47 protein-coding genes and 1 pseudogene (1 of these 48 running past the window's edge) are annotated in these 57,671 nt (G+C 38.0%); 27 read left to right on the plus strand and 21 right to left on the minus strand.

Features of this window, described 5'->3' with window-relative positions:
* Positions 1 to 76: 76 nt before the first annotated feature.
* Positions 77 to 1,250: pseudogene (gene cqsA / locus C0W29_RS16610) on the minus strand (alpha-hydroxyketone-type quorum-sensing autoinducer synthase).
* 214 nt (positions 1,251 to 1,464) lie between these two features.
* Here cqsA and C0W29_RS16615 point away from each other — a divergent pair.
* The gene (locus tag C0W29_RS16615) at positions 1,465 to 2,130 is read left to right on the plus strand and encodes an HAD family hydrolase (RefSeq protein WP_045041493.1); all 666 of its coding nucleotides are present in this window, start codon (positions 1,465 to 1,467) and stop codon (positions 2,128 to 2,130) included.
* A 55-nt stretch (positions 2,131 to 2,185) separates the two neighbouring features.
* Here C0W29_RS16615 and C0W29_RS16620 read toward each other — a convergent pair whose 3' ends face one another.
* The 3 genes from C0W29_RS16620 to C0W29_RS16630 are packed head-to-tail and all read right to left on the minus strand — an operon-like array spanning position 2,186 to position 5,732.
* Positions 2,186 to 2,755, minus strand: a complete 570-nt coding sequence (locus tag C0W29_RS16620) for a PqiC family protein (RefSeq protein ID WP_045044817.1) — start codon at positions 2,753 to 2,755, stop codon at positions 2,186 to 2,188.
* Positions 2,756 to 2,757: 2 nt separating this feature from the next.
* Positions 2,758 to 4,398, minus strand: a complete 1,641-nt coding sequence (gene pqiB, locus C0W29_RS16625; protein ID WP_036790838.1) for an intermembrane transport protein PqiB — start codon at positions 4,396 to 4,398, stop codon at positions 2,758 to 2,760.
* Between the two features lie 11 nt (positions 4,399 to 4,409).
* Positions 4,410 to 5,732 (minus strand): paraquat-inducible protein A, encoded by a 1,323-nt coding sequence (locus C0W29_RS16630; RefSeq protein WP_045041494.1) that lies wholly within the window; start codon positions 5,730 to 5,732, stop codon positions 4,410 to 4,412.
* Positions 5,733 to 6,399: 667 nt separating this feature from the next.
* Here C0W29_RS16630 and C0W29_RS16635 point away from each other — a divergent pair.
* Positions 6,400 to 7,806 (plus strand): sensor domain-containing diguanylate cyclase, encoded by a 1,407-nt coding sequence (locus C0W29_RS16635; RefSeq protein WP_045044818.1) that lies wholly within the window; start codon positions 6,400 to 6,402, stop codon positions 7,804 to 7,806.
* Positions 7,807 to 7,856: 50 nt separating this feature from the next.
* Here the strand turns inward: C0W29_RS16635 and C0W29_RS16640 are convergent, their stop codons facing one another.
* Positions 7,857 to 8,279, minus strand: a complete 423-nt coding sequence (locus C0W29_RS16640; protein WP_045041417.1) for a PACE efflux transporter — start codon at positions 8,277 to 8,279, stop codon at positions 7,857 to 7,859.
* Positions 8,280 to 8,393: 114 nt separating this feature from the next.
* Positions 8,394 to 9,389, minus strand: coding sequence for a RelA/SpoT domain-containing protein (locus C0W29_RS16645; protein WP_045044819.1), 996 nt, complete (start codon positions 9,387 to 9,389; stop codon positions 8,394 to 8,396).
* A 482-nt stretch (positions 9,390 to 9,871) separates the two neighbouring features.
* Here C0W29_RS16645 and C0W29_RS16650 point away from each other — a divergent pair, with 482 nt between their 5' ends.
* From C0W29_RS16650 to C0W29_RS16665, 4 genes are all read left to right on the plus strand, one after another.
* Entirely contained in the window at positions 9,872 to 10,858 is a 987-nt protein-coding gene (locus tag C0W29_RS16650; protein ID WP_045041419.1) for a CobW family GTP-binding protein, read from the plus strand.
* Between the two features lie 116 nt (positions 10,859 to 10,974).
* Positions 10,975 to 12,360 (plus strand): TldD/PmbA family protein, encoded by a 1,386-nt coding sequence (locus tag C0W29_RS16655; protein WP_045044820.1) that lies wholly within the window; start codon positions 10,975 to 10,977, stop codon positions 12,358 to 12,360.
* A complete protein-coding gene (locus C0W29_RS16660) occupies positions 12,360 to 13,703 on the plus strand; it encodes a TldD/PmbA family protein (protein WP_045044821.1) in 1,344 nt (447 codons plus the stop codon). Before C0W29_RS16655 ends, C0W29_RS16660 begins: the two co-directional genes overlap by 1 nt.
* A gap of 162 nt (positions 13,704 to 13,865) precedes the next feature.
* The gene (locus C0W29_RS16665; protein WP_235862013.1) at positions 13,866 to 14,696 is read left to right on the plus strand and encodes a TOBE domain-containing protein; all 831 of its coding nucleotides are present in this window, start codon (positions 13,866 to 13,868) and stop codon (positions 14,694 to 14,696) included.
* 33 nt (positions 14,697 to 14,729) lie between these two features.
* On the opposite strand, the gene C0W29_RS16670 is transcribed toward C0W29_RS16665, so the two are convergent.
* Together C0W29_RS16670 and fabG are read right to left on the minus strand one after the other, a co-directional pair.
* Entirely contained in the window at positions 14,730 to 15,017 is a 288-nt protein-coding gene (locus C0W29_RS16670) for a hypothetical protein (protein WP_036790861.1), read from the minus strand.
* A 236-nt stretch (positions 15,018 to 15,253) separates the two neighbouring features.
* Complete coding sequence (gene fabG, locus C0W29_RS16675) at positions 15,254 to 15,988, minus strand: 3-oxoacyl-ACP reductase FabG (RefSeq protein ID WP_045041421.1); 735 nt, start codon at positions 15,986 to 15,988, stop codon at positions 15,254 to 15,256.
* A gap of 223 nt (positions 15,989 to 16,211) precedes the next feature.
* Here fabG and C0W29_RS16680 point away from each other — a divergent pair, with 223 nt between their 5' ends.
* Entirely contained in the window at positions 16,212 to 17,129 is a 918-nt protein-coding gene (locus C0W29_RS16680) for a LysR family transcriptional regulator (protein WP_045044822.1), read from the plus strand.
* A 66-nt stretch (positions 17,130 to 17,195) separates the two neighbouring features.
* Here the strand turns inward: C0W29_RS16680 and C0W29_RS16685 are convergent, their stop codons facing one another.
* Positions 17,196 to 19,148, minus strand: coding sequence for a DEAD/DEAH box helicase (locus C0W29_RS16685; RefSeq protein WP_045044823.1), 1,953 nt, complete (start codon positions 19,146 to 19,148; stop codon positions 17,196 to 17,198).
* A 744-nt stretch (positions 19,149 to 19,892) separates the two neighbouring features.
* Between C0W29_RS16685 and C0W29_RS16690 the strand changes: the two genes are divergently transcribed.
* The 4 genes from C0W29_RS16690 to C0W29_RS16705 all read left to right on the plus strand — a co-directional run bounded on the left by C0W29_RS16690 (position 19,893) and on the right by C0W29_RS16705 (position 24,322).
* Entirely contained in the window at positions 19,893 to 21,905 is a 2,013-nt protein-coding gene (locus C0W29_RS16690; protein WP_045044824.1) for an exoribonuclease II, read from the plus strand.
* 106 nt (positions 21,906 to 22,011) lie between these two features.
* On the plus strand, positions 22,012 to 22,593 hold the full coding sequence (locus tag C0W29_RS16695; RefSeq protein ID WP_045041425.1) for a DUF1415 domain-containing protein: 582 nt from the start codon (positions 22,012 to 22,014) through the stop codon (positions 22,591 to 22,593).
* 497 nt (positions 22,594 to 23,090) lie between these two features.
* Positions 23,091 to 23,981, plus strand: coding sequence for a nucleotidyl cyclase domain-containing protein (locus C0W29_RS16700; protein WP_146145258.1), 891 nt, complete (start codon positions 23,091 to 23,093; stop codon positions 23,979 to 23,981).
* Positions 23,982 to 24,139: 158 nt separating this feature from the next.
* Positions 24,140 to 24,322 (plus strand): hypothetical protein, encoded by a 183-nt coding sequence (locus tag C0W29_RS16705; protein WP_036790879.1) that lies wholly within the window; start codon positions 24,140 to 24,142, stop codon positions 24,320 to 24,322.
* A gap of 65 nt (positions 24,323 to 24,387) precedes the next feature.
* Here C0W29_RS16705 and C0W29_RS16710 read toward each other — a convergent pair whose 3' ends face one another.
* Positions 24,388 to 24,690 (minus strand): PepSY domain-containing protein, encoded by a 303-nt coding sequence (locus tag C0W29_RS16710; RefSeq protein ID WP_235604204.1) that lies wholly within the window; start codon positions 24,688 to 24,690, stop codon positions 24,388 to 24,390.
* Positions 24,691 to 24,980: 290 nt separating this feature from the next.
* Between C0W29_RS16710 and C0W29_RS16715 the strand changes: the two genes are divergently transcribed.
* The gene (locus C0W29_RS16715) at positions 24,981 to 26,366 is read left to right on the plus strand and encodes a class II fumarate hydratase (protein ID WP_045044826.1); all 1,386 of its coding nucleotides are present in this window, start codon (positions 24,981 to 24,983) and stop codon (positions 26,364 to 26,366) included.
* Between the two features lie 190 nt (positions 26,367 to 26,556).
* Positions 26,557 to 27,054 (plus strand): hypothetical protein, encoded by a 498-nt coding sequence (locus C0W29_RS16720; protein WP_045041427.1) that lies wholly within the window; start codon positions 26,557 to 26,559, stop codon positions 27,052 to 27,054.
* Positions 27,055 to 27,132: 78 nt separating this feature from the next.
* On the opposite strand, the gene C0W29_RS16725 is transcribed toward C0W29_RS16720, so the two are convergent.
* On the minus strand, positions 27,133 to 28,872 hold the full coding sequence (locus C0W29_RS16725; RefSeq protein ID WP_045044864.1) for an amidohydrolase: 1,740 nt from the start codon (positions 28,870 to 28,872) through the stop codon (positions 27,133 to 27,135).
* Between the two features lie 230 nt (positions 28,873 to 29,102).
* Here C0W29_RS16725 and C0W29_RS16730 point away from each other — a divergent pair, with 230 nt between their 5' ends.
* On the plus strand, positions 29,103 to 29,429 hold the full coding sequence (locus tag C0W29_RS16730; RefSeq protein ID WP_036790885.1) for a hypothetical protein: 327 nt from the start codon (positions 29,103 to 29,105) through the stop codon (positions 29,427 to 29,429).
* A gap of 58 nt (positions 29,430 to 29,487) precedes the next feature.
* Here C0W29_RS16730 and C0W29_RS16735 read toward each other — a convergent pair whose 3' ends face one another.
* Complete coding sequence (locus tag C0W29_RS16735) at positions 29,488 to 29,829, minus strand: hypothetical protein (protein WP_146146375.1); 342 nt, start codon at positions 29,827 to 29,829, stop codon at positions 29,488 to 29,490.
* Positions 29,830 to 30,062: 233 nt separating this feature from the next.
* On the opposite strand from C0W29_RS16735, the gene C0W29_RS16740 reads away from it, so the two are divergent.
* Positions 30,063 to 30,782 carry an HAD family hydrolase gene (locus tag C0W29_RS16740; RefSeq protein WP_235869042.1) on the plus strand — a complete coding sequence of 240 codons (720 nt, stop codon included), beginning with the start codon at positions 30,063 to 30,065 and terminating at the stop codon, positions 30,780 to 30,782.
* Between the two features lie 393 nt (positions 30,783 to 31,175).
* Positions 31,176 to 31,904: a DUF2076 domain-containing protein gene (locus tag C0W29_RS16745; RefSeq protein WP_045041429.1), complete on the plus strand. Its 729-nt coding sequence runs from the start codon at positions 31,176 to 31,178 to the stop codon at positions 31,902 to 31,904.
* A gap of 68 nt (positions 31,905 to 31,972) precedes the next feature.
* Here C0W29_RS16745 and C0W29_RS16750 read toward each other — a convergent pair whose 3' ends face one another.
* Positions 31,973 to 32,731 carry a hypothetical protein gene (locus C0W29_RS16750; RefSeq protein ID WP_045041430.1) on the minus strand — a complete coding sequence of 253 codons (759 nt, stop codon included), beginning with the start codon at positions 32,729 to 32,731 and terminating at the stop codon, positions 31,973 to 31,975.
* A gap of 59 nt (positions 32,732 to 32,790) precedes the next feature.
* A complete protein-coding gene (locus C0W29_RS16755; RefSeq protein ID WP_045041431.1) occupies positions 32,791 to 33,237 on the minus strand; it encodes a septal ring lytic transglycosylase RlpA family protein in 447 nt (148 codons plus the stop codon).
* A 522-nt stretch (positions 33,238 to 33,759) separates the two neighbouring features.
* Here C0W29_RS16755 and C0W29_RS16760 point away from each other — a divergent pair.
* From C0W29_RS16760 to C0W29_RS16770, 3 genes are all read left to right on the plus strand, one after another.
* Positions 33,760 to 34,092, plus strand: coding sequence for an SMR family transporter (locus tag C0W29_RS16760; protein WP_065191205.1), 333 nt, complete (start codon positions 33,760 to 33,762; stop codon positions 34,090 to 34,092).
* A 192-nt stretch (positions 34,093 to 34,284) separates the two neighbouring features.
* Positions 34,285 to 35,796: a DUF1800 domain-containing protein gene (locus C0W29_RS16765; protein ID WP_045044828.1), complete on the plus strand. Its 1,512-nt coding sequence runs from the start codon at positions 34,285 to 34,287 to the stop codon at positions 35,794 to 35,796.
* Positions 35,793 to 37,118 (plus strand): DUF1501 domain-containing protein, encoded by a 1,326-nt coding sequence (locus tag C0W29_RS16770; RefSeq protein ID WP_045044829.1) that lies wholly within the window; start codon positions 35,793 to 35,795, stop codon positions 37,116 to 37,118. Before C0W29_RS16765 ends, C0W29_RS16770 begins: the two co-directional genes overlap by 4 nt.
* A 68-nt stretch (positions 37,119 to 37,186) precedes the next feature.
* Here C0W29_RS16770 and C0W29_RS16775 read toward each other — a convergent pair whose 3' ends face one another.
* Positions 37,187 to 37,804: a DUF1294 domain-containing protein gene (locus C0W29_RS16775; RefSeq protein ID WP_045041435.1), complete on the minus strand. Its 618-nt coding sequence runs from the start codon at positions 37,802 to 37,804 to the stop codon at positions 37,187 to 37,189.
* A 263-nt stretch (positions 37,805 to 38,067) separates the two neighbouring features.
* Here C0W29_RS16775 and C0W29_RS16780 point away from each other — a divergent pair, with 263 nt between their 5' ends.
* The gene (locus C0W29_RS16780; protein ID WP_045041436.1) at positions 38,068 to 39,927 is read left to right on the plus strand and encodes an ABC transporter ATP-binding protein; all 1,860 of its coding nucleotides are present in this window, start codon (positions 38,068 to 38,070) and stop codon (positions 39,925 to 39,927) included.
* Positions 39,928 to 40,068: 141 nt separating this feature from the next.
* Here the strand turns inward: C0W29_RS16780 and C0W29_RS16785 are convergent, their stop codons facing one another.
* Positions 40,069 to 40,659 (minus strand): isochorismatase family protein, encoded by a 591-nt coding sequence (locus tag C0W29_RS16785; protein WP_045044830.1) that lies wholly within the window; start codon positions 40,657 to 40,659, stop codon positions 40,069 to 40,071.
* 17 nt (positions 40,660 to 40,676) lie between these two features.
* Entirely contained in the window at positions 40,677 to 41,489 is an 813-nt protein-coding gene (locus C0W29_RS16790; RefSeq protein ID WP_052671614.1) for a pirin family protein, read from the minus strand.
* A 100-nt stretch (positions 41,490 to 41,589) separates the two neighbouring features.
* On the opposite strand from C0W29_RS16790, the gene C0W29_RS16795 reads away from it, so the two are divergent.
* On the plus strand, positions 41,590 to 42,477 hold the full coding sequence (locus tag C0W29_RS16795; RefSeq protein ID WP_045044832.1) for a LysR family transcriptional regulator: 888 nt from the start codon (positions 41,590 to 41,592) through the stop codon (positions 42,475 to 42,477).
* Between the two features lie 112 nt (positions 42,478 to 42,589).
* Here C0W29_RS16795 and C0W29_RS16800 read toward each other — a convergent pair whose 3' ends face one another.
* Positions 42,590 to 42,835, minus strand: a complete 246-nt coding sequence (locus C0W29_RS16800) for a hypothetical protein (RefSeq protein ID WP_036790916.1) — start codon at positions 42,833 to 42,835, stop codon at positions 42,590 to 42,592.
* Positions 42,836 to 43,541: 706 nt separating this feature from the next.
* On the opposite strand from C0W29_RS16800, the gene corA reads away from it, so the two are divergent.
* Positions 43,542 to 44,492 carry a magnesium/cobalt transporter CorA gene (corA, locus tag C0W29_RS16805; protein WP_045041440.1) on the plus strand — a complete coding sequence of 317 codons (951 nt, stop codon included), beginning with the start codon at positions 43,542 to 43,544 and terminating at the stop codon, positions 44,490 to 44,492.
* Positions 44,493 to 44,599: 107 nt separating this feature from the next.
* Here corA and C0W29_RS16810 read toward each other — a convergent pair whose 3' ends face one another.
* Positions 44,600 to 47,926, minus strand: coding sequence for an Ig-like domain-containing protein (locus C0W29_RS16810; RefSeq protein ID WP_158260032.1), 3,327 nt, complete (start codon positions 47,924 to 47,926; stop codon positions 44,600 to 44,602).
* Positions 47,927 to 48,372: 446 nt separating this feature from the next.
* On the opposite strand from C0W29_RS16810, the gene C0W29_RS16815 reads away from it, so the two are divergent.
* From C0W29_RS16815 to C0W29_RS21575, 3 genes are all read left to right on the plus strand, one after another.
* Positions 48,373 to 48,666 carry a hypothetical protein gene (locus C0W29_RS16815; RefSeq protein ID WP_036792606.1) on the plus strand — a complete coding sequence of 98 codons (294 nt, stop codon included), beginning with the start codon at positions 48,373 to 48,375 and terminating at the stop codon, positions 48,664 to 48,666.
* 238 nt (positions 48,667 to 48,904) lie between these two features.
* Positions 48,905 to 49,093, plus strand: coding sequence for a hypothetical protein (locus C0W29_RS16820; protein ID WP_036792609.1), 189 nt, complete (start codon positions 48,905 to 48,907; stop codon positions 49,091 to 49,093).
* A gap of 349 nt (positions 49,094 to 49,442) precedes the next feature.
* Positions 49,443 to 49,649, plus strand: a complete 207-nt coding sequence (locus C0W29_RS21575) for a hypothetical protein (protein ID WP_045045804.1) — start codon at positions 49,443 to 49,445, stop codon at positions 49,647 to 49,649.
* A 155-nt stretch (positions 49,650 to 49,804) separates the two neighbouring features.
* Here the strand turns inward: C0W29_RS21575 and C0W29_RS16825 are convergent, their stop codons facing one another.
* Positions 49,805 to 50,233 carry a hypothetical protein gene (locus C0W29_RS16825; protein ID WP_052671731.1) on the minus strand — a complete coding sequence of 143 codons (429 nt, stop codon included), beginning with the start codon at positions 50,231 to 50,233 and terminating at the stop codon, positions 49,805 to 49,807.
* A 547-nt stretch (positions 50,234 to 50,780) separates the two neighbouring features.
* Here C0W29_RS16825 and C0W29_RS16830 point away from each other — a divergent pair.
* Positions 50,781 to 51,644: an AraC family transcriptional regulator gene (locus C0W29_RS16830; RefSeq protein WP_045045803.1), complete on the plus strand. Its 864-nt coding sequence runs from the start codon at positions 50,781 to 50,783 to the stop codon at positions 51,642 to 51,644.
* A 244-nt stretch (positions 51,645 to 51,888) separates the two neighbouring features.
* Here C0W29_RS16830 and C0W29_RS16835 read toward each other — a convergent pair whose 3' ends face one another.
* Positions 51,889 to 52,800, minus strand: a complete 912-nt coding sequence (locus C0W29_RS16835; protein WP_045045802.1) for a hypothetical protein — start codon at positions 52,798 to 52,800, stop codon at positions 51,889 to 51,891.
* A 915-nt stretch (positions 52,801 to 53,715) separates the two neighbouring features.
* Between C0W29_RS16835 and C0W29_RS16840 the strand changes: the two genes are divergently transcribed.
* Positions 53,716 to 57,671, plus strand: the 5' end (the start) of a protein-coding gene (locus C0W29_RS16840) for a T1SS-143 repeat domain-containing protein (RefSeq protein WP_045045801.1). 5,827 nt of this gene lie beyond the right edge of the window; the window shows 3,956 of its 9,783 coding nt (coding positions 1–3,956); the start codon lies at positions 53,716 to 53,718; its stop codon lies beyond the right edge, outside the window.

A 57,671-nucleotide genomic window follows, 5' to 3' on the forward strand; every position in this document is an offset into this window, starting at 1 on the left:
AAATACTATTAGCAGGCTTAATACCATTTAATTTTCTAATACTATATATTTAACTATTAGAACATATTAAGCATTATTATGATGCGAACTTTAACTTTATATTTATTGAAGAACAAGCCTGCAAAATAATATCAATATCTTTATCGGTTAATTCACTATTAACTGAAAAACGAATAAGATTTTTATTTTTTGGTGTCGCTGGTGAACAAAAAACAGAACCAAAAACATTCATATCTTCTAAATAATCTCGCATGATCTCAGTATTAGTTTCATTACCCGTTTCAAGAGCAATAATTTGTGACTGACTTTGAATATTAAAGCCAAGTTTAATCAAGCCATGACGTAATTTATCGGCTTGTTCAACTAATCGTGAACGACGATCATCACTATTTTTAATCACATTTAATGTCGCTTGTAATACTGCAATTTCATGCGGTAATAAAGCAGAACTAAAAATGGCTGGTCGTGCTACAAACGGTAATGCTTGCCCTACTTTATGACTACATAATATAGCTCCTGCACGATAAGCAAAGGCTTTAGCCAAACTAACTGTTATAAAATCAACATCATTTGTTAAGCCTAATTGAGCAACTAGCCCTGCGCCATGTGGTCCATGAGTCCCTAATGAATGTGATTCATCAACTAAAATAGCACAACCATAATGCTTAGCTAATGCTACGATTTCAGCCAGAGGTGCAACCGTACCTAATGTACTATAAACCGAATCAACTAAGATCAATCCCGGCCCATTACGCTTTATTAACTTTTCTAAATGACGAGTATTATTATGTAAGAAACTATGAATCTGTGCTTCTGCAATTCTAGCTCCTTCCCATAAAGACATATGAGCAAAGAAATCAATATATACTGGTGTATTAACAGGTAAGATCGTTTGAATTAATCCTACATTGGCAGCCCAACCAGATTGCGACAAGATACAATGCTCAAAGCCGGTATAATTAGCAAGTTGATGTTCAAATGAATGATCATCATCTTTATGTAAAAATATCGCCGACATAACAACATCTTTTTTATTGTTATTTAACGTATCAACATATACCTTTCGAATATAATCATGATTTGAAATTGCGAGATAATCATTACTTTGTAATAAAACCCCATTTTCTGTTGGTTTTTTGCCTAATACTAAATGTTGTTGATTTTTTCTTGGGTAAATAAGTTCCTCTAAATGAAATTCAATTTTTTTTTATAAATTCAGGAAGAGATTTAGTCATATTTCGATTTTTCATTGATGTATTCCTTTCAATTAATATAATGCTATTCACATAATCGTAAATAACAACGATATATTATTATTAATAAAAAAATACACAACCTATTATTTTATACTCCCTTCATACCTTCGTATGAATAACTAAATTGTTTTTATTTACTATAAATAATCTATTCTAAAATTTAATATTATGAGAAAATATGCTGAAAAATAATCAGGATGAGAATATTATGAAATATCATGCTGCAATTTTTGATATGGATGGATTATTACTTGATACAGAAAAAGTCTGTATGAAAGCTTTCCAGCAAACTTGCATTGAAATGAATATCCCTTTCAAAAAAGACATCTATCTTTCTATCATTGGTCGTAACCAAGCAGGCATTAAACCTATCATTGAACAAGGTTACGGAGATCTATTAGATTATAAGATTTTTCATCCGCAGTGGATGCAACGTTACCTTACCGTTGTTGAGCATCAACCCATTCCAGTTAAAAGTGGTGTTATTACATTATTAGAATGGCTACAGACACAAAACATTCCAATGGTTGTGGCAACATCAACCCACAATACACTCGCGCACAAAAAGCTTCGTTTAGCCGGGCTGGCTAAATACTTTTCACACATAACCAGTGGTGATGAGGTTACTAATGGCAAACCCGCACCTGAAATATATCTTCTCGCCGCACAGCGTTTACATATTAATCCGCAACGATGTCTCGCTTTTGAAGATTCTAATAATGGCGTAAAATCAGCCATTGCAGCTAATATGACAACACTACAAATCATAGATTTAGTTGAACCAGATACTGAAACGCGCGCGTTAGGACATCATATATTTAGTACCATGAATGAAGCTTTAGAGTTCTTAAAAATCGATAATTTATCTATTTAGAATTAATAAAAAAGCCCACAGGCTATTAACCTGTGGGCTTTTTTTAATAAATGACTTACTTCACTGCATTCGCGATTTGGGTTGTCAACTCACCAACGGCTGTTGATAATGCTTCAACTTGAGCACTGTAGCCATCTTTAGCCAATGGTACGCTAAACTCAAACGGATGCACTGTTTGTAAGTTACCATTCGCCCCAATGATCATCCACTCGCCGGCAACTTTAGCCATACCTGTATATACACCATTAAATTGGTTAATACGTACCTGTAATCTCGACGATCCTGTCGTTGATAGTGTTGGTGTTAATTGCGTTGCCCATAATTGATGTTGCTTTTGACGCAAATCATGGGTAATGCGACGTGTTAGCTGTTTTGCTAACGCTTCTCCCCATAAGTTTTGCTGAGCTTCGACCATTTCAGTTGCAGAAGTCTGATAAACTAAACCATTACCTGCTAAATGTGCCGCAACCTCAACAGGACGTACAATCAATAATGGCTGATTATTCACATGCGATACTGTTAACGTCTTACCTGCTGGTAACAAGAAAGTATTTATACCTTCAGGCGCGCTGCTACAACCGCTTGCGGCTAAAGTAACAGCTGCAATGATGAACCATTTTTTCATTATTAACGACCTCCAACAGGTACTGGATCTTTTGTTTTCTCATCACCAAACACTAATGAATTTGGTTTCTCATTTAGTTGACGTAACACCGGTTGAAGATCTGTCATAACTGCTTCAAAACGTGTTAGTGCACCTTCAAGATTCTGATATGGTGCAGCATCAGGACCAAAACCATTAAGTGTTGTTTGGATCTGTTTAAGACTCGCACGTACATCACCAGGCAATGCTTGCGTATCTTTTTGCTTTAGCAAACGATCTAAATCATTGATTGTTGTTTGCATCGTCGCCATCGTTTTTTCAGACGCTTTTAATGTAGCAGTCATTGAATTCAAAGTATCTTCAACTGGTAACTTATTAAATTTATTCAATAAGTTTGTTAGCTGCTTCTGTACTTCAGCCAGATCGCCTGTTTTAGTTGGGAAAAGATTATACCCATCATATGTCAACGCCTTCATTGGTTTTTCGGCTTTATAAACATCAGTGCCAATATACAATGCGCCTGTTAATAAATTCCCCGTTTTCAGTGTTGCTCGTAAGCCTTGTTTAAATTCTTTTTCAAGATTCTGCTGTAGTGATGCTAGTGTACCTTCATCTGAACGATCATAAACACGACCTAAATCAATACGCACCAATACTGGAATTTGCTTACTCGTAAAGCCTTCCTGGCTAGTAGGTAAACGTAATGGCACTTTTTGCACTGTACCAATCTGAATACCACGATATTCAATCGGAGCACCCGCTTTTAAACCACGAATTGATTCACTGAATAGCATTACAAAATCAAGGTGTTGTTCAAACATTTTTTCGCGAACTTCACTACGATTATTATATAAACGGTAATATGCTTTTTGCTGTAACTGTGGACTACCTTGATCATCAGCCGGTGTAGTAAATGTCACACCACCCGTAATTAATGATTCTAGTGAGCCAATTTTGACATTAAAACCTTCAGCACCCACCTGAACCTTAACACCAGAGGCTAAGATAAAGTTACTGCTGGTACGCACTAAACTATCATAAGGTTCAAATATAAATAATTGGTAATTAGCACGCTTACTGTTGATATCAAAACTAACTTGTTCCACACGACCGACGGTAAAACCATCATAAAGAACAGGATCACCTACACCTAATTTTCCTGCTTGACGACTCGTTAAAATAACCCGTAAACCTTTAGCATCCGCTGGCGCAACAGGCGGCACATCTAAAGCAACAAAATGATTCTTGTCCTCTTTACCTTCTCCGGGCTGCATTTCTATATATGAACCAGAAAGAAGTGTATCCAGACCGGAAACCCCACCTTTACCTATACGTGGCTTAACGACCCAAAATAACGTGTCATTTTTAAGCATACGCCCAGTATCATTGTTCATCTGAGCCGTTACAGTAATGTAGCTATAGTCTTTACTTAATTGGACTTTTGTAACTACACCAACTTTAACATTTAACGATTTTATTGCTGTTTTTCCAACTTCAATACCCGATGCATTTGGCAATCGAATCGTAATCACTGGCCCTTGGCTATTAAGATATTGGACAAACATCCAAATACCAATACCTAACGCAACCAGTGGAACAATCCATATTGGAGACACTTGCTTCAAACGTTGTACTTTAGCCTCAGTCGGCTGGTTATCACTCATAATCTGCTTTCTCATTTATGTACACTAGGCACTACTGAATTGGATTCAGTAGCATCTAACTCTGAATCTTGTTTACACGGTTTGCTTTTAGTCGTCCAAAATACCCGTGGATCAAAACTCATGGCTGATAACATTGTAAATATCACCACGATTGCAAAGCATAACGCCGCAGGACCTGGTGAAATAGCCATTAAGTTTTGTAATTGTACTAAAGCTACCAAAATGGCAACCACGAAAATATCAACCATTGACCAACGGCCAATAAACTCAGTTAAACGGTATAATTTTAAATGTTTAATTGCGATATGCGTCGAATCATCCGTTCGCTTACCTGCACAAAAATATAACCATGCTAGCGTAAACATTTTCGCCATCGGAATAAAAATACTAGCAATGAAGATCACTAAAGCAATCGGCCATGATCCCATTTTCCAAAGTAATACCACCCCACCCAGAATCGTTGACCCTTCTGTTTGCCCCAAACTCACGGTATACATCATAGGATATAAATTTGCCGGAATATAAAAGACAATAGATGCCAGCAAATAAGCCCATGAGTACTGTAAAGAATGATTAGCATTAAAAACATGCAATCGACTATCACAACGTAAACAACGCGCATTATGCGTAGTTGGCATTGGATTTATTTGGTTACAATCATGGCAGCCAACATGGTTATGATCCATATGGGTATCGCCATCATGAACGCCATCAATCGGCACCATGGCAAAAAACTGATCCCACAACCAAGTTCTATCAACTAACGAAACGCACTTAACAACTAGCACACTATAAAGACAAAAAGCCCAAAACGAGTTACCTAAGCCTATATGTGCTAATGCTGATATTTTAACAAGACTGACTAAAACACCAATTAAAAATACATCAACCATTAACCATGGTTGGATTTTAAATAATATTCGACATAAGAATTTAATCCAACTGCGGGCATGAATTACATGGCCAATATTCTTTACTTTGTTAGCTCGATAATAGAGATACAAAACCAATATCACATATGCTGCTGGAAAAACAATTACTGTCGTCATTAACAAAATAGCCAATACACTATTTTCAAAATGTTGTAATGTTTCAGCCGCATTTAAGAGTGTAATTTGATGCCCCATACCATTAACAGTAAAAGACAAAAATGGAAATGAAAGACTCAATGCTAACATGATCAAACAAGCGACACCGTAAGCAACAGGACGTTGAAAAGGTAAGCTAACGGCTTTTATTAAAGTATGGCCACACCGAGGGCAAGTCGCTTTTTCGCCTTCATTTAAATTAGGAATATCTACGACTAATCCACACTCTTCACACGCAATCATCATTGATTGTTGCACGTCAATCGCCTTTCGTGCGAGTTCAATTTCTTTACTCAACGTACATCACCTATGACAAACAAACCTGATAGTATAATTCACTAACATGCTAAAAATCATTTTCAAAAAACAAACACATACCCAGCGAACTATCGCCGACTAACCCAAACTCGTTATAAATGAAACTTATTGTTTTAAATAGTGTTTTTTATATTTACTATTTCAGTATTATCAAACACTACCCCTAATTATACTTTATTTTGAACGGTATGCATTATAGCAGTATTCTTACTTAATACCGCATTACATTTAATGACGGTTATTTTTCAATTTTTACCTCTCAAATAGAACATTAATCAGTAAAGGAGATCCTTTCAATAAACCCACCTCAATGAATAACTATTCTCTTATAGACAAGACACTCTCTTACTATTTATTCCGTTTTTATGACTACTTTCAGTTTAAAGTATGATTAATTGTTACAAATAAAGACTATTCATGAGTATTTTAAACACAGTAAAATAGTGGTTATTATACATGAATACATTACTGGTAAAAAAGACACTACTGCATGAACATTAGCCATAGTATTAAAAAGAAGATAACCCAATACATTTTACTATGTCTAAGCTTATTAGTTATTTTTAATCTAAGTTATTGGTCCTATAACCAATACATGCGTATACATAACTTATTAATACGAAATAGAATTGCGACAGAAAATAATATTACAAACATTATTAGTAAACATACCAATCTACTAACTGCAATTTCTAACGATAATACAGTACAAAACCAATCATCATTATTATCACAACGTATTGAATATGTTCGCCCTTATCAAGAAGCCTTTAATATCGAAATATTAGGTATTAGTGATCTAAAAGGTAACGCTGCTACAACATACAACGACAGCATAGAAAATATAAGCTATAGGCGTTATTTTCAGCAAGCAATAGAAAATAATAAACTTACTATTAGTAACTTAATTCATTCACCTATTTCTAATAGTTATGTTTATATCATATGTAAACCTTTTACTAATTCAGCCAACGGTGGAACTATTTTTGCGTCTGTATCATATGCAGAGATAAAAAAGGCACTTTCTTATCAAGAAAATACTAGTATAAAAAACAATCTCTTAAATGATTATAAAGGCACTCAAAATAATTGTAAAAATATAAATATACTCAAAATCAATAAACTTTATACGTCATTGGACAGTAGTCAAATATCATATAATATTAAAAATAAAATCTCATTCAGTTATTATGCCATTAATAATAAATACCAAATTGAACGTTTGACATTACATCTAATAAAAAACACGCCTTGGTATTTAGCCTCTACTTTTAATTATAATCAATATTTAAAAGAACGCTTTCTTTTTATTATTTTTAATATTTTTATTTCTATAATAGCATCAGTGACTATTGGATATTATTTAATGAAAAAAGTTTCTATTATCACATCACCGATTGATGACTTTATTAAAGAAAGCACTTCTATTATACCGATTCAATCACAATCAAAAAGTGACAATATCGATATAAACCATCACTTCAACAATATTATTAATACATCTAAAGATGGTGTTTATTGCTCTAGAACCAATTTATTAAACCGTAAATATTTTATTCAAAATGCAAATATCAAGATCCAAACACATCATAAAAAGTTTGCATTACTCTTTATTGATCTTGATAACCTTAAAACAATTAATGACACATTAGGTCATCATTATGGTGATTACGTTATTTCGATATTTGCTCAACATATAACAACATTTTTTAATCATCCCATCGATTTAGCGGGTCGATTCGGCGGCGATGAATTTATCATATTAACAAACAACTTCAACAATGAGATCGATTTAATCGATAAATTACAGAAGCTTATCATTGAACTCAATGGTTCTGTCAGTAATGCCAGTACAGTTATTCCATTTTCAGCATCAATTGGTGTTGCACTTACTGATAACGAAACACGAGATATCGAACAATTAATTATTCATGCTGACAAAGCAGTTTATGACAGTAAGAAAAAAGGCAAAAACTGTTACACCTTTTATATTAACCATTAAAAAGCCCCTACTGCTAATATCACTAGGGGCTATTATCAAACTATTATTTATTAATCTTGTTGTACCGCAGATATTGGAAATAAACGATCATAAGCAATATTATAAACATATGCATAAATGAGATAAAAAAGTACCATACCAATATCAAGAACAAAAGCCTGCCATAGAGTAACTTTTAGTACCCAAGACAAAATAGGAATAGTGACAAAAAGAAGTCCAGCTTCAAATCCAAGACTATGAATAATACGAATAGCAGTTGTTTTTACTGCTGTTTTATAGCGACGATAAAGTATACGGTCGAACCAAATATTGTAAATATAGTTCCAGCCAGTTGCTAAAATTGAAAAAGCAATCCCTACTACGCCAATATGACCACTGTCAAATCCTAACTGACTTAATACACCCACCAATAAAATTAAGCCAATAATTTCAAAACAAACCGCATGGCGAATACGATCCAACCGCGTTCTCATCAAAAATTTCCTCAGTACATTTATTTTTTGTCATAGATAGCTTTTATGCATATTACTATAAATGTTTTTTTGCTATTAACAAGCTAGAAACCATCCGATAAACAGATAGACAGGCTATTTGTCTAACAACTCAGAAGCTTTGTAACAGCGCTGAGATACCACAGTTGTCGATGCCAGCATATTTGAGCATATTGATTTTTGTAACACTTCTTTATCTGATTGTAATTGCATAACCTGCTGCCGTAATTTTGAAATAACCAATTGATAATCATCTTGTTTTATTGGTTTTTCCTCTAGTTTATCAAATAAACCTTCGACTTCAACAACATTAGTTTCTGTGATTTTTTTCGATGCTATCAATGCTTGTTGACGCTGTTCAGCTTCAACTGCAAGTTGCTTTACAAATGAGCCCATTTCATCAGCCGATCCAACTAAACGATTAAATATCAGTAAAAAAGAACAAATTTCTGCATCTGTAGAAAAATTCGGATAACGTATTTTATGGTCAATTTCCGTCCATGCTTCTTCAAAAATAGTCCGTACTTGTACTTCTGTAAAAATACGTCGCTGTTGTAACTCGCTACCAAACACATAATGTAGCGAACGATAACCTGCAGGATGTATTTTTACTTTTATATCCTTAGGTAACACAGCAAAAACTTCATCATCTCCACTTCTGACATAATAAACAGGTGGTTCTTCATACTGCCACTTATTCATTAAATAATCATGAATAACTAATCCATCATCTTTAAATAAATGTAATGCTCGAACACCAATAAGATCAGTGACAATCTCGTCATAATTATATTGATTAATACCGAGATATTTAGCTTTAAATGTCGAACTATGAGGTTGTGTTTTTCTGACAATTTTTTCCATTAGATGCTGCGGGTTTTTTACTCGCCAGCGCACAGAATGAACATGAGAACACTGTTGAATAATACGTGCATATGATTCTGCAGTGAGGTTCAATGCCTCTGTTCGTTGCTCATGGCAAAGACCTATGGCTTTTAATGTTGGCCACGTCATTTGGCTGGCTTGCCACTGCTGTTGACTAATCCGATTATTATGCAGAAACTCATCTTCTGTCAAAAGAGCAATACTCATTACAGACTCACTTATTGATAAATAATATAGATATAAAGACTAATGATAGATTAAATAGAACATCACTTATTATTCTAGATACACATCTAAGTTATTATTTTTGCATACATATTTCAACTTTATAAGAAACCTAAAATGATAACAAAGTTACCACAAATAAATTTGAAGTACTCTTGAATAACTTATTTTAATCACACATCAATATCCTAAATCAATATAAATAAAACGCTTTATCGCATCATGATTTTTATCGCATTAAAGCTAACAATGAGCTAATTAATCATTCTTATTTACCGTAGAATCATTGAATAATTAATCATGCTAAAAATGTTATAAGCTATTTATTTTTAGTTTGTATTATTTTTTAACCAAAAAGTGGAATGAGAGTAATGCTTGACCTAGTTAGACTAGTCACTTTAATGTCACTAACGTAAACTAGTATTATTATTTTCATGCCAATCGTTTAGGGATTTAGTCACAACATGAAACGTATTCCAACTAATATCATTACCGGTTTCTTAGGTGCGGGTAAAACCACCTCTATTCTCTCTTTACTTGCACGTAAACCCGAACACGAAAAATGGGCTATTTTAATTAATGAATTCGGTAATGTAGGCGTTGATGGTGCTATTTTAGAGCAGCAAGGCGCCATCATTAAAGAAGTCCCTGGCGGCTGTATGTGTTGTGTTGCGGGACTACCGATGTCGGTTGGTATCAATGCGTTACTAGCGCAAAAACCCGATCGGCTGCTACTTGAACCAACAGGCTTAGGGCATCCTAAAGAAGTAATCCACAAATTAACATCAGAAAGCTACCGTAACTATGTTGACCTTCGTGCAACAATCACCGTCGTTGATCCACGTCATTTTGCTGATAGCGTTTATACCGATAACGTTAATTTTCAGGATCAGCTCGCTCTAGCTGATGTCGTGGTTGCCAATAAAATCGATCAGTGTGACGAATTTGATTTATATACCTTCCAAACAGCAATGGAAAAAGCCGAACCTAAAAAAGCACTGATTGCTGAAGTTGAACATGGCCGACTTGAATTAGAATGGCTTGATATTGAACGTACGGATCGCCAAGCACAACATAGCCACCATCATCATCACGACCAAACAGAACCCTTACCTGAATTAGAATTAGCCCCAGGTCAGCAATTTATCCGTAAAGAAAACCACGGTCAGGGTTATCACAGTTGTGGTTGGTTCTTTGCTGCGGATCAATTATTTGAATTCTCAAAATTATTCAGCTTATTTTCTAACCTTAGTGCTAATCGCATTAAAGCTGTTGTTAATACCGAAAATGGCTGCTTTGCATTTAACGTTGTTAATCAAGTTGTGTCTGTTAACGAACTTTCGCTAGAAGGATTTGAATCACGCATTGAGGTCATTGATAACGAAATTTTACCATGGGATGAACTAGAAAATATTTTATGTTCAATTGCAGCTAATACTGTCGCTAAATAATCCTATTTATTGATTCTTATAGATCCATTGCTCATACCGATTGCAGTAATAGTGAGAATTTTTATCACTTTACTGCTAGGTTATAAAATAGAGCTCATAAAAATAAGGGAGCACAAATGCTAAACCCTAATACTGCTAAAACAGTGATCGATCATGCCCTATTTCTTGGCGCTGATTTCGCTGAATTATTTGTCGAACATCATCAATCAAGTTCTGTCCAACTCATATCAGCTGAAATTGATAAGGTTAACTCAGGTATTGATTTTGGTATTGGTATCCGCCTGTTTTTTGGACATAAAGTTCTCTATGGTTACACTAACAGTACCGATGAAGAAGAATTAAAACGCGTCACATCTTTACTCGCGGCTAAAGATAAACGCGAGCAAATATTAACGGCTGGTGCTCTTAACTTAAATCGCTATAACAATAAACATAGCTGTCAATTACCACTTAGCCTAGATACTAACATGGCGGCTAAAATTGCGTTTTTACGTCAAGCAGATCAAGCTGCCCGTGCTGAAAATGAAAAAATAGCCCAATTTATTGGTAGTGTTGCTCAACGTGAACAGCAGATCGAAATTTTTAACTCTGATGGCCTTCATATTGGCGATACTCGGCATTATACCCGTATTTCTGCTAATGCTGTTGCTCAAAATGGCAGCGAGCAATCCACGGGTTATGAAGCACCTGGTGCGTTTACTGGTTGGGAGTTTAATACTCATGTTGACGCGCAGAAGCTCGGCCATGATGTAGCAAAACAAGCAATGGTTAAGCTATTTGCAGAAGCCTGTCCTTCAGGGGAAATGCCCGTCATTATTGGTAATGGATTTGGTGGCGTTATCTTCCATGAAGCATGTGGTCACTTACTTGAAACAACCTCTGTTGCTAAAAAAGCCTCGGTTTTTCACGATAAGATGGGAGAAATGATTGCAAATTCGGTTGTTAGTGCTGTTGACGATGGCACCATGACCAATCAATGGGGCTCAATCAATATTGATGATGAAGGCATGGAAACTCAACGTACTCAACTGATTAAAGACGGTAAACTAACCAGCTTTATGGTTGATCGTATGGGGGGATTAAAAACTGGATTTGCACGTACAGGTTCAGGCCGTCGCGAATCTTATAAGTTCGCACCAACGTCACGGATGCGTAATACCTTTATTGAACCTGGTACAAGTACGCTCGATGATATGCTGGCTGGTGTTGAACGCGGTATTTATGCTAAAAAAATGGGCGGCGGCTCAGTACAACCAGGAACAGGTGAATTTAACTTTGCTGTTCAAGAAGCTTATCTGGTTGAAAACGGTAAAATCACTAAACCACTCAAATCAGCAACCTTAATCAGTACTGGCCCTAAGGTTTTGAAAGAAATCAGTATGATTGGTAATGATTTCGCACTTGCTGCTGGCATGTGTGGATCTGTTAGTGGCTCAGTACCAACAACTGTAGGTCAAGCAGCATTAAAAGTTGATAATATTCTTGTGGGAGGTGGCAACTAATGACAGATCAAAACGCACTACAACAGGCTATCGATTACGTACTTGATCGCGTTCGGTCACACGACGCTGCTGCCGATGTCATTGCAAACCGCAGTAATAATTTTTCACTAAAAGCCAATCAAGGCGAACTTGACGAATATAAAGTAACTTCAGGACAAGTTATCGGTGTACGGGTAATTAAAGATCAGCGTACAGCCACAAGTTATTCTGAATCACTTGATCTCGCTAGTCTTGATCTCATGGTTGATAATGCACTGACCAATACGCAATATTCCCAGCAAGATCCGCATCAAACAATCAGTTGCCTTGATAGCCGATTAGCGACAACTGAACCTGAGGTCTACCAAATTGAGACTGCGACGGTTGATGAAAAAATCACACTTGCATTATCTTTAGAACAAGGTGTAGTCAGTAAACCTCATGCTACCAGTGCTCCCTATAATGGCTTTGCTGAGTCAGATAGCCACATTATTTTGGCTAATACTCAAGGGACATTGTGTAGCCATAGTGAACGCTCAACGTATTGCTATGCTTATACTCTTTATGAGAAAGACGGTAAACAAGCGATGCACGGCGGAATGTCATCCGGACGTTTATTTAGTCAATTAGATCCAACCTACTGTATTAACCATGGCTATGACATGGCGCAAGCATTATTAGATGGCGCCCCAATAGCAAGTAAACATTATTCAGTGATTTTTACCCTTAGCACATTAAGTAATTTATTTTCTGCATTCGGAATGTGCATGTCAGGGCAAGCCGCTATGAAAGGAATAAACCCTTGGCGTGATGCGCTTTATTCTCAAGTCGCTAGCCCACTACTGACGATTACAGATACCGCTTACATTAATGGTGGTTTTTCTATTAAAGCTTTTGATAGCGAAGGTTATGCTACTCATGACACTTTATTAGTTGGTGAAGGCAAATTACAAAGCTTATTACACAATAGCCATACTGCCAGCTACTTTGGCATTGAAAATACAGCCAATGGCTCACGCTCGGCAAAAGGCGGCCTAGGCGTAAACTCGCGTCATACTGTTATTAGTACAGGTATAAGCTCTAACGCTGAGGTTACTGCTGGTGAATACCTTGAATTAGTAGAATTACAAGGTGTCCATTCTGGTGCTGATGCTGTGAGTGGTGATTTCTCATTTGGTGCTAGCGGCTTTCTCTGCCGTGATGGTCAGCGTCTACAAGCCGTACGTGGTATTACTGTTGCGGGTAATTTCTACCAAATGATCAAAGAAATTGACGCTGTAAGCAATCAATTAGAACATGATTATAATCGCAGTTTCTACGCCCCAAAAATTCGTTTTACACGCTTAAATATTGCGGGAAAATAATCAATAACCTCTTCCGATAATAAAACCTTACTGATAAAAATATTCATGTAAATCCAATTCAGTAAGGTTTTTTTTGCGCCAACTCAAATAGATGTTCATTATTGTATCCATAACCCACAATCACTATTATTGGGTTTAAAATCTTCAATAAAATGCGATAACATGAATAAAACACCTAATAAGAATAAGACCATGAATCTTACCGCTATTGCGACACTACAAATTAATAATAAAATGTTTGCTAATCCGCGCCGTATCGCCCTATTAAAAGCAATTAATGATAGCGGATCTATCAGCCAAGGAGCCAAATTAGCAGGCATTAGCTACAAAGCGGCCTTTGATGCTATTAAAGATATGAATAGCAGTAACGAACAACCTTTAGTTAATAGTGAAAAAGGTGGAAAAGGCGGTGGAGGTGCGACACTAACACGCTTTGGCCAACGTTTAATTCAAATGTATGACTTGTTAAATAAAATCCAAGACATGGGCTTACAAGCTCTTAATGACGATAATGCACCGCTTGATAGCCTTTTAGGTGTAATGAGTCGATTCTCATTACAAACTAGTGCACGAAATCAATTATTCGGCCATATTTCTGCTATCGAAACCCATGATTTGCATGATGTCGTCACTATAGCCCTTACCGAGCAGCATCAAATTCAAGCAACAATCACCCATGGCAGTACATTACGCTTAGGCCTAAAACAAAATAAAGATGTCGTAACGCTAATCAAAGGTCCTGCAATTACAGTTTGTAGCGAAGAAAATCTCATTCATGGCAAGCGTGATCGGTTTGATAACCAATTACTGGGTACGCTTACTGCAATGAAGCAAGATCGCCAATCGACTGAAATCACTATCAGCTTAACAGATGAAATTAGTATTTGTGCTTTTGTAGATAATCAAGATCTTATGGATGAAACATTACGCTTAGGAATGCCTATTTACGCTTTATTCCACTCCACTCAAGTTATTGTGGCAAGTATGTATTAAATAGCAGAAATGTGTTCAATAATCGTATTACGCTCAAAGGAATGAGCTTATATTGTCAGGGATTGGATCTGGATTCTGCGAATCAACACTGCATTCGGTTGAAAACGCATTATAATTAAATCCCTTCTTAATGCAGTCAGTAAAATTAGTATAATCTTCATATTGCTGAATAATAATCAACCCACAAGCCATAAAGACAAATGCTAATGCCATCAGATTCAACCAAATTTTTTGTTGCTTTAATGAGCATAAAAAAAGTACAACTGATAATGGTACACAAGCAATACTTATAAACCACAATGTTGATGATGAAAATATCATGACATACCCATTAAACGACAATTACCACTGAGAGCAGTTTAAGGCTTTTTCTGCAAAATATCCCGTTATAGCTCAGAAACATGCTTATTTGACAAAGAAATAACATAAATGGAGATATTATTAAAAGTACTGTTGTTTATATGAGCATTCTTACACGTGATTAATTATTGTGCCTGTGGTATCTGTTACCAAAAGACACAATAATTTTATGGCTGCATTGGACAATAAATTGATCGTTAAATAACAAGCCCACCATCCACTTTTAATACTTGTCCAGTGATAAAATTCGACTGAGCACTGGCTAAAAATAATGCACAGTTAGCAATATCTTGTGCTTTCCCCATCCGCTGAAGTGGTGTCTTTGATATCATATAATTAATAACTTTTTCAGGTAGATCAACCGTCATTGGAGTCTCAATAAATCCAGGAGCGATACAATTTGCCCTAACCTGTGCGCCTTTACGCGAAAATTCTTTCGCCCATGATTGCGACATAGCAATAACTCCAGCCTTCGTCGCGGCATAATTCGTTTGGCCAATATTGCCATCAGTACCCACTATCGATGACATAGTAATAATTGACCCACTCCCTGCTTGCATCATTATAGGGGCAATAGCTTGGGTCATATTAAAAACGCCCTTGAGATTAACATCCATAACCAAATCCCAATCAGACTCCGTCATTTTATCAATCAAATTATCACGAGTGATCCCTGCATTATTAACTAGTACATCAATTTTTTCGTATTGCTCTGAAATTTGTCGTATAGCTTCTGCTACACCTTCACGATCACAAACATTAAGCTCTAATGCGGTAACATTTGGAAACTGCTGCTCTAAGTCAGCCATCATTCCCATATTCATATCACATGCAATCACTCGAGTTGCATTCTGACGCGCAAATGTTTCAACAATACAACGACCAATTCCTTGGGCTCCACCTGTCACAATACATACTTTATCGGTTAGCATATTTTCCCCTTATGATGTTTGTTGTCGTCCTACAATCAAACTAAAACTCAGCGCTCATTCTTTATTCTAGATAACTATAGCCTGAACATTAAACTCAATATCACAAGACACAATTGCAAAAATAAAACACTGACAATTAAATTTAACTATTAATAAATGCAACATAACGCCTATTAACTATACTTTAATTGTCAGGTGTAATATCGATAATGCAGGGAAAGCAATGTTAGATAAAATTATTTTTTTTCTTCATGTTGTGCGATGTCAATCAGTCACAGATGCTGCCAAGCAATATGGTATTTCAGCGTCAGCTGGAAGCCGTTGGATCACTGAGCTTGAAGAAATGATGGGGATAAGCCTTGTTAAACGTACCACCCGTAAAATTTCTGTCACTCAAGCAGGACAACATTTGTTCCAACGATTTACGCAAATTAATAATCAAATTACCGATGTCCTCAATGAAGTTCAAAATATCAGTCAAGAAGATATAGGTACCATTAAGGTCGCATGCACACCATTATTTGCGAAATATTATTTGAGCGAGATTATTGGTGAATATGTGAGTGATAATCCCAATATTAATTTCGTGGTCATTGAAACTGCATTTGAAGTTGATAATGTACATGAAGTCGATTTCGCAATACGTGCCAATGCAACTTATCGCGGTTTTCAAGATAAAGACAGCTTATTAGTTAAGCGTACTTTATTTCGTGAACCTCTAAAGGCGTGCTGTTCTCCAGCTTACATAGCCCGTTATGGACAACCAGTAATACCTAACGATCTAAAAAAACATTTATGTTTATTCGCAACAACGCTTGTGGGGGGGAATCGTTGGATCTTCGAACAAAATGGGGAATATAACTCAGTACAAATATCACGAACTGTTGAAGTCGATGATAGCGAAATATTAAAAAATATTGCAGTAGCTGGCGGCGGAATTGCATATTTACCCTACAGTTTAATTCAGGATGATTTGCAACAAAATAAATTAGTCTCAGTACTAAACAACTATATTAGTAGTGAATTCGAGTTAAGCTTATATTACAAACCAAGAAAACATATGCCTGCTCGCTGTGCTAATTTTAAGGAGCATTTATTGAAACGCGTCACGGATATAAACTTAAGTCGCAATGTCACTTAACATTGTTAAAAAACGCGTACAAAAAAGCCAGACTCTCGTCTGGCTTTTTTATTACACTAGCGCAAATTATGCGTCAGTACGAGGCTTACGGTCGCCTGCTGGACGCGCTGCAGCACCATCACGGTTGCCACGGTAGCCACCACGGGTATCATTACCACGGTTGCGATCGAAACGACGCTCGCCGCCACGTTCACCGCTACGATTGCCGTCACGGCTACCACGATGACCAGTACGCTCACCACCACGGTTACCATCGCGATTACCAGTACGTGGACGATGTTCACGTAACACTTCACCTTCAACAACAACAGCTTTAACGTCATTCTGGCGAATACGTAGTTTCTTCAGTTGTGCTGCTACTTCTGCTGTCATCTTCTTAGGAAGTTGAACAAAAGTATGTGAAGGAGCAAGTTTAATTGCACCGATGAACTCTTTGCTTAAGCCAAGCTCGTTTGCGATTGCGCCAACGATATCTTTAACTTGAACACCTTGCTCACGGCCAACTTGTAGCTGGTAAGTATCCCAATCAGCGCTGTTGAAAGTGCGACGTTCGCCACGCTCACCACCACGCTCACCACGGCGTTCGCCACGATCAGGACGGTCACCACGACGGTCGCCGCGATCACTACCACGATCATCACGGTCACCACGACGCTCACGACGTTGTGATTCACGCTCAATAGCAGCGATCATTGGGTCCGGACCTTTATAGAATAAAGGACGGTTACCTTGTTGACGCTGAAGAAGCATTGCCGCTAGTGTTGCTGCATCAACATCAATTGATTCTTGTAGTTTTTCTACAAGTTCAACAAATGCTTCTACACTTGTTTGTTCTTTCTGTGCAGCAAGTTCTTCACCTAAACGGTTAAGACGAGATGCAGCAACTAGATCACGTAACGGAAGTTGAATTTCTTCCATACGAGACTTAGTAACACGCTCAATAGTACGTAGCATGCGGATTTGGTTAGTACGAACCAATAGGATCGCTTTACCTTCACGTCCAGCACGACCAGTACGACCGATACGGTGAATGTATGATTCAACATCAAATGGGATGTCGTAGTTGAATACGTGTGTAATTCGTGCCACATCAAGACCACGAGCAACAACGTCAGTTGCAACTAAGATATCAATCACGCCACGTTTGATATGATCAACAGTACGCTCACGTAGCGACTGAGGAATATCACCGTGAAGTGCCGCAGCTTTAAAGCCACGAGAAGATAACCAATCAGCTAGACGCTCAGTATCTTGACGAGTACGAACGAATACGATTGATGCATCTGTGTTTTCAGTTTCAAGAAGACGACTCATTGCTTCGTCTTTCTCTACGCCTTTAACAACCCAGAATTGTTGAGATACTTGAGATACAGTACGGTTTTCACCAGCAACGTCAATACGAGCTGGATCACGAAGGAAACGATCAACGATTTCTTTAACGATAGGAGGCATAGTCGCAGAGAAAAGTACACGTTGTGCAGATTCTGGTGCTTGTTCCATGATCCAAGTAACGTCGTCAACGAAACCCATTTTTAGCATTTCATCAGCTTCATCAAGAACGAAAGTGTGTACTTCGTCTAAGTGAAGTTGCTTACGTGAAATAAGGTCTTTAACACGACCAGGTGTACCAACAACAATGTGTGAACCATTTTTTAGTGCACGCATTTGATCAACGATAGAAGCACCACCGTAAATCTCAAGAACCTTAAGGCCTTTGATGTTTTGACCAAGAACTTTAATTTCTGCAGCAACCTGAATTGCAAGCTCACGAGTAGGAGCCATAACAATAGCTTGTGGCTTATGCTGAGAAAGATCAATTTTGTTCAGTACAGGCAACGAGAACGCTGCTGTTTTACCAGTACCAGTCTGTGCTTTACCAAGCGCATCCGTACCAGTTAGAAGTAGAGGAATTGACGCCGCCTGAATTGGAGTAGGCGATACGAAACCCATAGAGTCTAGTGCGGATAGTAGTGTGTCGGCCAAATCTAGTTGGCGAAATTCTGTAACAGTTTCTTGCATTGGGATCCCAATATATGATCAACTTAAAAACGGGGCCCCTTTGCTACAGAGGGTTCTGCAACAGCAACCACTAGCACGGGCCTCGACTAATAGGAGGCGTATTGTGGGCTAATACTTGATAAAAAGCCAGAAAAAATTGAACAACGTCACAAAATAACTCACAAACAACCATTTATTGAACAAATAGTACATCTGATAAACATCCTATGATTTTTTATAGATTATCAATTAACTATGTTGTTGAAAATACGAACAATCCTATAATTCAAATCCAATCTTGTACCATTAAACCCACTTTTGTTATTAGATTAGGGTAATCTTTTATTAGTATTTTTATATTGATTACTGACGATTGATCTCTTTATAGAAGTTAGTTTTTTATTCTTTACTCTTTATTATAGCCATAGTTACTATTATCTTTATTGTCCCTTGTTTTTAAATAACTTTTTATACAATAACCAATTTTTATTGTCCTAATTGATTCTATCTCATAAGCTAAAAGTATGAGATATACCTACTTAAAGTTATTTTTTGTTTCTAATTAATATTTCCACCATAAATTATATTTTTAATCATATCTTGTCATGAAATATTTACTTTATAATATAAAACACCACAGATTAGACCTAAGCTGTTGATTATATGAGCCATGCTAATGTCCAACGAAAATTTAGACAGTCAAATATTGGTTTTATATGACCAAAAACGTATAGTGTCTATGTCGATAATCTGAGACCAGACATAATGTTTCAAGATAACCCGCTGTTAGCACAGCTAAAAAAGCAAATCCAAGAGACACTTCCTAAAAAGGAAGGTTATATCAAAGCAACAGATCGTGGCTTTGGCTTTCTAGAGACTGATAACAAAGAAAGCATCTTCGTTCCACCGGTATATATGAAAAACGTTATGCACGGTGATCGTGTTATAGCCGTACTTCGTACCGAAAAAGAGCGCGAAGTTGCTGAACCGCAAGAGCTTATTGAACAATCAATTACACGATTTATTGGTCGTGTAAAACTGATTCGTAATCGTCTGCATGTTATTCCTGATCACCCACAACTAAAAGAAGCGATTAAGGCACGTGCAGCAAAAGTCCTGAATCCAGAAACATTAAAAGAAGGTGATTGGGTTGTTGCTGAACTAACTCGTCACCCTCTTGCTGGTAGTAATCAACCGTTCTTCTGTGAAGTGAACCAAAAAATCACTGACAGTAATGACAAGATTGCACCTTGGTGGGTCACACTTGCTCGCCACCAACTACCGAACGCTGAACCAGCACCACAAGATAGCTGGACCATGCTTGATGAAGGCATTGAACGCCAAGACTTAACTGATTTACCTTTCATTACTATTGATGGTGAATCAACTAAAGATATGGACGATGCTTTATATACTGTCGCTAACGATGACGGTAGCTTTGAAATAACGATTGCGATTGCTGATCCTACTTCTTATATTGCCGTTGGCGATAAGATGGATGATGAAGCCCGTGAGCGTGGATTTACCATTTATCTTCCTGGCCGTAATATTCCAATGCTGCCACGTGAACTAAGTGATGAATTATGTTCACTTATCGAGAATGAAAAACGCCCTGTTTTATGCTGTCGTGTTTCAATTGATAATACTGGTGTCATTCAAGACGATATTTCTTTCTTTGGGGCATGGATCAAGTCTCAAGGTCGTTTATCTTATAACAATGTTTCTGATTTCCTTGAAAACGGTCATTGTGACAACTGGACACCAACGCCAATCATAGAGCAACAAATTGTTGCTCTACAAGGTTTTGCAACACTACGTTCAGATTGGCGTATGGCGAATGCAGTGGTATTCCCCGACCGTCCTGATTACCGTTTTGAGTTAAGTGAAGATAACGACGTTGTTGCTATTCATACAGACCTACGTCGTATTGCTAACCGCATGATCGAAGAAGCGATGATCACCGCTAACATTTGTGCGGGTCGCGCTTTACAAGAAAAATTTGCAACAGGTGTATTTAACGTTCATAGCGGTTTCAATCATGAAAAACTTGATACTGCGATGGAATTTATTACTAATGCAGAAGCACCGTTTACTAAAGAAGAAATTGTTACTTTAGAAGGTTTTAGTGCATTACGTCGTTGGTTAAATACTCTAGATAGCACTTACCTTGATAACCGTTTACGTAAATTCCAAGCTTATAGTGAAGTCGCTAATACTCCAGCACCACACTATGCAATGGGTCTGGATGTTTACGCAACATGGACATCTCCAATCCGTAAATACGGCGATATGATCAATCACCGTTTACTTAAAGCATTAATCACAGGTAACGAGCCAACGCAGAAACCTGATGATAATGTGGGCGATGAAATTGCTAACCATCGTCGTCATCATCGCATGGCTGAACGTGATGTGTCTGATTGGTTATACGTCCGTTTACTTAAAGATGCAGTGAAGAAAGAAACTGTCTTTAAAGCCGAAATCTTTGATATTAATCGCGCAGGTATGCGTGTGCGCCTACTTGAAAATGGCGCTGCTGCATTTATACCTGGATCGCTGATTGTTGATAACAAAGAGCGTATTGTATGTAGTGGTGAGCTTGGCATTATCAGTATTGATGGTGTTAAAGAATACCAACTGGGTGATACCTTTGATGTGAAATTAGCAGAAGTTCGCACTGCAACACGTCAATTAGTCGCTAAACCTGTACAGCAATACCCTGCGCCAGAAGTTACACCGGCGCCAGAACAAGCAACAGACGCTCCAGAAAAAGCATAACGATTTAAATCGGCTTTACGTCAATACAAGGCCAGTGTTCACTGGCCTTTTTTACAGCTTTCACACTATTATTCCAATATAAATAATTCAAAGAAGTCAGTACTCAATGTCAAATAACATTCCAGAAAATCACCCATCAGAAAAGATTCAACTTATCGAGCAGCAAGTAAAACAATGGCTAGAAGATGTCGTCATTGGGCTTAATTTATGCCCTTTTGCTGCTAAGCCTAATCGTAATAAGCAAATAAAAATATTTGTTAGCGAAGATGATAATGAAAATGATCTGCTTGAAACTATTTATATGCAGTTCAAAGAGCTTGACGAAACACCACCAGAAACACTTGAAACTATTTTGGTAGTAGCGCCCTATTTATTTGAAGAATTTGATGACTACAACCAATTTCTTGATCTAGTCGAAGGGTTAGTGGTGCAGTTAGGTAAAAGTGGTACTTATCAAATAGCAAGTTTCCACCCTGATTACTGTTTCTATGGTGCAGAGCCTGATGATGCAGAAAATCTAACTAATCGCTCACCGTACCCTGTTTTTCATCTTATTCGCGAAGAAAGCATGGCAAAAGTAATCAAACACTACCCGAATCCAGAAGCAATTCCAGATCGAAACATTGAATGTGTTGAAAACTTAACCCCAGAACAAATGCGTCAGCTATTCCCCTACCTAATAAAATAACTATACGTTTTGCATTACTTAATTACTGCGTAAAGTTATCACAATAAAATGACGGCAATATCGAGTTATTGTCGTTGTTTATTTGCTATGTTAATGATCTACTTGGTTTTCAGTTTAGGGCTCATCATTCAATGCTGTTATTGTCTCGTTTACATTCACCGAATGCTCGCTTCATACTCCCCTTTCTTATCACCGTACTAATGATTATTAGCTATCCTTTGTTTACACCTTTTATTGCTACCTATTCACAGCTATGGATTAACCTCCCTTTCGCATTGTTCGGTATAGTCATAATACTCAATTACAAACTACCTCAAGCCCAAAGTGGAGTCATTGCTATTATAATGTTGGTTGCCTATAGCGTTATTCTTTATTGGCTCCAAACCTCGTTAGCAAACACAGATACCAAGTTAATATTTTGTCTTTTAGCGACACTATTGCCCATTAACCTTTTGTTGCTCCGTTTTTTACAGCTTCCAAAGCTACTCTCTTTCAGCATGGTAGCATTACTATTATTAGTTATTATCCAATGTGGAATTGGCGCAATCATTAGCTATTTCTATCAAGCAGATTTTTCAAACTGGCAACGAATCCACCTTTTTACTTATCACAATATTTCATCATTGCCACTAATTTTAATTGTGTTTAATCTTGCAATAAGCTGCTGTGCTGGCGCATTAGCAATTAGATATCATCGTCGTATCGATCGCCATATCTTTGTATGTAGTTTATTAGCTACTACCACATTTATCTTTTTCCACTATCCGTTTATTTCAAGTAGTGCTTTTATTGTTTGCGCTCTATTTTTGTTAGTCGATCTAGGATACTGCCGTTATCAACAATGCTTTTATGATCCATCGACTCAACTTGCCGACCACCGCGCACTTTCCCAGATGCTAGCTCGATTACATCCTCATTACGCTATCGCAATTATTGCTATTGATCACCCCAATAAAATTATCGAGAAACATCACCCACAAGCCGTGGCAGATATTCAACGTTCTATTGCAACGCTATTAACTCAGCATACTCAATGCTTACAACATCTGTATTTTGTATCGCAACAGTTTATTGTGATTTTTGAACATAAAAACGGTGTTGAGTGTCAATCTCTATTAGAACAGTTACAACACGACCTTGCAGCAGAGAAGCACGTCATCGAACCAATAACAACGGATAGTCAACCCGATGAACAAACAGTAAAACCTAAAAAAGGCCGTAAAAAAACAATGAAAGTCAGTGTCAGTATTGGGATCAGTGACTCTACTAATGATCAAACTGCAGCAGCCGTCTTACAACAGGCTATTGATGTATTAGAGACCGCACAACGAACGAATAAGAAAAAAAATCAAATATATATCGCAGATAGGAACGAAGCATTGCTCTAACAGACGGACAAACAAAAGCCGAGACAATCAAGCTAACTAAAATGTTACGTTTGAAACGATTAAAGATTCGTATTAGGACTGCACTACCTAGTTAGAAATTTGGTATAAAATAATAAGAGGTAGTTAATTAATCGTAAGCAACTCATGGGAGGATTAAAATGAACAACCAAGATAGAATTGAAGATATGGAGCAAAAAATATCCATTGCCTATCTAGAAGGTCATTTTGAGCAGGCTAAAGCCCTTGAAAAAAACCTAAAGCGTATTCGTGGGCACCATAATTTATACGATGAAAACGATCCATACTCCCTAGAAGGCCGAATTTTTAACGATGATGAATAACCTCTCAATGGATAAGTCAGGATCGTTGCCTTTCTTATCCATTGTTTAATATTATCAATTAATTACTACTGCTGAATTTCTGCGTTATTCGCTTGTTCATGTAAAATAGCACCAGAGTATAAATCCATTTCTAACTCAACCTGTTGCCCTGCCTTATTACGCGCTTTTACCGCAATCTCATTATGTTTACGTTCGACTTTAATCATTCGAAAATCATAATAACCATTAGATTCAAGCTGTTTCATTGCAGAAGGAATAGTTAACATTTTAACCACAGAAGTATCAATCGGGTCGGCATTAGCTACATAGCTTTGTAATAAACAGCACATACTGCTACTAATGAATAATACTTTTATACTTCGAATCACTTTTACCCCTTAAATAGCATTATCGCTATGGTTAACATTGACCATTTAAGCATTACTTTGCTTATATAAAGCAATAACTGCACCAACAATTGGAATAAAACGATCTTATTTAGTCTTGATTAGATAATAGCAATACGAATGATAACGTATTCGCAAACTATGATATCAATAAAAATCAATGCAGACAGTAGCCTATAATATAAATTATCGTCTTATGGTAATTATTAACGATAGCGCTATATTCATACATATTGCCATTATGAAACAACATTAATTTTAAGGATAACATTATGTCAATATTATACCGTATCGAAACTGATAGTATGGGTGAAATTAAGGTGCCACAAGATGCTCTTTATCAGGCTCAAACACAGCGAGCAATCAATAATTTCCCGATCAGTGATTTGACGATGCCAGATGCCTTTATTCAAGCTTTAGCCTATATTAAACAGGCTGCGGCACGTACTAATCTTGAGCTACAACTCATGGATGATAAAACAGCACATGCTATTATTGATAGCTGCCAACTCATCATCGATGGTGCTCATCATGACCAATTCCCAATTGACGTTTTCCAAACAGGATCTGGCACAAGTTCTAATATGAATGCTAACGAGGTTATTGCTACGTTAGCCTCACAACAACTAGGCATCATAATTAGCCCTAATGATGATGTTAACCGCGGACAAAGTAGTAACGACACGATTCCGACAGCGATTCAAGTAAGTGCCGCATTAACCTGCCACCAGCAATTATTGCCCGCTTTACGCCATCTAGAACAAGCCCTAGAAAAGAAAAGTCAACAAGTTAATGATTGCGTCAAAACTGGTCGTACTCACTTAATGGATGCAATGCCGATAACCTTAGGGCAAGAATTAGGCGGCTGGCAAAGCCAAATTGAACATGCACGATGTGGTATTGAACTCGCTTTAGAAAATGTTTCTGCATTAGCACAAGGTGGCACTGCTGTTGGGACGGGCATTAACACCCATCCACATTTTGCTGCTATCTTCGCAAAAAACATAGCCATTGCAACCGCTGTACCTTTTTGTACCAGTAGTAATTTCTTTTACAGTATGAGCAGTCAAGATGCTGTTGTCTCATTATCTGGCCAATTAAAAACCCTTGCTGTCGCCATCATGAAAATATCCAATGATCTACGTTGGATGAATGCAGGCCCACTCGCAGGTTTAGGCGAAATTGAGTTAGAACCATTACAACCAGGCTCATCAATAATGCCCGGCAAAGTAAACCCAGTGATCCCTGAAGCTGCTGCTATGGTTGCTGCACAAGTGATAGGTAATGATGCGACAATAACTGTTGCTGGCCAATCAGGTAACTTTCAACTCAATGTTATGCTTCCAGTTATAGCCTATAACTTACTACAAAGTATTACCTTATTAGCAACGACTGCAACTCAATTAGCGGATAAGGCTATTACTACATTTACTGTTCGTGATGAACACCTTAAACAAGCACTCAGTAAAAACCCGATACTTATAACAGCCTTAAATCCTGTTATTGGTTATTTAAAAGCAGCGGCAATTGCAAAAAAAGCCTATAAAGAGAAACGACCTATTATTGATGTCGCAGAACAAGAAACTGATTTAAGTAGAACCGAGCTTGAATCATTATTAGACCCTAAAAAACTCACTCAAGGCGGTATTGCAAAATAAGTCTCGTTCTAACACCAAAATAGAAAACATTGTTCAGTTTTTAATCATTATTACAATTAATGTTAGTATTAAGCAATAAATCACTGTCATTACTTGTCCAATAGTAAAACTGGATGTAACGTATAATGTAAATAGACACCAGTTCGACACCTTGTTACTGGGTATCTTTTACAACCAAAGAGCATTATTAATGAAAAAATTTGTTTTAGCCGCAGCTATCGCATCAACACTGTTTTTAGCTGGTTGTAGTGATAAAGTTGACGAATCCACTATTACTAATGTTGTGCAAACAAGCCAATATGAGCAACCTAATCTTGGTATTACAGCAGAAACTACACCTTTTGAAGTAAAAAACCTGAAGATTACTAAAGTACTACTTGATACTAAAACAGACTACAAAGCACAAGTAAGTTACGATTTGGTTGCCAATAAGAGCTTAGATGAATTTAAAAATTCAATGAAAGCACTTGCAGCTAAGCCACAAGCTCCTGCAACAGACACCGCAACTGATGCGAAAAAAGACGACATGTCATCAGCTTTACATACGCTAAAGAACAACCTTGCAGCTGAAGTAATGGTTGTTGCATTTGGCGCGAAATACGGCGATTTCAAAGCGGGACAAACCGTTGATACAGTTAACGAAAATGTATCACTGAAAAAAGTTAATGATCAATGGGTTAAAGATTAATCTTTATTCCTTTATAAAAAACCGCCTTAATTTAAGTTAAGGCGGTTTTTTCAATTCTAACGTTGCCTTACCATGATCTTATTTATCAACAGGAAATAATTTCCCTTCAAAAACAGTACCATATATTGGTATGTCTTTTAATTTTTTCAATTCAACCTTATACGGATCTTGCTCTAAGATAGTAAAGTTGGCAATCTTGCCTGTTTTAATACTACCTAAATTCTGTTCTTGCCCCCAAGAATAAGCGGCTTCAATAGTAATTCCTCTTAATGCAGCATCACGTGACAATGCTAGATCAGGACGAACAACATTACCCGAGTTTGTGATTCGAGTTGCAGCGCTCCATGCGAGTAATAACGGATCAGAAGGTGCCATTGGCGCATCCGAATGCAATGATACGGGTATTTTCTCTTTCTCTATCGTTGCCAAGCGTACCATTGCATGGGCACGTTCTTTTCCTAAACCAACTTCACCAAATTTTTCGCTAAACCCTGTAACATAATAAGGATTCACACTAATGATAGCGCCTAATGACTTCAGTTTTTTCACCTGAGCATCAGTCGAGTTAGCAAAATGAATAATAGTAAAACGGTGATCCTTACGCGGATATTCAGCTTGACGCTTTTCTAAAATCTCAATTAATTTCTCAACTCCAAGATCACCGTTTACATGCACCAGCACTTGATAATCATTTTCCCAAAAAATCTTTGTGATTGCCTCAACATCTGCAGGGGTTTGAATCCACTCACCATGATGACCATCTTGGTAGCCGTCTTTCATTTGCATTAACTGCGAAATAATAGCGCCATCAAATAATAATTTAACTTGTTTATCAAAGAAGCGAACTTTACCTGTTTCCGGTAAGGTGGTCGTAATTCTCTCGACTTCTTTTAATACACCCTCTTTTCCTTTAGTAAAGTAAGGTGTTTTACTTTCTGGAGTAAAAAAAGAATACATTGGTGTCGATTCACTACCTAAAACATCAAGATAAGTATCAACCATATAGTCAGGAATGAACGCTCCAGGTTCGTTATATGCAGTTACCCCCTTTTGATGAAGCATCGTTACCAACTGCTTTAATCCAGCGGTAAAGCGCTGCTCATTCCCTAAATCTTGCGCGATCCGTGGTAATAAATAAATTAATGCGCCACCTTCCAAGAAATGGCCTTTATCTAAATTAACTTGACCAGCAACCTCTTTACCAAGCTTATCGACATCCATTTGATTTAAGTTGTATTTCTTAATAAATGCCGAATTCACATAAAACTCATGCGCAGAGCGATGCCATACTCCGATAGGACGTGTTTTTGATATTTTATCAAGTTGCTGACGGGATAATTCACCATGGAAATAGTTATTAAACCCCCACGTCCAAAGTGTTTCATTAGGATCTTTTAAGGCTTTTTCTTGAACAATTAACGCCGCAATATAATCATCATGATTAGTAACCGCTGGCCACGTTTTAGTAGGCAATTGCCATTCTTCAGGTGCAATCACGGGCATATTTAATGTCAACGCCCCTAAAAATGGGTGCAAATGTTGTTCAATAAAGCCAGGCATTAGCACTTTATCATCCAAATCTATTTTTTTAGAATCGGGATATTGCTTTAATGCTTCCTGCTCAGAGCCAACATAAACGATCTTACCATACTGACTTGTAACCACAGCCTCAGCTGTCGGTTGATCGTTTTCCATAGTGATAATTGGACCACCATAAAAAATCGTTGTCATCGGTAAATTTGATGGTTCAGCAAAAGCAGAGTGAGAAACAACTGATGCAAAAAACAATAAAGAAGATGCTATTTTAGTCTGTTTCATAAACATGATTTATCCTTAAATCTAGAGTTCATCAAACATAGACTAACTAATTGTAAAAACCGAATAATTTGTTCATTTTAAAACATCATTCACACTTAATCGACACGACTGAATATATGATATTCTTTATCATCTCAAAGATGGTTATTTGCATTTAAAGCTAGAGAGAAACCGTAAACTCAGTTACAGTTATTAAATAGATGAGTAGATATTATAAGGACGAATATACGATGAATCTTACTCAAGCAGTGCTAACAGTACCTTCACATATGGTGCCTGGCGGTATGCCACAGCCTGACCTCAAGCAACTGGGGTTTAATGATTTTGAGCGTTGTTCAATCATCGATACCACAAAGTTAACTCGCTTTGAATTCTCACGCCCGACTAAACATGCCACCGAAGCGCAATTTGATGAAGCCATTGAGCAATTTATCTGGTTCTTTGCCAAAGGCACACCTTATGTTATCGATAAGACCTTTGCTGACAATACACCTGATAGCCATCATCGCTACTATTACACGAATAACGAACGGGTATGTGAAGCGATCATCAGCTAATGCATATGGCCAATCTATCATATTCAGCATAGGCTGGCCGTAAATCGCTCTCATGGGTTTATAATTTAGCCAGTGTGCCGCTATCACATTGCATTCGTAGCCAATCACCGTCGTCTTTTAATAATAATAATGTGCCGTCAATATTGACTGATTTTTCAGTAAGATGATTAAGCTGATGCGCATTATTTCGAAACACGCGTTTTAAATTTATCCCTAGCAAAGTATTCAAATAATGCTGTAATGCCGCATCTTTTTTAAATAATACTGTCGTATCATTAGCTAATTGAATTTGTATTTGCTCAATATCAGTAACAACAACCTGTTGCTGCGCTAGTTCAGCAGCAAAATTAAGATCATTAATACAGTTTGCTCTAATCGTGATCATGGTATTACTCATCATTATTCCCTCTGTATAGATAGATATAGTTTGATTTAAACTACACCTGTAATAACTGAAAGAACATAAGATCATTTTTATATTGCAACAACTTATCATTACAGCTTAATTCACCTATCAATCTATGTAGTAAAAAAGCCACGCAAACATCATAAAAATGTCATCACTATTTCCTACTCTAAAGCGAATTACACCACAATTATAAATATAACAATAAATATATTAAGGAATTACACGTGTCATTTACCACCCAAACAATAACTAACACCAAAGCAGCCATGCCGACTTATCTTGCTATTTTTGATTTAGATGAAACATTGATCGCTGCCGATTCAGCCAGCCTATGGAATAATTTCATTGTTACTAAAGGGTTAGCCCCAGTTTCATTATTAACACAAGAACAAGCAATGATGGCTGCCTATACCAAAGGTACACTCGATATGGACAGTTACATGACAGCTACGCTTGCGCCACTAAAAGGCAAAAGCCCCCAACAAATAAAGCCACTGGTTGATGAATTTATTACAGACATTATTACTCCAGCAATATACCAACAAGCCCTTGAGCGTATTGAGTGGCACCGCAAACGTGGTGATCATATTTTAATTATTTCAGCAACAAGTGAGCATCTCGTTAAACCTATTGCAACGATTCTTGGTATCAATGATGTTATTGCCATTAATTTAGAGCAAAACCATGGTGTATATACCGGAGAAACAACCGGAATACTGAGTTTTAAAGAAGGCAAAGTTGAACGCTTAAAAATATGGCTGCAACAACAAGATCATAATTATAAAGGCAGTTATGGCTACAGTGACTCTGCCAATGATTTACCACTGCTTAACGTTGTCAATAAACCTTTCGCCGTTAATCCGGATCCTACATTGGCTATGCATGCCCAGATGAAGGACTGGACTATCATGGATTGGCGACATGATAATAATATTCTACGTTAATGATTAAATGGTACTACTTGCCAGAACATCCCTCCAAATTAGGCAACATGTTTACTATAACACGCTCTCAATAATGAGAGCATGTTAACAAACGATAAATAAATTCTACGACTATGCTTGATAATACATTTTCAGTACCCATTTACAGATAGTAACAAACTAAATGAAATATCTTGTAGCAAACTGTAGATGTAGTACAACGAACGTAATACAGTATTCGCGCATTCTATTTCGATTTACAAATTACAATGGTGCATTCATCACCTGTTCAATATCTTTATGCGAATAATGTAATTTGTGAGTAATCTTATTTAGCAAGGCTGATGATAGAAAACTCATCAACCAAGCAACGGTACACCCTACCAATGACAGGGTATTGAGAAGGTAATAATCATGACTCCACAAGAAAAAGAACTGATTCAAAGCGTTGCTGCTAAGCTCCAAAAAAGCCCTGAAAGCAAAAAAGATGCAGAAGCAGAACAACTTATTAATACTGAAATTGGCGCACAGCCAGATGCTATCTACAAACTTACACAAGCAGTACTTGTGCAAGAGATGGCACTTAAGCAGTTAAAAGAAAAAAATGATTACTTAGAGAAAAATGCTGAGTATTACAAAGAAGAATCAAACCGTGGCACCATGAGCCGTATGTTTGGCGGCTCTCGTCAAGCGCCTCCACAACCGCCACAGCCACCAGCTCGCCAACCAAGTGCTTTTGGTGGCTTCATGCAAACAGCAGCAGGTGTTGCGGCAGGTATGGTTGCTGGTAGTGTTATCAGCAATATGCTGTTTGATGATAAGCCAGCTGAAACAGCAGCGGCAGATCCAGCACCAGCGGCGGATCCAGCAGCAGATACAACGGCAACTGATACAGCACAAACAGATACGGCTGCAGACGCAACCACAGATCCACAAGCTGATGATTCAAGCTTCTTAAATGATGATTCAAATAGCTTTGCTTCTGACTACACTGGTGGTTTTGGTGACGCTGGTTTTGGTGATGACAGCGGATTTGGTGATTCAGGCTTCGGCGGCGATGATACTTTCGCTAATAATAGTGGTTTTGGTGATACCGATGGCGGCTTTGGCGGCGATTTCGGTGGTGACGACGACGACTTCTAAGCTCGTTATTACGAACTAATAAAAAAGAGCGCAAAGCGCTCTTTTTTTATATTGTTTGATCAATTTATTTAGACTGGATTTGAGATTTCTGTTGCTTTCGATTTATCCATTAAGGCACGATATGCCGTTGCTTCAATTGCTGCAATAATAAATGGAATTGCTATAACAATAACTCCCCATATAAAGATATAAATAAACTTAAGTCCCATTGCTAAATTAGGATTAGCGAACAACAAAAAGATTGGCAACCCAATAAATAACATGTAAAAAGCAACGGGTAATAACCCAGCAATCACAAACGCATACAACTTTTTATCTTTTGTTATCGCAAACGCATCTTTAAACGAAGCTTCTTTTCCGGAGGCAATTGCAGGTAAGACAAAGGATAAACGCGAAAATAGCACCCATCCAACAACACCTAGCACCAGCATCAAACTATAAACAAAACCATTACTCGCCATGGCATAATCCGCTTGGACTACACTCCAAATAGCATATAATAAAATAAATAATACAAACAGATATGCGCTATAGCGACGCTGCTGAGGATCAAATTTAATCCCTTGCCATGGTGCATCTGCGGTGTCATCAGTATCATGTTTATCTAAGATTTGTTGAGTTCGCAAACAAATAATCGAAGAGGTCAAAAAGATCGCTATATTAAATATATATACTAATATTTCATTATATAATTCATTCCCTGCCACAGAGACTTTCATGGAGCGTAAAAAATACGTCACTAAAAAAGGAATAAGTAAGGCTTTTAATAACCTTTTTTTATTATGTAAAACCGTCGATACCGACTGGCTCAGTGTTTCCAAAATCATAACCAAACTCCCTCATTAACGTACCAATACTTCATATTGCTCAATTTACTTCCTTGCTATTATTTTAAAATTTCCATTTTGACGTTTAAGACTCCTGAACGCGTATTACCAATTGCTCTAAATGCTGAGCTTGATAAATCAATCATACGTCCACGCACAAATGGCCCACGATCATTAACAGTGACAATCACACTTTTATTATTACTCACGTTAGTCACTTTTACTTTAGTACCAAACGCTAATGTACGATGCGCAGCCGTCAATTTACCTTGGTCAAAAATTTGCCCGTTTGCAGTCTTACGGCCTTGAAACATATTGGCGTAAAAAGATGCTTTACCATAAATAACTTTATTCGATTTTTTATGCTCAACTGGTTTAATAATTAATACAGGGCGCTTAGTATCTGCGGTCAATTTATTAGAAGGTTGATCAGAGGTTGTACACCCTGACGCAATAATAAGAGCCAATGTACCCAATCCCCAATACCGTATAACAGACCAATTCATACTGTAACCTCCACCTAGCCTAACCTATTCAACTAATTACCTATAAATCAAAACAAAACAATCAATTACTTGTTAAATTCTACCATCAAATGTAAGTAAAAAACGAAAAAAATCCTACATTATTGTTTTAAAAGTAAAAAAAACCGACATTACGAATAATGTCGGCTACAAAAAGAGAATAATAAAACATACTGTGTACACCACCTTTATTTTTACTTCCAATGTAAAAACAAATAATGACAAGGTAAATACAGCAAATTACATACCAATATTTAATTATTAAAAATAACATTATGTTGTTACCATCAATACAATTTATAGCCATTAAATATTTTTTTAAAAGGTAATCTAGCCTAACTGCATTGCAATATACGTAGCAAAATGCCTCGCAGACTTCGATCATTATTGATACAAAGTAATAATTAATTACTCAAACTTACGCTAGTCGCCTACTTAAAAGATCTTTAGAATGCACGTTTTCAATTCCTGTAGAAAACCACTATGTTTAAACTATTAATCTCAATGCCACCACAGATCGCACTTGCTATTGCGATTATTTTTGAAGTCATTGCCACCTCTTTTATTCCTAAAGCAGAGCAATTTACTAAATTAGTACCGAGTACCGTTGTTATTGTCGGTTACGCAGTGGCATTCTTTTTATTATCGATTACAGTCAAAACAATGCCCGTTGGAATTGTTTATGCTATTTGGAGTGGTGCAGGTATTGTTCTGGTTGCGACTATTAGCTACTTTGCCTACGGTCAACGTTTAGACCTACCTGCTATTATTGGGATTGGATTAATTATTAGCGGCGTGCTAGTGGTTAATCTTTTATCGAATACTGTTTCGCACTAATTACTATCCATCTTTAAATAGATCGATAACAATAAGAACATAGAACCTTCTTTTTATCGATCTATATCCAACCCATCAATAAGCAGTTCTGACATACTTTGAAACACTTAATCAATAAACATATCTAATGATAAATATAAAATAAACCTATTGAAGTATCGGTGTATTCAGCATCGTTAATAAGGATATTTTATGCCACATCCATCATTAAGGTTAACCCATCAACACCAAGCCGCTGCGCTTTTATATCGAGCCACATTTGGCCCACAAGACAATGATCTTAATGTATTATTCGATCAAGACATTAGCCAATGGTTTGAGACTCAATACAATGCTCCTGCATCTTATCATCTACCTCAATTACGTCATGCAGTGCAGTTATCAAATAAAGAAGCCAACACCAATTTACGCCTTGGTGTATGGTGGCAATATGCACTAACAGCCGAGGACCAACTTCGACAGCGTATGGCTTATGCACTCAGCCAAATTCTAGTGGTATCAAGTGTTGGTATTGGTAATCGCCATGAAGAACTTGCGGCCTATTATGATTTATTAGTTAAGCATAGTTTTGGTAATTTCCGTGACTTACTTAAAGCCGTGACGATAAATGCAGCCATGGGACGTTATTTAACACTGCGTCGTAGTACTAAAGCTAATCCTAAAAATAATACATTTCCCGATGAGAACTATGCGCGTGAGCTAATGCAATTATTCACTATTGGTTTATGGCAATTAGATGATAATGGTCAGCCGCTAGTCGATCATAATGGCAATAATATTCCGTCATATAACCAAATTGACGTTCAGGAATTAGCTCGTGCTCTTACAGGCTGGCAAAGTGGCCATAATGAACAACCAATGACACCACGAGAGCGTAATCATGATATAGATGCAAAAGTAATTTTGGGTCATCATTTTGCAGCAGGTCAAAATACTGAGCAAGATCTAGATCAAGCATTAGACGTGCTCTTTAACCATCAAAATACGCCTTTTTTCATCGCTAACTTATTAATTAAACGCTTAGTGACCAGTAACCCAAGTCAGCAATACTTATACCGTGTTGCACAAGCCTTTATTGATAACGGTAACGGCGTTCGTGGCGACTTTAAAGCAGTGTTATGGGCTATTTTAACTGATAATGCAGTACTTAAAGGACAAGCAAGTCGCTACAGCCATCATGGCTTATTAAAAGAGCCTATCCTAATGGCTGCTAACCAAGCTCGTGCACTCGGCGTTACGTCATTAGGTGATTATTGGGACGTTAAGAATAATGTTCGTTACTTTGGGCAAGGGCCATTGCAGGCAGAAACCGTATTTAACTTCTACCTTCCTGATTTTGCACCTCAAGGTGAAATTGCCGCAAATGATCTTACTGCGCCTGAATTTAGCTTATTAACCAGTCATCAAATGCTAAGTATCCATAACCGCATTTGCGCCGTGATTAATGGCTATAAAGCAACTAAGCCACAGCAATGGTATTACGACATTAATCCTTTTATGGCAGTACAGCATGATCCAATCGCTTTTATTGAATTAATAAATAACCGCCTCTTTGCTGGTTTGATCTCAGATTCACTGCGGACACAATTAATGGATCTGTTGACGAATCAGATCCCTGTTAAAGCACGAATCCGCCGAATTGAAACCGCCTTATATACTGCATTTACTTCACCAGAGTTCTTTTGTCAGGAGTTTGTAGCATGACACTTAAATTATCTCGCCGCCGTTTTTTACAATCAACGGCCGCATTATCTGCAACTACACTTTCAGCTCCTGCTCTGGCGTTAACAGACAAAAATCTACAACCTAATAATCATAAAGCGTTAGTAATTTTATTTTTATATGGCGGTAACGATGCTTACAATATGATTGTACCAACCACAGATAGCACATCATATGCTGCCTACCATGCCGCACGTCCAAAACTATGCTTAAAAGATACAGAAATAACGCCATTAGCCGTTGCAACCGATAATCAAGTCCCGCTAGGCATTCATCATAAAATGGCAACACTTGCCCCTTTATTTGCTCGTGGTGAAGCAACAGCTCTGATCAACAGTGGCCAATTATTAGCGCCAACGACAGCTTCTGCAATTGCAACTAATCAGGTTGAAGTGCCGCAATTTTTAATGGCGCACAACATGCAGCAAAACATGTGGCAAACCGGTGCCAGCGAGTATAACAACCCATTAGGTTGGGCTGGCCGTATGATGGATATGTTTACTAGCAGCAGTGATCTCTCACCATTGATTGCCCTTAACAGCGATAAGCGTTTATTACGCAGCCAAACATTAGGTCAAACGGTTGTTAGTGCTCAAGGAGCAGGTAAATACGCTGAATGGGATGACAACACCAAAATTGACCAATATTTTGCGCATTTTACTGTACGTAACTACGACAATATTTATAGTCGCCATTTCTCGAAAGTTATGCAACAAAGTGTGAGTGATAATGAAGCTCTCAAACAAGTATTGGCAACTCACCCACCAACAGCTGTTTATCCCACAACAGATCTCGGAGGGCAATTAGAAATGGTAGCTCGACTGATTAATGCCCGCCAAACGCTGGCTCATCAACGCCAAGTATTTTTTGTTGGCATTGGCGGTTTTGATACTCACGTTAATCAGAAATTACAACATGATGAATTATATACAGAGATCAGTGATGCCTTAGTGGCTTTCAATGCTGATATGCATGCACAAGATGTACATCAACAAGTCACGACAATCACTATGTCTGATTTTGGTCGTCGTATTCAAGCCAATGAATCAGGCACCGATCATGGCTGGGGTGGACATCAATTAGTGATGGGTGGCGCGTTACAAGGCGGACAAGCCTATGGTTTATGGCCTGACTTAACCGCTGGCAGTGAAGACGACTTTAATCACGGGCGCATTATTCCAAGCATGGCTGCCGATCAAGTTAATGCCTCGTTATGTCGTTGGTTTGGGCTTAATGACCAACAAGTATTAACTTTATTCCCAAACTTAGCCCAATTTAATGCGCCATATATACCTTTCATTTAACCTAAAAGACACAGGAGAAGCACATTGCTTCTCCTGTGGATGTTTACAGATAAATGACATCAGAATAATCATCTAATAGCAGTAATAATACCCTGCACCCAATAGTAATTAAACGGTGTAAATATCATCATAAAAACGCTGATATTAATCACAATCGTTAGCCATAAAATCGCTTTAAACGGTTGTTTCTGAGATTTATGACGTAATATCTTTTGTGCCCACAAAGCACCAGGCCAACCACCAACTAATGCCAATAAATGTAAACTTGCTTCTTTCGTGCGCCATGCTTCTTTTTGAGCAGCGCGCTTATCATGCGCATAAACAGCAAAAGTGACAATACTAAGACTAATATAGCCAATTAATACCCAATATGGACATCGAGCTAACCACACCCACCCAGCGACTAATCCCAAAAATAGGACACTGAACCCTTGGGCTTTACTCATTGGCGCGGTGTATTTATCCATTATTGAATGTGATTTAACAAAAATGACAGATTTAGCTGACTTTTTACCTTCTTTATCACCACCGAGCTCATAATAAACGCTTTCATTTATTCGCGGTCGACTTTGGCGGTCGACTAAAGCACTAATATGAAAAAACACATTATCGCCACCACCCTGAGGTCGTATAAAACCAAACCCTTTTTGGTGACTCCATTGCACAATAGTGCCTTTATTCTTCATTTTTTACCTATCGTTTTACACTGTGAACAGATTGAATACTTTTGATTATCAAAATGTAGATAACGTGATAAATTGTTTTTTTTGCATCAAGTTAATACTTTTATTATTAAAAATATCACAATTATTGAGCATGATTAAAGAAATGCATACAATGGATATGCACCCAAACACTCTTATCGCTGAATCATTACTATTAAAACCACACGGCACATATATATTTCAGTTAATTTGCTTATTGCGCTCGTTCACCAATTAGGTTACCCATGTTTAAACGCTTTGAAAACTTCACAGAGGCATTCCCTAAACAAGATCCTGAGCAGCCACCACAAGGTATTATTGCTTTTTGTCGCTACTATAGCCGAGGATTTGAAAAGCCTTTAATTATTATGGCTATCCTCAGTGCCACAGTCGCTATTCTCGAAGTCGTATTATTCGGATTTATGGGAAAACTTGTCGATTGGCTTACTGAAAGTGATCCCCATACTTTTCTTGCGCAAAATGGCACTAGCTTATTTTGGTTAGGCTTGGTCATTTTAGTGTTAATGCCCACGCTAGTCTTAATTTCATCGTTAATTAGCCACCAATCATTGTTGGGGAATTACCCGATGTCGATTCGCTGGTTAGCACACCGTTATTTACTTAAACAAAGTGTGTCATTTTATCAGGATGATTTTGCAGGTCGTATCGCCACTAAAGTGATGCAAACATCACTGGCTGTACGCGAAACGGTAATGAAAACAGCCGATGTATTTGTTTATGTCGCGGTCTATTTCACCTCATCACTGGTCATTTTAGCCCAAGCTGATTGGCTACTAATGTTACCGATGCTGTTTTGGCTAGCCGCTTACGTGGGTATTCAACTCTATTTTGTTCCCAAACTTAAACACATTGCGGCAGAGCAAGCAGATGCACGCTCAACCATGACGGGTTCAATTGTTGATAGCTATACTAATATTTCAACCGTTAAATTATTTTCGCATGACCAACGTGAAACTGAATATGCCGAAAAAGGCATGCAAGGCTTTTTAAGCACCGTTCATAAACAAATGCGCTTAGTGACTGGATTTAATTTCTGTGTTCAACTCACTAACTATACGCTGCTATTTGCAATTTCTGCGATCTCAATTTATTTATGGATGCACAATGAGGTTCCAGTCGGCGCTATCGCTATTGCCATCAGCCTTGCGTTACGTATCAATGGCATGTCAATGTGGATCATGTGGGAAGTCGGATCGTTATTTGAAAATATAGGTACAGTTGTTGATGGTATGAAAACGTTATCTAAGCCAATTGCGATTGAAGATGAAGCAGATGCCAAACCATTAGAGGTTACGCAAGGCGGCATAGAGTTTGATGACGTCAGTTTCCATTATGGCGAGAACAAAGGTGTTATCAGTCATCTTAACCTCAATATTAAACCGGGTGAAAAAGTCGGCTTAGTTGGCCGTTCAGGGGCAGGAAAATCAACGTTAGTTAACCTATTATTACGCTTTCATGATGTTGAAGGTGGGCATATACGTATTGATGGCCAAGACATTACTGCGGTCACTCAAAACTCACTTCGCCGTAATATTGGTATGGTGACGCAAGATACCTCATTATTACACCGTTCTATTCGTGAAAACATCGTCTATGGTAAACCAGATGCTGATGAAGAAACCTTATTAGTAGCCACTCGCCAAGCGCAAGCACATGAGTTTATTGAAACCCTTACCGACTCTTTTGGTAATGTTGGCTACGATGCACAAGTCGGTGAACGAGGGGTTAAGCTTTCAGGCGGCCAACGACAACGAATTGCAATTTCACGGGTATTACTGAAAAACGCACCGATTTTAATTTTAGATGAAGCTACCTCAGCCTTAGATTCTGAAGTTGAAGCAGCAATTCAAGAAAGTCTCAATGAATTAATGCAAGGTAAAACCGTGATTGCAATCGCGCACCGTTTATCCACCATTGCCGCAATGGATCGGTTAATTATCATAGATAAAGGCCAAATTATTGAGCAAGGCTCCCATGCTGAATTGCTAAAACAAAAAGGTATTTACGCGCAATTATGGGCACATCAAACGGGTGGTTTTATTGGAGAAGAAAATGCTCAATTTGAAGCGGAAACTTACAGCTAACATAGATGAAATACCGATAAAATAACGTCACATTTAATGTTTCTGTAAGATCTAAAAAGATCCAGCCCCTCTTTATTATAACTAGGGGCTGCATATAATTAATCCTTGGTTCTATTTCACGATCAATGAGTGCGGTTGAACTTATTGTTTTGATAACACTTCTTCAAATAATACTGTCATCAATTTTTGACCATTTTCTGTTGTCCAATCTTGCGCTAATTCTGCAATTAACTGATTAGTTGATGTCAGTGTGACACCATTTGATTCCATTCGACGTAACGCAGTTTCATCAGCTAATGTGGTTGGCGATCCTGAACCATCAACAACAACTTGTACTTGATAACCTTCTTGAACAGACGTAAGTGCTGGATAAACTACACATACGTCAGTTGTTATACCCGCAATGATTAAGTTCTTCCGCCCTGTTGCAGAAACCGCTTTAGCAAAATTCGGATCTTTCATTGCATCCACAATGCCTGCTCTCTGAATGCGTAATGCATAAGCTTCAGGTACAGCTTTTTGTAATTCATCAAATAACAATCCTTGTACGTTGTTCTCTTGGCTAGAGGTTAAAATTAAAGGCATACCCGTCTCTTTTGCCGCACGCGCCAAAGCAAGTGTATTTCGTTTTATTTGATCTAAATCAGCCGAGTGAACCCATCCCATGGTGCCTACTTGATGATCGATTAATAGCATTGCACTGTTTTCTGGTGTGAATAATGTGTTTTTCATGGTGGAACTCCTAAATGTTATTTCATCATTTTTTGAAAAAGTTGCTGAATATTTTGATGTCCAATTTTACTATTTTCATAACTGCTATGGACTGAAGGCCCTGTTGGTAAAATGGACTGTGCTAATGACGTCGCCGAGATAAAAAGAAATTGGCTGTCATCACTGTCTGCTGTTATTTCTAATTCCGATACGTTATCAATCAATACCAATTGCTGCGTTGTTAATGGTTCTCCAGAAATCGATATATTGCCTTGTAGAACATAAATAAAGCGCGAATTTTGATCTTGTGAAGCTGAATAGCGCCAATGTGCTTTCGTGGTTGCCATAGTGATATGAAAATAGTTCATGTCTATAACATGTTTAATTGGGCTTTTTATGCCCGCGTATTCACCCACTAATATTTTTGTGGATGTATTCTGTTGTTTAATAATAGGAAGATCTTCAACAGATACACCTTGATAATACGCCTCACTCATTTCAATGTTCTTTGGCAACGCAGTCCAAAGTTGAAATGCTTCAAAATTTCCGTCTTCTGAGGTCAATGTTTCTTTATGCAGTGCGCCTGCACCAGCGACCAAAAGTTGGACACTGCCACGAGGCAATTTTACAACGTTACCTTTTGAGTCTTCATGAGTCAGATCGGCATCAATAACGTAAGTGACGGCAGCGATACCTGAATGTCCATGAAAGTCGAACCCAGCTTCAGTTTGTGTCGAATTCAATTGAAAATGATCCCACATCACAAAAGGATTTAATTGTAATAAGTTATCTTGTCGAATGAAGCTATTTATCGGCCCATGGCGAAGACCAGTGTAGTTTGATTTAATCACGATAGACTCCTTTTGTTTGATGGAGTCAGTTTATATTTAAATCGATTGATTGATTAGATGGTATAATTGAGTTTATTTATCCCATATTTGTACTGATTGAATGATTGATTTAAATGAGATTAAAGTCTTTGTGTGTGTTGTTGAGATGGACAGTTTTGTAGGTGCTGGTAAAAAATTAGGTATGCCATCAACCACTGTCAGCCGCAAAGTTCAGCAATTAGAAAAAGCCTTAGGGGTACGATTATTAAATAGAAGTACTCGTAAATTATCTTTGACTAATTTAGGTGAGATTTACTACCAACAAATGTCCCCTTTTTTACATGCTATGGAAGAAACAAATCAATTAGTACAACAGAATCAACAAGTACCTCATGGATTGATTCGAATTACGGCGCCTTTTGATTTTTCCATGTATTACTTACAGTCCATCATTAATGATTTTCTTGATACTTATCCAGAAGTGAATATTGAACTTATCGTTAATGATAATTTGTTAGACATGATTGATCACAATGTTGATATTGCTTTCCGTTCTGGAGAGCTTTCCACCCCAACGGTCGTTGCAAGAAAAATACTTCGCAAACAAATAATTTATTGTGCCAGTGCCAGCTATCTTAAGCAGTATGGTATACCAAATTCACCAAGCGACTTGATCGAACATAATTGTATTTTGTGGCAACAATCTGAAGGGAAGCAATATTGGACCTTCGCTTATGAAAACGGATTAAAAGAGTTCCCTGTTCAAGGACGTTTTGCTGTGGACAATACTCATTTGCACATTAATGCCGTACGTGAGGGAAGAGGGATTGCTCGATTACCTGAAGGGCTTGTTGAACAATATATTAACCGTGGGGAGCTATTACCTATTTTATCTAAATATACGAATGAATCAGGAAATATGTATATGGTGTACCCATCTCATCGACTAATTCCTCAAAGTACACGTTTATTTATCAATCATGTTATGGATACTTTTCAAGATTTGTAAATTCATCTTATTTAATCTTTAAGTTATACCCTGTATACCTAACCCAAAATTAGAAAATCGACACCGCTTATCGTGGTGCCGAGTCTTAAAGTTTCAGGGTAAACAACTGCAATTATTTATACTCATCAACAAAAGTGAACCAATCTGCCGCTGCATCTTTGTTCAATGCCCATCCGCCTAAATGGTACCTTTCCCATAATTGGCCATTGTCATCATAACTACTCTTGAACCCCACCTCCGCGACAAAAGGGGCTACAGAATACATATTGAATGCCTCAGTAAATGAATGTATTTCTAAACCGAAAGCCTTCTCTACATCTCGATCTGTCGGTAAACGATTAATCCTGATATATGACATATTGACTCCTGAATTTTAACGTGAATGCCGAGTTTGCTGTACTCCATGGACATAAACGCAAAGATATCGCCTAGACTATGAGTGTAGAACTATCTTCAATACAACGTTAAATTAAACAATATGATGAACAATCAATATTACCCTTATCGTCACGACTATTAACCTACAAGGAAATTGGAAATCGGCTTCCCTAGTGTTAAAGTTAATGCCCATTTGACATGTCGAATAGCCACACTTTGACAGATAAGAATAAAAACATGCTATCTAGCACCACATTAATTACGCAAAATAACAATTTCTCATTATAATTAGTTCAAAAGGTGATTAAACTGATGTTAATAAACCTTAATGGGGCATGAATAAGTCTTTGACTTAATACGTCTAAAGGAAAATCTAATGTTGCAATAGCGTAACTTGAACCACTTTCCTGTCAGACGTAACATGCGCACACCATTATTTGAGAGGACACCGCTTTGAACACACCCAGTCGATACTGGAATGAGATTTTTCCCCGTTAATCTGTCCTCCCCTGCTTTTGCGTGTGAGTTGACAATGTTTAACTGTCAGCATGCACTATCCCTAATGTTCGTTGCTTTTGCTTAAATCTTATTATGCCAGTTTTGCATTGGTAGACGCTGTATTTATCAGCTTCAAATCGTGTTTTAAAGTGTTCTTTATATCGTCGCCACTAGTGGAGATATAAGACATGCTGAACGCATTTACATTAAACGACTTCCGTTTACAACGTTTGGATTTAGAAGCCCAAGATCCCATCTCATCAGCACTATGGGTTGACCTCATCGAGCCCAATGAAGAAGAGCGAGAACGCGTTCAAAAAGATCTAGGACAAGGCCTTGCGACCCGACCTGAGCTAGAAGACATTGAAGCCAGTGCGCGTTTTTTTGAAGATGAAGATGGCTTACACATTCACTCATTCTTCTACTACGAAGATATGGAAAATTATGTAAGCAACGCGACGGTGGCTTTTACCATTCGTAATGGTCGCTTATTTACTTTACGAGAGCGTGAATTACCTGCATTTCGTCTTTATCGAATGCGTGCTCGTACTCAGCGGTTACAGCAAGGTAATGCGTATGAATTACTATTAGATCTGTTTGAAACAAAAATAGAGCAACTTGCTGATGTAATTGAAGATATTTACAGCGAATTAGAGTCAATTGGTAAGGTTATTTTAGGCGGAAAACCCGGTGAACATTTTGATAAAGCCTTATCGAACCTAGCTGAACAAGAAGATGCCGGTTGGAAAATCCGCTTATGTCTAATGGATACTCAGCGCGCATTAAGCTTTTTGGTGCGAAAAGCCCGTTTACCAGAAAGTGAATTAGAACAAGCGCGTGAAGTCTTGCGCGATATTGATTCTTTGTTACCGCACAATGAATCTTTATTCCAAAAGGTTAACTTCCTGATGGATGCAGCAATGGGCTTTATAAATATAGAGCAAAACCGAATTATTAAAATATTCTCGGTTGTGTCGGTCGTCTTCCTGCCGCCAACATTAGTTGCATCTAGCTACGGAATGAACTTTAAGTTTATGCCAGAACTTCATTGGGAGCTCGGCTATCCATATGCGCTAGGGTTAATGGTCTTGGCTGGTTTTGCACCTTATCTTTATTTCAAACGTAAAGGTTGGTTATAAACTATTATTTACAAAAAAGCCCCCTACTTTAAAAATAGGGGGCTTTGTTATTCAGAGCCAATTTTCAATGACTGATGTTAGTAAAAATAAACGTTATTCTTTACCCATTATTGTGGATTAAGACCAAGTTTCTTTAACACTAACTTAAAGTTATCTTGACGCTCTTTAACGTTATGTACATCCCCTGTCGAACAAGTCGAGTCCGGACAACCACGGTTTACAATACCAGAAACATCATCAATAAATTCAGTGCCTTTCAGGCCACTATCAACATATTTTTTCAGTTCGTTATAGTAGTTCCAACCTTCATATGGGCCACCATCATTTGAATAAGCTTGTACCGAGGTTACCCAATAGAATAAACCTGCAATCCACTTAATTTCTTTGTTCTCTTCAGAGCTACAAATCAAGCCTGGGTTTGAACAGAAATCAAGATCAGCATATAACGGATTCGTCGGTGGTGCTTCAACAGTGACGCCATCAATAGTTTGACCTATAGTCGCAGGGTCAACATGTGAACGGCCTAAGTAATGGTTAAGGGTACCGAAGTTCTGACGACCTGTGGTTTGAATAACACCACGGCCCCACCAGCCACAACCTTCAACACTTTCTTGGCTGCTACCATCCCAAAGGAACGTACCGGCTTTCTGACCAACATACGTTTTACATTCGTCGCGTTCCCACACTTGCTTAGAGGTATCGACTTTATCGGGTACAACGTTACAGTGGCCGCTATTCGTCCAACGACCTACGCTGCCGTTAACAAGTAAACCGCGCTCTTCTAACACTGCATCGGGTGCTGCAAACACTGGTGCTGGTGCACCGTACCATGACGCATGTGTTAAAGCGCTGACTTCCATTTTGTTATCACGAGGACAAGAGTACGCATAATCTAAACCTGAGCTTGGGTTAACACCGTAATCTGCATATTTCTGACCTAACTGGCCACAACTCGCTGACATTGGGTAATCTGCTGGCGCACCGTATTTCACTTCCGACCAGTTGTTTTCATCACAGGCGTTATAACGGATAGTCTCTTGCATACTTTGCGCTAAGAAAGCGGCAATAGCGACTTTGGCATAAATAATGTTAGTGGCATCATCCACGTTGTCATTCAATAACCAGAACTTATTACCTGCAACACCAATGTTATGCATCGCATTAAGACCATCAAGGAAGTCATTCCACTTATAAACAGTAGATGGGATCCATTGTGACTGTGGCGTTTCGTAAAGGAATGCTTCGTTATCCATTACATCCGCGGCATTGGTCAACTGTTGGTTTAATGCCTCAATGCGTGTTAGTGAACCTTTCTCTAGCTCTTCTCCAACATAGTACAGCGGCACTTTTGCGTCTTGGTAAGCTTCAATTTTACTGGTTAAATTCGCGTTATTGTCGTCAAACAAGATTGCAAATACGTTGCTGTACGCAGCTTTACGAATTTGTTGCTCACGAGAGGTATTACCCATAAAGTAATTTGCCGCTTGTGCTGTTGGAATATTTGCCAACATCGCCGGGGTCTTCACGTAGTCAGTAACTTGTTTTACATATTCTAGCGCGTTGTGCCATTGTTCAGCAGATAATGCCGCTGTGGTGCTCGATTTTGTGAACGTAATAAAATCAGCTTTTGTAGCACTATCAGCCTTGTAAAGATCAAAGTTTTTCAGTAGCTCGGCACTGTAGTTTGACGCTTTATCCCAAACAGACTGACGGCCAGAATGAGTATCAAAAGCAAATTCGCCAATCGATAGCGACCAGCCAAAGGTTGCTTGTGGTGCAACAGTTGATACGATCAAGTTGTGTGCTTGCGTCCATCCTTTGACATCATTGCTTAGCGCATTAATAGCCGTAATATCAATTTTGCTACCCGTGATATCAACTGCATTAGTTAACGCTTGTTGAACAGCAATCGTACCTAGTGATAAGCCTTTATCTTGGGTGGCGTTATCAAGCACATCACTACTGATAATAATAGATGCTGTACCTGCTTGGTTTGCCTGCTCAATAACTGAAACAAATGCTATCGTTAACTTATCAATATCCGCTAAGTCAACGCTGTTGCTTGTTGCAATGGTTAATGTTATCGGTGCTGCTGAAGATGGACTAGCAACAACAAACGTATTCGGCCAACCTGCAACTTCTAGACGAACAGGATCCATTGGATTTGGTAACGAAAGCACTGGCGCAGTGCCCGGTTCTGAACCATCACAATTTAAGTGCAACGCCCATGAAGCATCACTACCAGGAACACTTTGCGTCCAGTAAGCAGCAGAATAAGCAATGTTTTTATGAACCATAATGTCACCACCACCAGCATGACCATCACGCGTCCAGTCTGGGTAAACATTAAACTCTTCACACAAACCACCAACAGGCGGTGTTACCGGTGGCTCAACAGTTTCTTCTTTAATGGTGATATTTAAACTAGCTGTAGAAGAAAGATTTTGCGCATCAGTTGCGATAGCACTTAATGTTACGCTACCCGTTTTAGTCGGTTGCCAGTCACATGTAAATACATCGACTGTTGTTGCATCAAATGTACAAATTTGTTGGTTATTAGCGTTAACAACCAGTTTAGTTAAATCATTATCTGCATCAGATGCATTAATTGAAATAGAGACAGACTCTGCTTCATTAACGGTAGCCCCATTAGCTGGGGTAATAAATGTCACCATTGGCGCGGTAAAATCATCATTAGCTTCAGCTTCTACCGTCACTGAGACAGATTTTTGCTCGATTTTCTGGTTATTTTTATCAAATACAAATACCTTAATCGCTGCACTACCAGCTTCAGTTGGCATCCAAGTTTGCGAGTAAAGCGTATTACTTTGATCAATAGCTTTTTCAGCTAATTTGATGTCATTAACCCAAAACTCTACTTTAGATGCTAACTCACCATCAATACGCGCTTTAATAGCAATCGCTTCATTAGCATTTAGCAACTGACCCGTTATAGGAGAGAGAATAACTAACTCCGCCACCTCAGGTTCAGGCTCACCAGAACACTCAGTTAAACTCCAGAACCATGAATCCGCACTTGGCGTTTCCCAGATACCAGGGTTATTTTGAGCAATAAAGCATTGGCCGTCATATGATACAACATCGCCATTATTAGCCTGAGTTTTGCCGGGAATAAACGGAATAATAGCGCCTAAATCTGGCTCTGGCTCTGGCTCTGGCTCTGGCTCTGGCTCTGGCTCTGGCTCACCAGAACATTCAGCCACATCCCAAAACCATGAATTTGCATTTGGAGACTCCCATACGCCTGGGTTGTTTTTGGCAATGAAGCATTCACCATTATAGGAAACCATGTCTCCATTCTGAACTATTGTTTCTCCTGGGATAAAAGAAACGACTTTAGTATCAGAGGCATATACGCTGCCACTGATCATCGCGCTAAATAGAGCTGCTGTTATTTTATTTATTGTTTTCACATGATTTCCTAAGTATACCCACTCGTTCCAACAGACCTAAATACATCATCCTCAGTAATTCTTAATAGTTGCATTCCATACAACCGACTTATATTCAGTGTTTTGTTTTCACTAATGAAATGTTATTACCAATACGATTTTATTTTAATCATAATATAATATTATACTTACCATTAAATATACCAATAGGTTTGTGTAACAAATAATTAAAATACTCTAAGAGATGTAACAACCCATTAAAAAGCGTAACTAGCTGTATAGCATTTAATAATCAACCTCTTCGTCATTCCACTGACAACTCGAACTAAACATTGAGCACCATCCCATAATGAATAGCTGATTATTTTAGATTAAGGCTTTTTGTCAGTCTGAAATAGGGTAACATAGCGCCATTATCGCTAACGTATTAGATAGCAAATCTTTTAGATGAAAAGAAGGTAAAATCAATGGATTACCAACATTACTATGAAGCCATGATCGAAATATTGGTTGATAATTTTGATACAGATATTGGTGAGTACAATGGTCAAATTGAACTGTCTGTTGATGAATACAATGACAGTTGCAGCATTGCCAAAGAATTTAATGTCGCTTATAACCCAGATCATAGCGTGCTGGAAGTATTGCACCAATCAACACCTGAAGTTGGTGAAATAACGTCTTATATTGTTTCAGCTCCAGCACTAGGATGTGTGATTGATTACTTAGAAGATGAGCTTATTGTTGACTTTGAAGATTAACAGCCTTCACTAGCATCTAGCTGCAAATATAAAGCTAACAGTCATTGCTGTTAGCTTTTTTATTAAAAACACACAAAATTACAATCTTCATATACATTAATAATGTCTTACGGGTAAAATTATCAATAAAGGTATTAATAATTATAAATATCAATTGAAGATTAATTTATGTTCGATACCATAAGGCAACTCACTACCCATAATCGTTATTTCATAGAAAAATAGCATAAGGCAAAGGATGCAGCCCAAAATATATATCAAATTAGAAGATACCATTTGGAAAGTGACCGTTAATGGCCAATGGCTAGCAATGAGTCCATCCGAAGTTATTGATATTAAAATACCGTTCATTACAGAACATCAGCATTTTAACGATGTCATCAACATTCACTTTAATGAAAAGGAAGTTTTGACCGACTTAGGCTAGTGTTACACCCTGCTATTATTATGGTTTTTCGCCATACATCTCGGATCGATTACTACTCGCTGTCATCACAGCGGGTTTAAAAAACTGAATAACAATAACTCACTATCACTACTTATTTCACATACAACCATGCAATCATTACCTTTACATTAGTTCTTTGTGAATGGTGTTTCACTTTTATATCGCTAGATAAGATGTAACTGCTTTCAAGCGTATAATTTACTCACATTTATATCTTTGGGTAATATTAATATCAGATCATGATCAGGAAATATCCACATGGCGACAACAGCGTAAAAAAGGGCTATTTCGGTTTATTGTTAGTCGCAGTCTTCCTGCTTTTTTAGGAGTGCTAATAGGTAAAATTATAGGTGCTGTCCTATTTACTGATAACGGTTTTAATGACGTATTAGTCAAAGAAATAATAATCGGTTTTATTGCTCTCGTTATTGCCTTCCCATTACTAAGCATCATTCATTGGCGGTGGAAGGAGCGTAAACTTCGTCGTCATGATGAAAAATATAACCCAAAATCATTAGAAAATAATAACGACTAAGGAATTAACAACATGACAATACAACAAAGAGTTGCTATTGCGCTAAGCTCTGGGCTACTAATAGGATCGGTTGCTCCCGTATTACCTACCTTTCAATTTTGGTGCTTTGTTATAGGATTAACGCTACTTAATTACGTTGTTATAACCAAGAAAAGCTAACGTTTGGCGATAACCGATAATTTATATTGACACAACAATATTATCGGCATAACACAAATTGTGGTGGTCATAATGTCTGCTAGCGTATGGTATTTTTGATGCATCATTAAAGTCGCATATCCCACCATAGAGAGGATCATTAATACACTTAATTTGGGTGTATACACCATAAAATACCCTATAAAAACTAATGCTATTGCGGTATGGGTGCTGTAATCCAAATCGAAAGCTGGCCAAATGCCTATAGTATTATCTACAAACATAACGGCATAAATAAAAACAGTTGATAGCACCACTCCCCCAAACTGTAATAAGCCATTCTTAAGCCCATGATCTCGCCCCGCCAACAGCATACAAATAATGCACACAATCACAATAATTGGAGTATAAAGATCGGCAATAAAAGCCCATTGTTCAAACGTCATTATTAGTATATTCCACTATAAATAATCGTTATCTTCACATACATAACGAATTATTTCATCTATTTAGAAGTGCTAGGATTTAAACCCGCTTTATTTTACCCGTCAAATAGTCATGTTTAATCAATCTAATCCGCACAGTACTAAGGCTAACGAATACACAAATGACATAATATCGGTGAATTTGGTAATGACGGTACAACAAAATCGTTGGGTAATCACATGAGTCAACCATAGTGACTAGCTCATAACTGGACAAAAGTGCCTTCGATTAGATCCTCTAGAGTCCTACTTTTAGATAACTTATTATTATCCCTAAACGTGAAAGACCACTGTTAATTACGGTGGTCGATTTGCACGGAAATGTACATAACTGAGTATACAATCACATTCAGCTAAGATGATTTTCTCCAAATTAATGTGTTAACTAGGCATGTCTATTCGCGCCATGTTAACTATATACTGATCACTATCCCGCAATTTCAATCAGGCGAAACTAATTTTCTATGGGTATCATTTCTACGATTTCTTAGTTGGGAACCTAAAAATTATGCACGTTACGAAGCGCCATGAGCGACAGATAAAAAAAGTATGCGATTTTATAGATGAAAACCTAGATGATGAGTTCTCTCTCGTGCAGCTAAGTGAAGTTGCAGCCAGTTCAAAGTACCATTTTCACCGTATCTTTAAGTCGTGTATGGGGATCAGTGCCATGCAATATGCGTTGCTGGCAAGAATGAAACGCGCTTCTTTTAGGTTAGCGTTTGAGTCAGAGCACAGTGTTACAGATATCGCTTTTGAGGCCCAATTTGAGAGCCTAGAAGCTTTTTCTCGTGCTTTTTCTAGGATATTTGGACAATCACCATCTCAATTTAGAAATCAGCCTGAGTGGCGCTCTTGGCACTCAAAATATGAATATCATCCACCGATAATAGGAGAAAGTGTAATGGATGTTCAACTCGTTGATTTAGAGAAAAAAGAAGTAGCATTAATTGAACATAAAGGTAGCCCCGAACTGATATACGAGACAGCAGCCAAGTTTATAAATTGGAGAAAATCAACAGGACTATCTCCAATTAAAACGAGTGAAACATTTGGAATCCCCCATTCTGACCCAAACGATACGCCAGATGATGAGTTCCAGTTTGATATCTGTGGCTCGCATGAAGGTGAGGTTCCAGCAAATGCCTATGGTGTAAAATCTGGAATTATACCAAGTGGCAGGTGTGCCATTGCTATTCATAAGGGAGGCCATAACACTATTGGTGACTCCGTGTATTACTTGTATCAAAAATGGCTGCCAGATAGCGGTGAAGATTTAAGAGATTTCCCTTGTTTCTTCCGTTACTTAAATTTTGTTCATGAAGTAGATGAATGTGAGTTGTTAACGGAGATCTATCTACCGATAAAATAGTAATCTGTCATGAGCAGTGGTATGCATTCTTATATGAAAACAAACCACCGCCGATTTGTTATGTGTTACTTAGTTTTGAGATATTCCATTCACCGAACCGCTAGTAGCAACCATAAGCAAAAGTATGCTAATTTCAGTGGCACTACATTGCCACTGAGTAATTACGTTAATAAACTTTGGGGGCAGATCTGAGCTAGCCAAGATAGCTAGCTCGTTGTTGCTAATCATTAAAGTTGATTGTTCACTAGTCGTTTCTCGTCATATTTGGCATCTGACCCAACATCCCAGACTCCCCAAAATGGAACGTCTCAAGCTGGGCTCGCGGCGTTGAACTGGGCTTGATAGAGCTTGTATGCAAAGCATCATCTTTCGTGCTGGCGGCATAAAGCTGACCTGAGAATGGGATGCTTGTGTCGTAATTTTCAAACCAAACCCCCATCGCTTCCGTTAACTCTTTATCTGATTTATCTACATGCGCCAAAAATGCGCTATGGTTCGCAAAGAGTCTTAAGTCATGGACTAAATTCGGGGTCTTTTCGTCAGGAAATGCAGCGGCCATCAAGATACCTGGGATTTTTTCATACCATAAATTACATACAGTCTGAAAAGAAGTTCCCAATTCTTTCATCTGGTCCGGTTTAACATAGCGCATTGTAAATCCAAATAATGCAGGGCCCTCTTCTCCCCCGCCATCAGCTTTAATAAAACCAGCCATGCATTTCTTAAAATCGTAACGTACACATGGAATATTCTGAGTCTTAGCAAGAGTATCCTTGTCCCAACCACCATACACAATCAATGTATCAGGATCTTCTGTTGTACTTTTATAAGTGGCCCATAACGGCTCACTCTCAATTGGTCGTCCCCAATCGTTAGCGAAAGCATTTGCACTCTTAACCCAGATAACATGCCAGTAAACTAATGGCTCTTCTTTATCTGGAAATGCAAAGATAGCCTTAACGTCTGGATTGCTCTCGTAGACAGACTTGGAAAACGCTTGATACTGGATCTTAAACTCTTCTAACATGTCATCTTTGATACGACGCTTGCCGTAAATGATGACTGGCGTTGTTTCAGCAGCCCCAGTAGGCGCTTTTTCTTCACTAAGCACCTGCTGTGGCGAATTATCTATCTTTTCATTCTTTGCTAATTTCATCTTTGCTCCAAGTAAAGTTTGCCCTATTTAGATCAACTCAGAAAATTTTAATCTTCACTAATCAAATTAAAATTTTAGGTATAAAAAAACCCTCTCGCGGTTTCGCTTAGAGGGTTTTTTAAAGACGTAAAAAACTACCCCCCGAAATTTATCTTGGTGGTAGTGATCGTGTTAATTGCGTTTACATAAATTCGATTCATATTTTATAATTAACAAATCTATTGTAGTACTGCAATTTTTCTTAAAAAAAGTACTTAATTTTTTGATGCCTGATACTTCATAAAGCGATTAGAAAATGTATCACAAGCTCGTATTAACAGCCTGTTAATGAGTTACAATCCTAAATAATAATGGGGAAAAAAAGCAAACCTAATTACTAAACGCTTTAAGATTTCAACACACGGTGAATAGATTCCCTATCGCCCTCGCGGGTATTCACTGTAGGGAATGATACAAGTACCACAACAGATGCTGAATTATTACAAAACATAATAGATGATAATAAGTTATTAGCTGAATAATCTCTCGATTAAGCCTCCTCTTTCTACCTTAGGTGCCAAACCCAATTCCTATAGCGTATTGCTGTCTCTTTTATATTATTACGCCCACTTAACAGTATTAAGTCTTACTCTTTCTCTACTAATTAATATACTTAATGTAGTTTTATGCCAAATCTATAAACATAACTATCAATTAGTTAATGATCAAACAAAGATAGTTAACTCAATAGTATTAACTTTTTTGTTACAACGTTCACAAAAAAACAATATCAGTAACGCCGTTTTGTAAATTTAATGTTCATTCTAATTATTAATCTCTAAGATGGATTTATGTTGTGATATGTGCAATGGACTTAAAACATCTCACAATACTTTTCCATAATAATAAACATAGGGGCCAAGGATGAAGCCAATCATGTATGTAGTTATTGAAGGTGTTATCTGGAAAATAACAGCTGAAGGTGAATGGGTACAAATTCCCCCATCAGAGATCATCGATAGTTCTATACCTTTCATCTCAGAAAAAGCACAAGTTAATAACATCATAAAAACTAAAATTAACGAAGATGATGTTGAATTTACGCTTTCAGATACAGCACCTCGCCATACACAAAGCGCATCTGAATCAAATACTCATTTGAATAATACGTCGAGTGACGGTGTTTCTTTTATTACACGTATTAAACCAACATTAACAGAAACCTTACCAGAAGCGGGCTTCAATACTCAGCCAACAGCACCAGAAGATAAAAACGATCGAGATGACATTGGGGATACAATCCCACCATTGCGTAGTTCAGCTGCGCTAACTGCCACGATTGTGGATGGTGGAGATGGTTACGAAAACCAATTTGAAGTGCCTACTGTCGATCTCTTTGGTGATGCAATTAATATTGAAGATGGACGCATTGTGGTTGTTACTATCACTGATATTAATGGCGAAGTATTCACTGCAAGTGCGGTAGTCAAAGACCAAAAGTGGGTCATTAACGATCAAGACTTAAGTAAACTGGCAGAAGGTCAACTTGATATGTATGCCTCTGTCACTGACTACTATGGCAATTTTGTTGATGCGACAGACGACACCATCAAAGACACCTTAGCTGAAATCAATGCTGAATTTGATGGCAAAGGTGATGATTATCTTAACCAATTTGAAATCGCTGTTAGTGATTTACTTGGTGATATTAACTTTGTTGAAAACAATCAGCCTATCACGATCACGATTACTGATAGCCAAGGGCAAACCATTAGTTTTGATACTATCAATACCGATGGGCATTGGCATATAAATGACACTGATCTATCAACACTTGCTGAAGGTGAATTAACTATCGTTGCAGAAACGATAGATATTGCAGGAAACCCAGCAACAGCAACCAATACCATCATCAAAGATACTCTTGCCGATATCACGGCTAACTTTGAAGGCAATGGTGATAACTACCTTAACCGTGTTGAAGTCCCTGTGACTGACTTGTTTGGCTCTGTCTCAAATGTTGAAAACGGACAAACAGTTACTATTACCGTGACAGATAGCAACGGCTTAGAGAAATCATATAAGACCACAATTGTTAATGACAAATGGGCAATCGAAGACGCTGACTTAACCGGTTTATCCGAAGGTCAGCTGACTATTTTAGCAGAAACAGTGGACATTGCTGGCAACCCAACTTCAGCGACCAACACCATAATAAAAGACACACTAGCAGACATTAATGCTAATTTTGATGGTAAAGGCGATGAATACCTCAACCGTTTTGAAATTCCTGTCACCGATTTATTTGGTAATGTCGAAAACGTAGAAGATGGACAACCCGTTACCATTACCATCACAGATAGCAACGGAATAGAACAAACCTATACCACTACCGTCACTAATGGCGCATGGGCAATCGATGATGCTGACTTAACCGCGCTTGCCGAAGATGAACTCACCGTTGTCGCTGATACCATTGATATTGCAGGCAACCCAATCTCAGCCTCTGATACTATCATCAAAGATACCCTTGCAGACATTACTGCTAACTTTGAAGGTAATGGTGATGAATATTTAAATGAAGCTGAAATCACGGCTAAAACCTTGTTATTTGGTGATATCAACTTTGTTGAAAATAACCAAAACGTCGACATTACGGTTACCGATAAAGATGGAAAAGCCATCATTTTCAGCACAGCGGTTGTTAATGGTGCATGGTCAATTGACGATGCTGATTTATCAACGCTGGCTGATGGCGAACTCACCATTACAGCAGAAACGATTGATATTGCAGGTAACCCAGCCACTGCCACTGATACCATCGTTAAAGATACCTCAGCATTATCGATTGATATCGTCACAGATAATTACGAGCTTGGTGGGTTAAATATTGTTGCCTTAAAACATGGCGCAGTTACCTTCCTTGAAGGTACAACAACGGGGACTCAGGCAGGTGATAAGATCGAAGTCACTTTCAGTGATGGCACTGAAACCGTTATCTTAACAACCACTGTAGATAGTGCGGGAAATTGGCGCATTGAAGATTTCGACCTTAGCCAATTGAACGTTCAAACAACATGGGAAATGTCAGCAACCGTTACAGATGCCGCAGGTAATACGGCGATGGATGACATGCCAACATTGACTCGTCCTGATAGCGCTATTTTTTACGAAACCACATTAGAATATCAATCATCAGCACAGGCAACCTCTGTCATCAATATCGAGTTTGCCGAGTTTACGTTTAATGCCAATCAAACATTACTAGAAAAGCTAACCTCTAACGGCAACCCTATTACGATTACCATCTCACCAGACGGGCTCACACTGACTGCGGTAAGTAATGGCGTCACCGTATTAACGGCGACTATTCAAGCCACTACTCAAACGATTAATATCACCTTATTCGAACCAGTCGATGCTGAACTGGGTTCTAATAGCACTCAATCTGCAATATTAATTGACGGTATTCAAACTGACACTGACGGCACAACAGAAACGGTTGTTACGCCCGCTTTGATTTATATCCGTGATTCAGAACCAGATATTGTTGATGACAGTAGTAGTGTGATTGAAGGGAACATTACCTCTGGAAATATCCTTAACAATGACAGCGATCTTGATGCCCCACTGTCTGTTGTTCGTGTCACGATTAACGGTGAAACCAAAGACCTAACAGGTCCTTCTGTAACGTTTAATCTTCCTGAAGGTCAACTGACCATAAAAGAAAATGGTCACTGGATTTTTACCGCCAATCGTAATCTCGACCATAGTGCGGGTGATATTGACCTCGTGGTCAGCTATATCGCAGGCGATAAAGATTATGACTATGGCAGTGCCGATCTCACTATCACCATCAAAGATGGCGAAGCCAATACCATCATCAATAACCATGACAGTAACGTTGAAGGGCTAATTTCTAACCCTACAGATACCTTCACTGGCGACTTTACGATTAAAGCGGGATCAGATAATCCGGATCCTAATAGCATTACTTTTAACGCCCAAACGATCGCGACTTTAACCGCCTTAAACCTAACATCTGGTACTTCCGTTAAATACCTTGAATACACATTAAGTAGTGACGGAAAAATCATTACAGCAATATCTGGTGGAGAAACCATCTTCACTTTAACCCTAGCAGGTGTTGCCAATGGTGATGATGTAACAGGTACAGTTACTTTCGTTCAGTATCGTCCGTTAAATCATACCAATGCCAGTGATGTGATCAAATTACCACTACTGATTGATGCCACCGATCTTGATGGTACGAAAACCCCAACAGGGCAATTTGATTGGTATATAGAAGATGGCGCAGATCCTGAATTAATCATAAAACAAGAGCTGGCATTTGATGAAGCCAACCTATCTTCAAGTCAACCGATATCCAAAACAGGCACTATTGACGTAGTTGTTGGCAGTGATGGCTTAGATGGCCTTTCCCCTCTCAGCCCGTTGTATTTTGATCAGACACAGCTACCATCAGGATTAACCAGCGGCGGCGATATCATTACTTATACCGTTACTGGCACAGGTCAGATGATTGAAGCTTGGATCAATGATGAAAAGGTCTTTGATATTGCTATTACACAAAAACCTGATGCAAAAGGGAACTCGACGGTTGAGTACACCTTTAACTTGTATCAATCTATCGACCAAACCGATCCGAGTGGCATTGAAACCATTACCATTCCAGTCTTTATTCGCGATAACGATGGCGACGTTAACCAAGCCAATATCACTGTCACTATTGCCGATGGTGACACGCCAGTAATTACTGATACCACATTAGAAATTACCGAAAACCCAATTGCTGTAGCACCAGATGCGCCATCAATAGGTACCACAGAAACAGCAAGCTCAACAATTTCTGTTACCGCTGGGCAAGATCC

Source organism: Photobacterium kishitanii (assembly GCF_003026355.1).
Lineage (GTDB): Bacteria > Pseudomonadota > Gammaproteobacteria > Enterobacterales > Vibrionaceae > Photobacterium > Photobacterium kishitanii.

Bases quoted from the DNA above. Each gene is read 5' to 3' on its own strand.
- C0W29_RS16615 (WP_045041493.1), top strand. From the start codon at position 1,465: ATGAAATATCATGCTGCAATTTTTGATATGGATGGATTATTACTTGAT.
- C0W29_RS16620 (WP_045044817.1), bottom strand. From the start codon at position 2,755: ATGAAAAAATGGTTCATCATTGCAGCTGTTACTTTAGCCGCAAGCGGT.
- pqiB (WP_036790838.1), bottom strand. From the start codon at position 4,398: ATGAGTGATAACCAGCCGACTGAGGCTAAAGTACAACGTTTGAAGCAA.
- C0W29_RS16630 (WP_045041494.1), bottom strand. From the start codon at position 5,732: ATGATGATTGCGTGTGAAGAGTGTGGATTAGTCGTAGATATTCCTAAT.
- C0W29_RS16635 (WP_045044818.1), top strand. From the start codon at position 6,400: ATGCGTATACATAACTTATTAATACGAAATAGAATTGCGACAGAAAAT.
- C0W29_RS16640 (WP_045041417.1), bottom strand. From the start codon at position 8,279: ATGAGAACGCGGTTGGATCGTATTCGCCATGCGGTTTGTTTTGAAATT.
- C0W29_RS16645 (WP_045044819.1), bottom strand. From the start codon at position 9,389: ATGAGTATTGCTCTTTTGACAGAAGATGAGTTTCTGCATAATAATCGG.
- C0W29_RS16650 (WP_045041419.1), top strand. From the start codon at position 9,872: ATGAAACGTATTCCAACTAATATCATTACCGGTTTCTTAGGTGCGGGT.
- C0W29_RS16655 (WP_045044820.1), top strand. From the start codon at position 10,975: ATGCTAAACCCTAATACTGCTAAAACAGTGATCGATCATGCCCTATTT.
- C0W29_RS16660 (WP_045044821.1), top strand. From the start codon at position 12,360: ATGACAGATCAAAACGCACTACAACAGGCTATCGATTACGTACTTGAT.
- C0W29_RS16665 (WP_235862013.1), top strand. From the start codon at position 13,866: ATGAATAAAACACCTAATAAGAATAAGACCATGAATCTTACCGCTATT.
- C0W29_RS16670 (WP_036790861.1), bottom strand. From the start codon at position 15,017: ATGATATTTTCATCATCAACATTGTGGTTTATAAGTATTGCTTGTGTA.
- fabG (WP_045041421.1), bottom strand. From the start codon at position 15,988: ATGCTAACCGATAAAGTATGTATTGTGACAGGTGGAGCCCAAGGAATT.
- C0W29_RS16680 (WP_045044822.1), top strand. From the start codon at position 16,212: ATGTTAGATAAAATTATTTTTTTTCTTCATGTTGTGCGATGTCAATCA.
- C0W29_RS16685 (WP_045044823.1), bottom strand. From the start codon at position 19,148: ATGCAAGAAACTGTTACAGAATTTCGCCAACTAGATTTGGCCGACACA.
- C0W29_RS16690 (WP_045044824.1), top strand. From the start codon at position 19,893: ATGTTTCAAGATAACCCGCTGTTAGCACAGCTAAAAAAGCAAATCCAA.
- C0W29_RS16695 (WP_045041425.1), top strand. From the start codon at position 22,012: ATGTCAAATAACATTCCAGAAAATCACCCATCAGAAAAGATTCAACTT.
- C0W29_RS16700 (WP_146145258.1), top strand. From the start codon at position 23,091: ATGGTAGCATTACTATTATTAGTTATTATCCAATGTGGAATTGGCGCA.
- C0W29_RS16705 (WP_036790879.1), top strand. From the start codon at position 24,140: ATGAACAACCAAGATAGAATTGAAGATATGGAGCAAAAAATATCCATT.
- C0W29_RS16715 (WP_045044826.1), top strand. From the start codon at position 24,981: ATGTCAATATTATACCGTATCGAAACTGATAGTATGGGTGAAATTAAG.
- C0W29_RS16720 (WP_045041427.1), top strand. From the start codon at position 26,557: ATGAAAAAATTTGTTTTAGCCGCAGCTATCGCATCAACACTGTTTTTA.
- C0W29_RS16725 (WP_045044864.1), bottom strand. From the start codon at position 28,872: ATGAAACAGACTAAAATAGCATCTTCTTTATTGTTTTTTGCATCAGTT.
- C0W29_RS16730 (WP_036790885.1), top strand. From the start codon at position 29,103: ATGAATCTTACTCAAGCAGTGCTAACAGTACCTTCACATATGGTGCCT.
- C0W29_RS16735 (WP_146146375.1), bottom strand. From the start codon at position 29,829: ATGATGAGTAATACCATGATCACGATTAGAGCAAACTGTATTAATGAT.
- C0W29_RS16745 (WP_045041429.1), top strand. From the start codon at position 31,176: ATGACTCCACAAGAAAAAGAACTGATTCAAAGCGTTGCTGCTAAGCTC.
- C0W29_RS16750 (WP_045041430.1), bottom strand. From the start codon at position 32,731: ATGATTTTGGAAACACTGAGCCAGTCGGTATCGACGGTTTTACATAAT.
- C0W29_RS16755 (WP_045041431.1), bottom strand. From the start codon at position 33,237: ATGAATTGGTCTGTTATACGGTATTGGGGATTGGGTACATTGGCTCTT.
- C0W29_RS16760 (WP_065191205.1), top strand. From the start codon at position 33,760: ATGCCACCACAGATCGCACTTGCTATTGCGATTATTTTTGAAGTCATT.
- C0W29_RS16765 (WP_045044828.1), top strand. From the start codon at position 34,285: ATGCCACATCCATCATTAAGGTTAACCCATCAACACCAAGCCGCTGCG.
- C0W29_RS16770 (WP_045044829.1), top strand. From the start codon at position 35,793: ATGACACTTAAATTATCTCGCCGCCGTTTTTTACAATCAACGGCCGCA.
- C0W29_RS16775 (WP_045041435.1), bottom strand. From the start codon at position 37,804: ATGAAGAATAAAGGCACTATTGTGCAATGGAGTCACCAAAAAGGGTTT.
- C0W29_RS16780 (WP_045041436.1), top strand. From the start codon at position 38,068: ATGTTTAAACGCTTTGAAAACTTCACAGAGGCATTCCCTAAACAAGAT.
- C0W29_RS16785 (WP_045044830.1), bottom strand. From the start codon at position 40,659: ATGAAAAACACATTATTCACACCAGAAAACAGTGCAATGCTATTAATC.
- C0W29_RS16795 (WP_045044832.1), top strand. From the start codon at position 41,590: ATGATTGATTTAAATGAGATTAAAGTCTTTGTGTGTGTTGTTGAGATG.
- C0W29_RS16800 (WP_036790916.1), bottom strand. From the start codon at position 42,835: ATGTCATATATCAGGATTAATCGTTTACCGACAGATCGAGATGTAGAG.
- corA (WP_045041440.1), top strand. From the start codon at position 43,542: ATGCTGAACGCATTTACATTAAACGACTTCCGTTTACAACGTTTGGAT.
- C0W29_RS16815 (WP_036792606.1), top strand. From the start codon at position 48,373: ATGGATTACCAACATTACTATGAAGCCATGATCGAAATATTGGTTGAT.
- C0W29_RS16820 (WP_036792609.1), top strand. From the start codon at position 48,905: ATGCAGCCCAAAATATATATCAAATTAGAAGATACCATTTGGAAAGTG.
- C0W29_RS16825 (WP_052671731.1), bottom strand. From the start codon at position 50,233: ATGACGTTTGAACAATGGGCTTTTATTGCCGATCTTTATACTCCAATT.
- C0W29_RS16830 (WP_045045803.1), top strand. From the start codon at position 50,781: ATGCACGTTACGAAGCGCCATGAGCGACAGATAAAAAAAGTATGCGAT.
- C0W29_RS16835 (WP_045045802.1), bottom strand. From the start codon at position 52,800: ATGAAATTAGCAAAGAATGAAAAGATAGATAATTCGCCACAGCAGGTG.